Here is a 56,909-nt window from a genome sequence, read left to right as displayed (position 1 = left end):
GAGTTTCGTCAGCCCCTCCAGGGTGTCGGGCAGAGTCCCGCCGTGCTCATCGCGGAGCTGTATGCACATCTCCTTTATGGACTTCGCCTTGGTCTTGTAAAGTCCGCAGGGCTTAACTATCTCCTCGATGTCCGATATATCCGCATCGGCAAACTCCGCTATGCTGTGATACTTTGCAAACAGGTCCTTTGTCACGATGTTCACCCGCGCATCGGTACACTGCGCCGAAAGCCGCGTTGCTATCAGCAGTTCATGGGGCTGAGAATATTCCAGCGAGCACTTCGCATCGGGGTACTGCTTTTCAAGCCCCTCTATCACCTGCAATGCAAGGTCTTTTTTCTGCTTCAGATTCATAGGCTCACTCCCATATATCAGCGTGCTGAAAATTCATGGAATACAGCGCGTCCGTCAGTTCATCGGCTGATTTTCCCTCCACCAGCGGACGGTATTTGTCGCTGAGGTACCTGATGTTCTCGGTGAAGTGCTCACCCTCCACATCTTCCTCATTCTCCGCCGCCAGAAGCATCTGTATGTACACGAATTCATCAAAATCACGGCCGTAGACAGTAGGCGCTTCATAGCTGTCATGGGGGTACAGCACCACCGCAGGTTCGGGATTGCCATCGGTGTACAGCAGGCAGTACATATCCCCGCCGCCCTCATGCCCGAAAGGCACAATGCGCACGCCGCTGCGTATCCTGAGCTTCTTGTCCTCTTCCATCCATGAAGCCAGCTTTGCAAGCTCCTCAGCCGCAGACTGTACCTCTTCAAACAGGTACATCTCGCAGGCACCGTCCAGCATCAGGAACGCCTTGCTGTCGCTGATATACTCCCTGATACGGGCTTTCCGCTCCCCCTGACTAAGCTCCAGCCAGCTCATGGCACCCATGTCGTATATCCTGTGGAAAGCCTGCGGAAACCGTATTTCCTGCTGTCTTTCAAGTTCTTCAAGTGTCATACAAACGCCTCCTGTCCATTATTTTACTCTTTTACAGCCCCTCTTTTATCGCCTTTTTCAGAAGTTCCGCGTAGCCCTTTGGCTTTTTGATTTGCAGACCGCAGTGGGCATAGCCGCTTATACCGCGGTATACAGCCACAGGGTACGCCTTCACCAGACGTTTGCGGCACTTCACCGCAGGCTCTTCATTTGAATGGAAGAATATCATCTTCCGCTGTTCGCCCTCGGTAAAATGGGGCAGCTTGCAGTTGTAGCATATCTTCACCATGTTGCGGATGGTGCTGTCCGAAAAACTTCTCCGTTCAGCGGTTATAGAGCGTATCATGGGCTCAAACTCCGCCGCCTTATCCTTTGCCACGAACTTGATAATGCCGCTTTCCATCACCTTGCTGTAAGCTTCCTCATGGTCGTCAGTATCGAATATCTTCACAAGATTCCTGAATCTCACATACATGAACCGCCTGAACGCAGGCTTAAAATCGAAGAAAGGACCGCCGTCAAAAAAGCATCTGTGAACAGGTATGCCCTTTGCATTCAGCAGTTCATACAGCGCCAGCGCCACCTCCGCGCCCATTGAACTGCCCTGTATCAGCGCCAGTCTGTCTATGCCATTCTCCCTGAGATAGTCCAGTATCTTTGAAGCCTCACCCTCAGCGGAAAGCAGGTCAGTGCCGTCGTTACCGTGACCGTCCAGCGTTGGCATGATGACATAGTAATCATCAGCCAGATACTTCCCGAAGCCCCTGCAGTCCTTAGCAGTACACAGCATACCGTGTATCAGCAGTACCGCAGGATTCTCTTTGTTTCCAAGTGTTTCAAATGTCATTGTTGACCCTCCGTTTGTTTATATATTTTTCTGTCGCTGAAACTGCCCGTGACCGACACTCTCAGCATCTTAAAATCATCGGGCGACAACCCCGCCGCCCGAATCTGTTTTGCGTTTAACCTAACTTAGATAAAAACTTGTAAACAGGGATATTCAGGATCACTCCCGCAATAGCCCCAAGCGCCGCTGTTCCCACGAACAGCAGAATAAACTCCACTAAAAAGTTAGTATGGATATTTGCTATGCCCTCGCACACAGCGTACACCGCCGCGAATGAGATCACAGCGCGTATTCTGCTTTTGCTGTTTTTGAATAAGAAGCCCAGCAAAAATCCCAGCCCCGCCCCGATGATAAGAAACACCACCGTGTCCGACTCGAACAATTCTCCAAATATTGGTAAATACTTCATTTACACCAACCATACCTTTCCCGCTGATACGGCAAGCCGCCTCAGCGAATGCTCATAATGCTTATATAACATCTTCTGCCTTATCGTAAAATGCCTGTATTTGCTCATCGGAAAGCCCGGTTCCATAAAATGCATATTCGCCGACCCTTTTCAGTCCTGCTGGCACATTTATCTCTTTGAGATTTCTGCAAGTATCAAAAGCAGCTCTATCTATCTCCTCAATGCTGTCAGGTAAAGTGATTTTTTCTAGATAAATTAAAAAAGCAAATGCGTGATAATCTATTTTGGTCATTCCTTCCGGAAGTTCGAGCTCTTTTATTTTTGTATCGGAAAAAGCGTCTAGCTCTATTTCACGCAATGAACTTGGCATATTTACATTAGTAAGGTTTTCACAATCATCAAAGGCAAACGCGCCAATTTTTTCCACGGAATCAGGTATTATTACCTCACGGATATTATCGTTGAACGAGAAGCGTAAGTGAGACTTTAAGCCTGTTCTTTTGGCAGGAAAATCCACCGGCTTTTTATCGCTGAAAGCATGATACCCTATCTCCGTAACCTCAACTCCGTCAATCTTATCGGGAATATGTACATACAGATAAGGTCCAAGGTAATCAGTGATGGTTATTCCGCCGTTGTCGTTTTTCTCATATCCAAACATAAATGCGGGCATACCTATCTTCCAGAACACCGCCCCAAAAATGGCATAGACCGCGATAAGCAAAAGCAATATCGCAGCTACTATATACCTGATTTTTTTCTTGGGACGTGCCACAGCCTTTTGTCCCGCTTCATTTAGTGTCATACTGTATGATCTCCTTAAAATCATCGGGCAACAACCTACGCCCGAAAGTTTTTTGATAATTAATCTATGACCTCTTCCGCCTTATCGTAAAATGCCTGTATTTGCTCATCGGAAAGCTCGCTTTTAAGAAATGCATTTGAGCTGATTTTTTTTAGCCCGTCAGGCACATTTATTTCTTTGAGATCATTGCAATTTGCAAAAGCATAATCATATATTTCCTCAACGCTGTCAGGCAGTGTGACCTTGGAAAGCGCACTTCCATAAAATGCAAATACACCGACCTTTTTCAGTCCGTCAGGCAAATTTATTTCTTTGAGATCTTTGCAATATTCAAAAGCATATGCGTTGACTATTTTCAGCCCGTCAGGCAAATTAATTTCCTTGAGATTATTGCAATCTGCAAAAGCACCATCACCTAATTCCTCAATGCTGTCGGGCAGTGTGACCTTTTCAAGATAAGGTAAATACCCAAATGCGAGGTGCTCTATTTTGGTCATTCCTTCCGGAAGTTCAATTTCTTTTATACTTGTAAAGGTAAAAATACATTCGCCTGTTTCACGCAGTGAACTTGGTATATTTACATCAGTAAGGTTATAGCAACGATGAAAGGCGAAAGATCCTATTTTTTCCACGGTATCAGGCAATCTTACCTCACGGATATTTCGGCAAACCAAGCTCTTAAATTTAGTTTTGACGCTATGTGAATCAGAGTCGTTATCGAAAACTCTACGCCCTATCTCCGTAACATCAAGACCATCTATCTTGTCAGGGATATGTACGTGAAGATAAGTTCCGTAGTAATTAGTGATGGTTATGCCACCGTTGTCGTTTTTCTTATATCCAAACATAAATGCGGGCATACCTATCTTCCAGAACACCGCGCCCAGAATGGCATAGACCGCGATAAGCCCAAGCAATATCGCAGCCACTATATATCTTTTTTTCCTGGGACGTGCCACAGCCTTTTGTCCCGCTTCATTTAGTGTCATACTGTATGATCTCCTTAAATCTTCGTGCGGCAAGCCGCCTCAGCGAATGACCGTTATGCTTACTTGACCTCTTCTGCCTTATCGAAAAATGCCTGCTTTTGCTCATCGGAAAGCCCGCTTTTAACAAATGCATTTGATCTGATCTTTTTCAGCCCTTCAGGCACATTTATTTCTTTGAGTTTTGGGCAACTATAAAAAGCACCTTCATCTATCTCCTCAATGCTGTCAGGCAGTGTGACCTTTTCCAGTTGATATGAAAAAGCAAATGCGAAATCATCTATTTTTGTCATTCCTTCCGGAAGTTCGATCTCTTTTATACTAGTATTGGCAAAAGCGCCTGCGCTTAATTCACGCAATGAGCTTGGCATATTTACATTGGTAAGTTTATAACACCAACTAAAGGCAAACCAGTCAATTTAAACCACGGTATCAGGTAATCTGACCTCACGGATATTTTTACTTATAAATAGCTGAAAGGCAGATTTGTTTTTATCATTTGTATCGCCGATAGAACCATGCCCTATCTCCGTTACTTCAAGCCCGTCTATCTTGTCTGGTATATGTACGTGCAGATAAGTACCGTAGTAATTGGTGATGGTTATGCCGCCCTTGTCGTTTTTCTCATATCCAAACATAAATGCGGGCATACCTATCTTCCAGAACACCGCGCCCAGAATGGCATAGACCGCGATAAGCAAAAGCAATATCGCAGCCACTATAAACCCGATTTTTTTCTTTGGACGTGCCGCAGCCTTTTGTTCTTCTTCATTTAGTGTCATACTGTATTATCTCCTTAAAATCTTCGTGCGGCAAGCCGCCCGAATCCGTTATGCTTACTTGACCTCTTCTGCCTTATCGAAAAATGCCTGCTTTTGTTCAGCGGAAAGCCCGCTTCTTAAAAATGCATTTGAGTAGATCTTTTTCAGCCCTTCAGGCACATTTATTTCTTTGAGATTTTTGCAATCTGCAAAAGCTAAATAATCTATCTCTTCAACGCTGTCAGGCAGCGTGACCTTGGAAAGCGCGGTTCTATCAAATGCATATGCGCTGACTATTTTCAGCCCGTCAGGCAAATTTATTTCCTTGAGATTATTGCAATCTGCAAAAGCAGCACAATCAATTGCCTCAATGCTGTCGGGCAGTGTGACCTTTTCAAGAGAACTTGAACCTAAAAATGCGTGAAAATCTATTTTGGTCATTCCTTCCGGCAGTTCTATCTCTTTTATTTTTGTATCCATAAAAATATTACCGCCTAACTCACGCAGTGAACTTGGTATATTTACATCAGTAAGGTTATTACACCCTCCAAATGCAAGCAAGTCAATTTTTTCCACGGTATCAGGTAATCTTACCTCACGGATATTTCGGCATACCAAACTCTTAAATTTATCTTTGGCGCTATGTGGACTTAACTTGGGACCGAAAGCTTCAAACCCTATCTCCGTAACATCAAGCCCGTCTATCTTGTCGGGTATATGTACGTGCAGATAAGGTCCGTAGTAATTGGTGATGGTTATGCCGCCGTTGTCGTTTTTCTCATATCCAAACATAAATGCGGGCATACCTATCTTCCAGAACAGCGCTCCCGATACTATATAGATCACGATGATCCCAAGCAAGACCGCAGCCACTATATGCCTGATTTTCTTCTTGCGTGGCGGCGTTTCTGCTGCCACGTCAACATTTTGTATCAAACATTATCATCTCCGTAAAGCTATCGGGCGACCCACTGCCGCCCGATAATATTATGTTTTTTTCTTAGCCAGAAGCATATAAACAGGGAGATTCAGAGCTATCCCCGCCAAAGCCCCCAACGCCGCTGTTCCGATGAACAGCAGAATGATCTCCAATAAAAAGTTCGCACGCATAGGAATATCGGCTATTATCTCACAAAGGGCATATGCCGCCGCGCAGGAGATCAACGCGCGATTCCTGTGTCTGATGTCTTTAAACAGAAAGCCGAACAAAAACCCCAACCCTGCTCCGATAACGAATATTATCACCGTATCAGACTCAGTCAGCTCGCTAAGTATTGGTAAATATCTATTTATAAAATCCATAGTTTTGAACCCCAAAAGCAGTCCCTTGACACGCCGTTATTTAGCAAGGTGTTTTCTTCCCCCGCCGCAGGCGGGGGAAGAAAATACCACCAACCATCTTTTTTACGTCTGCAAAATGATTGATCTCAAACAACGTATAAGCGACTCACTTTAATTATGAATTAGTCCACGAGTACAGGATTGAAATTCTCTGTCCAAGGCAGACCCCACTTGTTCAGTGCTTCCATGAAAGGATCGGGATCGAATTCCTCAACGTTGTATACGCCGGGCTTCTTCCACTTGCCTGTCAGCACCATCATAGCGCCTATCATTGCGGGTACGCCTGTGGTGTAGGATATAGCCTGTGAGCCAACTTCCTTGTAGCACTCCTGATGGTCGCATACGTTGTATACATAGTAGGTCTTGTCCTGACCATCTTTCTTGCCCTGGAAGATACAGCCGATATTGGTCTTGCCCTTAGTTCTGGGGCCAAGGCTTGCAGGATCAGGCAGTACAGCCTTCAGGAACTGGAGAGGTACTATCTCCTTGCCCTCGTACATGATAGGCTCGATGGAAGTCATACCAACATTCTCCAGACACTTCAGGTGTGTCAGGTAGCTCTGACCGAAGGTCATGAAGAAACGTATCCTCTTGATGCCCCTGATATTCAGTGCGAGGGATTCCAGTTCTTCGTGGTGCAGCAGGTACATATCCTTTTCGCCCACCTGATCGAAGTTGTATACTCTCTTGATCTCCATAGGCTCAGTTTCTACCCACTTGCCGTCCTGAATGTAGCTGCCCTTTGCGCTTACCTCACGGATGTTGATCTCGGGGTTGAAGTTGGTAGCAAAGGGATAGCCGTGGTCGCCGCCGTTGCAGTCCAGGATATCGATATAGTTTATCTCATCGAAGTAGTGCTTCTGTGCATAAGCGCAGAATACCCCTGTAACACCGGGGTCGAAGCCCGAACCCAGCACAGCGGTGATGCCTGCTTTCTCGAATCTCTCGCGGTAAGCCCACTGCCAGCTGTATTCAAACTTAGCAGTATCCTCAGGCTCGTAGTTTGCGGTATCCAGATAGTCCACCTTGCATTCAAGGCAAGCGTCCATTATATGCAGATCCTGATAAGGGAGAGCCACGTTGATACAGATATCGGGCTTGTACTCCTTCATCAGCGCCACCAGCTCGGGAACGTTATCAGCGTTTACCTGTGCGGTAGTGATATTTGTCTTGGTCTTGCCCTGAAGCTCCTCCTTGAACTTGTCGCACTTGGACTTTGTCCTGCTGGCGATACAGATATCGGTGAACACCTCACTGTTCTGGCAGCACTTGTGTATAACAACACCTGCTACTCCTCCTGCACCTATTATCAAAGCTCTTGACATTTTAACATCTTCCTTTCGGTTTTAAATTTTTATTGGTAAAGCGGATAGATCCGCATATCTATTTAAGTATTATCAGCATCGTCCTTGCTGCCTGAATTTTTATTCAGCTCTTCCCTGACCCACATCTTCCAGCTTATCTTATCATTGATATGCACGATGATCATCACAGGTATAACGATTACCGTTACTGCTATCGTGATGATAATAATGTAAAATGACACATAATACAATGGTGAGAAATCATCGTAAATAAACTTTGCCTTCTTACCATCAGTGCTGACAGCATACCCTTCATGAATATCATAGGCGTTTGATGTTTTCTTCGTCACACCAAGCACCTCACCGTGTTCGCCTACATAAGCGATCCTGAATTTGCCGTATTTTTTATATAAGTTTTTAGCAGAACAATTCAGATAAAGACGATAACTGTCACTTCCGTCCAGATCGAAGTATTCCAGATCTGTTGAATGGATGGACAGTGACATATAACCGTCCTCGTTATACCTGGCTATTTCGCTGTTTTCATCTATTTCCATCGGAACCCTGTCAACGACCAGAGTTTGGTCGGCAAGGGGTTTATTTGGAATAAAATTGAAAACGGAATAGCTTTCATCAGTGCTGTCTATCTTACCGAGAATATCTGCGTATACTGTTCCCTCGGGCGCACCGCTGAATTCTATTTTCATGATATCTCCTTTATTAGGAGGGGTTCGAACGATATGCTTGACAATATAAACAGCACCTAATATGCTCAGTATTATCATCAGCACATATATCTTTTTTAAAACAGAAATTATTTTTTCTTTCATAGTAATTCACCACACAAAAGGCATAAGCCTGTACCTAACTTTCTTCTTGTAGTCTGAATACCCTTTGAGCCCCTGTTCAAGGACTTTTTCCTCGTTGCCTATCCTTGTTACGATTATAACGGGGTAGGCGAGAAATATCACAAAGGATATCACCGAGCCCAGCACCAGGGGTGCCGAGCAGAACATCAGAATAGTCGCAGTGTACATGGGGTGACGTATCACTCCGTAAAGCCCTGTATCGATGACTTTCTGTTCCTCCTGAACTTCCACCGTGCGTGAGAGATACTCGTTCTCGCGGAGAACCTCGGCATACATGGCATATCCTATAAGGAATATCACCGCCGCCGTAATGCTCACCCACATGGGGAGCCTCAGCCAGCCGAAGCGGAAACTCAGCCCCGCCGTGATGAAGCCGCCTAAGAACATCAGCATACTGGATATTACCACGCCTTTCTGGGTGGTCTCCTGTTCCTTGCTGTTAAGGCGTTTTCTCAGCAGTTCGGGACTTTTCAAGGCAAGCACCACACCGATGAAGAACATCGGCACGAAAAGCACTGCCATGAATATCCAGCCCTGTGCAAAAGCCATCGTCCCCGCAGGCAGGAATATCAGCAGACCCAGCATCACCAGTCCTATGAGGAATTTTGTCACTGCGCTCATCATCAGTTTTCTGTCCATAATATCACCCCGTTAGAATTATTAAGGCGATACCGCTAACTGTTTCACAGCCGTTCCCTCCCTGATAGTATTTTCAATTCACGGCGCTTTGCCGCTCACATATTATATACGTTTCAGAGGAGGATTTATATGGTGTGATCTTTCATAAACATACGCAGCAATGTATGTGCGCTTTGCACAAGGTCTGCAAGCAGATGGCTGTGCGGTGTTGCCTTTCGGTCAGTCCTTTACGGCGGAAAACACGGCACATTCGCCGTCATCGCAGTGGCATATCACCCAGCGAAACTTTGGTGATACTATGTAAGCATCTTCCAGATGGAATATCTCGGACAGAACCAAGAATATCTCCTCGGCATAGCCCTCATATACCCAGCCTTCCGAGAGTATCAGAAACAGTTTGCTGTCCCTGTCCTCTTGGGGTATAAGTTCTCGTACCTGCGAAAAATAGGCGAATTCGTCAGCCCCGCATCTCAGCGGCTCACTGTGGGCAAGTCCGACCCTGAAATTGAGCCAGCTGTACGCAAGACTGCTCACGCGCTGTTTTTTCATATCGAGGAATGTATAGCAGAATTTTGTGATGATGTCCTTCCAGCCCGATTTTGCGAACTCTCGGAACCTATCCGGGGCTATGCCCTTTTCCCTGCGGACTTTCTCTATCTCATCTCTAACAAGATAAGCAGCCGCGGGCTTTTTCTCAAATTCCATATACCCTCCAAGGCTTTCGCCGTACTGACCTTAAACCCATGATAACACAGACAGTCTCTGCTGTCAACCGCCCGCCCAAGGGATATCCTGAATTTTACTTACCCGTGGAACCTCAGAAGCATCTCGCGCATGGTCTTGCAGGCGAGGGCTGTGCTTCTTCCGCTGGGGTCGTATGCAGGTGAAAGCTCGTTCATATCAAAGCCCACGATATTCAGCTCGGAAAGCACTTCGATAGCGTCCAGCAGTTCATCGAAACGCACACCGCCAGCCTCAGGGGTGCCTGTGCCGGGGAATTCCGAGGGGTCGAGAACGTCCATATCAAGGGTGAAGTATACAGGCGCATTGCCGATATATCCAGCGACTTCGCGGAGAGTGCGGAAGTCGAAAAGGTTCAGGGAAGTGTGCTCCTGCATAACGAATTCAACTTCGCTCTTATCGGCACTGCGTATGCCGAACTGGAAGAGTCTGCCGTCGCCAAGTATCTCCTGACAGCGGCGCATCACGCAGGCATGAGAAAGCTTCACACCCAGATAATCCTCGCGGAGGTCTGCGTGGGCATCGAACTGTATAACGTGCAGGTCGGGATACTTCTCAGCGCAGGCTCTTACAGCACCAAGGGTAACAAGATGTTCGCCGCCTATCATGCATGGTATCTTGCCGTCTGCAAGTATGGTGGCAGTTCTTTCCTTGATATCGTCAAGTGCTCTTTCGGGTGAGCCGAAAGGCAGTTCAAGGTCGCCGCTGTCGAATACCTTTATATCCAGCATATCCTTCATCTGGTACACCGAGAAAGTCTCAATGCCGAAGCTCTCGCTCCTCATCGCCTGGCTTGCAAACCTCGTTCCCGGGCGGAATGAAGTGGTGCTGTCAAAAGGTGCGCCGAACATTACTATCTTTGCTTCATCGTACTCGCAGTCGCAGGCGATGAAAGTCTGTACATTTTTCTCTAACATTATTATTCTCCTTTCGGTATAGACGTGGGTGTTTAAAACTTGCTTTATAAAAGGGTTCACAAGATAGGTCAGAATTTATCTCACAACTTTTATTTTCATTTATTTAGCTGCTCATTCAGTTCCTGCTCAGTCAGCACGCCGTATTTAAGCCAAGCTTCAATGAGTTCGGGATAGGCAACTCCTTTTTTTATCCTTCTTATAGCATGCTCTTTAGTTATCTTTGCATCGTATATGTATTCTGTTAAGGGAACAAACCTGAGATTAGTCAGTTTGCTTTTTATAAGTACGTTCTTAACTTTTTCTGAAATAATAGGAATATTGTACAAACTGTCAAACGCAAACAAGTCACTGCCATCGTATGCATCAGGAGCAATAGAAACGCCAGTTGCAATAAGTCCAATACTATCCATTTTGTATTTGCATTTTTTGCAATAAGGAAAAGGTTCACCATTCATATCACATATAGGTCCACATCTGCCTGTAACCGTTAGGCTATAATACTTCTCCTTTATCGGGTCACCTACTGTTGTTACAGTGCCGTAGCGTGGAGCTGTCTCACTGACTTCATAACCTGTGAATCCATTTTCCCTAAGAATATTCAAAAATTTTTCAGATATAACGGGCATACCGATATAGGTATAATAATCATAAAGCTTTCCCATTATCTTGAATTTAAATATGCCTTTGTATCTTATGTGTATAGCACCGCAGTTATCGCAGATTTCTCTGTCATAATCGTTAGCACAATCTATCGCCTGATTTCTTGAATTATGATTATCAAATAAAAAATAATACATGGTTATTCTCCAATTAAATGATACTGTAATAATTCTAAAAAAGTGCCTGGTCTAAAACTCCCGTTGTTACGAATTCTCCAGTATCTCCAGCACATCATTGGGCAGTGCGAAACAGCCTTTGTGCAGGTCGGTGTTGTAGTAGCGGGTCTTTATGCCGAACTCTTTCCAGCGGTCGGCTTTGAGGTCGTATACGGGGTGCAGGTTCTTCGATGCAAAGCCGAAAAGCCAGTGCCCCGAGGGGTATGTGGGTATGTGCGCTTGATATACCATCGAAACAGGGAAGTTTGCGCCGATGCGCTTGTGGGTGCGGGTCACCATATCAACATAGCTGTCATAGTAGGTGCTCTCATGCTGATTTATCAGTATGCCGTCGTCCGTCAGCGCCTTGAAGCAGTTGCCGTAGAACTCCTTTGTGAAAAGACCCTCGCCGGGGCCGAATGGGTCGGTGGAATCAACTATGATAAGGTCATATTCACTGCTCTTTCGGCGGACGTATTTCAGACCGTCCTCAAAAAACAGGTGTACTCTGGGGTCATCGAACTTGCAGGCTGTCTGTGGGAGATACTCCTTGCAGACTTCCACCACCTGCTCGTCTATCTCCACCATATCGATATTTGTGATGGATTCATAGCGGGTCAGCTCGCGGATAGTTCCGCCGTCGCCCGCACCGATGACCAGTACATTCTTGATATCGGGATTCACAGCCATAGGCACGGCTGTTACCATCTCGTGATAGATATACTCGTCCTTTTCGGTCAGCATGATGAAGCCGTCAAGCACCAGCACCCGCCCGAATTCGTAGGTATCGAAGACATCTATCTCCTGATAATAGCTCTTGCCCGAGTAGAGCTGTTTCTTTACCTTTATAGTAAAATTAACATCGTCCGTATGCTTTTCAGTAAACCAAAGATCCATGGTGTTCCCTCTCTTCTATTTAACTTTTCAACTGTTAGTAATTATAATGTATAATATAATATCTTGGCATAATATCCGTCATCAGCCTTGCCAAAGCCGATGTAATAATAATACATACCCCGGATCCTGTCAGGGTAAAAACGGTCATATACCTCGGTAAATTCAATGCTGTATCCCAACTTTGAAGCTGATTCTTCCAGCTCGCTTTTAATATCACCGAAGCTTTTATTATCGGTCGGGACTTTTAGCAGTTCTCCGCTCTTTTCATTTTCGGGCGTGCTTTCATTTAGTGCGTCCAGTACGTCAGCCAGGTTCTCATCAGCAGAAAGCTCTTTTACCTCGATCTCCGGAAATGCCTTTTCGATAAATTCTTCGGGATCGCTTATACCGCCGACTATCAGCCTTGCTTGGACATCTCCTGCACCGGTAGACCAATTAAACTTTAAAGGTTCGGCACCCGACGGAATAGTCATGTCAAGGCGCTTCTCAACTTCGGCTATGCGTTTATCATTGAAAGTGTCCCAGTCTTTGTGGGTTTGTTTCATGAAATGATAGCAAGGGTATATTAAAGCCCCGAAAAATACCAGTAGCAGAAGAGCTATTCTTATCAAGTTTGTTATCAGCTGTTTTTTCTTTGGACTTTTTTCTTTTTCCATACTGTCAGCTCGTTTCTGTCCTGTTTTATGTACTCATAATCTCTTGGTGAGATGTTTCTCATTTTCTGTCTTTAATAATCATTCAGACAAGTTATCACAGCACAATAACCGCTGTCTGTTTTGCTGAAGCCTATGTAATATTTATCTATTCTTTCGTCTTTTTTGGTGGATACACGTTCGTATACATCGGAGAATTCTATACTGAGATCCAGATCTTCAGATACTTCGTACAGCGTGTTACATATTCCTGAAAACCTTTCATTATCGGGCGTGATTTCTTTTATATCTGCCCCCGAAAAAGCTTTGTCAATAAAATCATTCGGGTCGCTTATACCTTCAACTATCAGCTTGTTGAAACAAGTGCCATCCCCCGGAGCAGAATACCACTTGAATCTCACCGGAGTAACTTCGTCGGGAATGGTCATATCAAGATATTTCTCGACTTTTGCTATGCGTTCATCATCGAAACGTTTCCAGTCCTTATGGATCATGTTTCGGAAGTCTATCATAGCGTAAAGCATAAACCCGAAAAACAGCAGCACCATCACCACCACCGCGATGATACAACCCTTATTCTTTTTGGGTCTTGGCGGGATATTATCCCTGTTAACTTCCTGTGTCATATTTATACCTATCCAATCTTATGTACTTATAATCTCTTGGTGAAATGCACCTGCATCTTGTCGCCATTGTAGCCTTGCCGCTTGTAGAACTCATGTGCCCCTATTCGGGTGCTGCCCGAATTCAGTCGAACTAGCGTTATGCCACGCTCTTTAGCCCATTCTTCCGCGGCTTTTATCAGTGCCGCACCTATGCCCAACCGTCTGCATTTGCCGCTTACTGCCAGCCCCAGATAGTTCACCATCTTCTCACAGTACAAAACTTTGTACTCTTCTACATGGATATACCCCACGGCTCTGCCGTTCATCTCGGCAACGAAAACTGCTTCGCGGGAACTGTCCAGCCCCGATATATTCGCCCTGACCATCTCCGCATCACAGGGATAGCCCAGGTCTTCGCGGCTTATTTCGGCGATATCTTCGGCATCCTCGGGACGTACTTCGCGTATGAAAAAATCAGCCATAGCTTCACCCGAATATAAATCTGAGTATCACGATGACAGCCGCTATCAGCCCGATGGCGGAAGCCCCCACAAAACCCAGCACCACTCTGCCGAAGGTCTTGCCCGATATGCTTGCGTTTATCCTGAGATCGCGCTTCGGCTTCGCAGGAGTGAGCTCCTGATAGAATGCGCCGTTCCCCTGAAAGCCCTGTATATTGTTACTGCTCAGAGGTTGTTTTACCTCGTTGGGGTTTTTGAAATCTTGTTTGTTGTCCATATTATTACCCTCTTTTTCTTGTTAACGCTTGGCTGCATATAACTTTGCTTTGTAGCTGTCTTCGTCCTTGTAGAACGCTATATTATATTCGCTGTATCTATCGCAGTTGTATGCGATATATGCGCTGCCCAATCTAAGGTCATTATCATAATCGTAATCGCGACCCTCATCACCGAAACCTTTTTTCAGATCATTTACGTTCTCAACAACAGAGTACGTGCCGTCATAGCAGTTCTCCATAAACTCTTCCGGGTCATCGATATTTTTCAGCCAAAGGTAATAGGAATAATCCCCGGCGCCATGAGTTTCCTCAAATTTAACGGGAGTTGTATTTCCCTCTATCGTAATACTCATTCTTTTGTGGATCATCTCGATATCTTCATCACCGAAAAATCTGATTGTGCGGTGCGTCGCATGATCTATGATGAAATATACTAATGCGCCAAAAATAACAATTGCTGCAATGAGTTTAAGAAAGTCACGAATCAATTGTTTTATTGTTTTTTTCATAATAATTCTTTTCTCACTCGCTTACTGCGCTTATCCTTAGATACAGTTTGTTGTCCGTATTATTACCCTCTTTTTATCTATCATCTGCATAGACCTTTGCTTTGAAACTGTCTCCGTCCTTGTAGAACACTACATTATATTCGCTGTATCTATCGCAGTTGTAGATGATATATGAACTGCCTGCTGTTAAACTGCTGTTGTAATCGTATAATGAACTGATTTTTTTCTCTCCGAATTCTATCAGATTACTTTTGTTCTCAACAACAAAGTACGTGCCGTTATAGCAGTTCTCCATAAACTCTTCGGGGTCATCTATATTTTCCAGCCAAAGTTCATAATCAGGGTCTCTTCCACGGATCCACTTCAGCTTTACGGGGGTCGTACTTCCCTTGATCGTAATGCCCAGACGTTGGTTGATAATCTCCATCTCTTCGTCACCGAAAGATGTATAGGTCTTCGGAAGCGTACTTATAATTATGCTTATTATTATGAAGATGAAAAACCCCCACACGCCCAAAGAGACTATCAGACAACCGGGCTTTATTTTCGGTTTGTCTTCTTTTGATATGTATTTTATCATATTTCTTTCACTCACTCGCTTACTGCGCTTATCCTGAAATCTGATTTGTTGTCCATATTATTACCCTCTTTTTGCCTTGTTATCAATCTTCATCAACGACCTTCGCTTTGAAGCTGTCCCCGTCTTTGTAAAACGCTATTATATAATAATAGCGACTGGGTTTAGACCCATTGTTATACGCACGGGTGTACACGATATATGAATCCTCAAATAATAACCTGTCATCGTAATTGTATTCATACGGAAATCCTCCGCCGAATTCTTGCAGATCACTTTTGTCCTCAATAACAGCGTATGACCCGTCATAGCAGTTCTCCATAAATTTTTCGGGATCATCGATATCTTCAAGCCACAGCTCATAGAAACTATCCCCGCCGCCATGAGTTTCCTTTAGCTTTACGGGAGTAGAATTGCCATCGATCGTAATGCCCATATGTTTGCGAATGATCTCGATCTCTTTATCGCCAAAAGATGTATGGATCTTTGGAAGCACACTGATAGCAACCATGACAGCGAAAAAAAGCGACCAACCAATAATGGCGATCAGACAGCCATTGACTACTTTATTTTTTACTTTTTCTTTATTCATATTTATTATCCGTTGCCCACCTTAATATAATTGTTCTCCTGCCCATATTATTACCCTAGTTATTCTACCACATTAATATAATTGATCTCCAGATCTTCCGTACCTGTCAGCAGGCAGCCTTTCTCTTTGCAGTAGTTTATGTAGCTGATAATCTCTCTTGTTATGCGCTCGCCGGGGGCTAGTATTGGTATGCCGGGGGGATAGCACATCACGAATTCTCCGCATATCTGACCTTCGCTCTCGTTTATCCATACGGGGTGCTTGTCGCTGTAAAAGGCTTTCTGCGGGGACATTTCAACCTGCGGGTCGATGTACTCGTGGTCGAAAAGACCTGTGGGGTCTTTTGAATAAAGGCGCTTTATCTCGCTGAGTGAGGATATGAAGCGCTCTATCTCAAGTTCTCTGTCGCCTGCGGAAACTATGGCGAGGATATTGCCGATATCCCCGAACTCTATCTGGATATCGTAGTCATCGCGTAGTATATCGTAGACCTCAACTCCCGCAAGCCCGATATCACGGGTGTGCACGCTTAGCTTGGTGGAATCGAAGGCATAGAAATCATCGCCGTTTTCCAGCTCCTTGCCGTAGGCGTAGTAGCCGCCTATCTTGTTTATCTCCTCGCGGGCGTAGTTTGAATATGCCACAGCCTTCGCGAAAAGCTCCTTGCCGTTAAGAGCCAGGTTCTTTCTGGCGATATCAAGGCTCACCATCAGCAGATATGAGCCGCTGGTGGTCTGGGTCAGGTTGATTATCTGGCGCACATAGCCCTCTGATACTGTGTTTTTGCACAGCAGTAGCGATGACTGGGTAAGGCTTCCGCCTGTTTTGTGTATGCTGACAGCCGCCATATCAGCCCCCGCCGCCATAGCCGAGCAGGGCAGACCCTCGCCGAAATACAGGTGAGTGCCGTGGGCTTCGTCCGCAAGCACCAGCATACCGTGTTCGTGGGCGAGTTTGACTATCCCGCGGATATCGGAGCATATGCCGTAATAGGTGGGATTGTTCACCAGCACCGCCTTGGCATCGGGGTGTTCGCGGATAGCTTTTTCAACATCGCTGACGGACATACCAAGGGGTATGCCAAGACGCTTGTTGGTGCCGGGGTCAACGTAGACAGGCACAGCGCCGCATACGACAAGGGCGTTGATGGCGCTCCTGTGGACGTTTCTAGGCATGATGATCTTTTCACCCGCTTTGCAGGCGGTGAACACCATAGTCTGCACGGCTGAGGTAGTGCCTCCCACCATGAAGAATGCGTGGTCAGCCCCGAAAGCGTCTGCCGCCAGCTGTTCAGCTTCCTTTATGACAGATACAGGGTGGCAGAGGTTATCCAGATTTTTCATGGAATTGACATCGCACGCCATACACTGGTCGCCAAGAAAAGCTTTAAGTTCTTTATTCATACGTCCGCCCTTATGCCCGGGCACGTCAAGTCGGACGATACGGTTTTTCATGTGTTTTTTAAGTGCCTCGTAAAGTGGGGCACGACTCTGGTCTAAGCTCATTAAGCTCACTCCTCTTTAACGCAAAGCACTTGACTTTGCTGAAAAATGTAGTGTATCAAATGTACAAAAAACAGTACTGTAAAAATCATTTCAGGGACATATCTTCTGTTATTGTCTGAAGAGAATATGCATATCAAGCCCCTTTGACCCGTTTTTCGGGGAAGGGGCTTGTTGTTTACTTAATAAATGTTCATGCCGCTGTATATCTCTATCATTTCGCGGCGGAGACTGTCGGTGATATCGAGACGCTGTTTGGGTGTCAGCTCGTAAACGTCCTTTTTGAACAGGTAGTTCTGGAGGTCGATCTCTTTTATCAGCAGCTTGGTGTGAAAAATATTGGACTGATATACATTCACGTCAATGGCGTCATATCTGGTCAGCGTGGACTTATCGATATAATCCTGAATGGAAGTTATATCGTGGTCAATGAAGAACTTTTTGCCCAGCACATCACGGGTGAAGCCGCGAACGCGGTAGTCGATAGTGATGATATCGGAATCGAAGCTGGCTATCAGATAATTCAGCGCATTAAGCGGAGAGATAGTACCGCAGGTGGATACGTCTATATCCACGCGGAAGGTGGAGATAGAGTTATCGGGATGATACTCGGGGAAGGTGTGTACCGTCACATGGCTCTTATCAAGGTGAGCGTGTATCATCTCGGGAGTATCGGGAAGAATGCCCAGATTGCAGGAGGGGTCGATAGAATCCTTATCCAGCTCCTTTTCGGCAATAAGCACATTCACCGAAGCGCCCTGGGGCTCATAATCCTGCTTTGAGATATTAAGGACGCGGGCACCGATCATCTCGGTAACGTCACAGAGTATCTTGGTGAGACGTTCGGAGTTATACTGCTCGTCGATATACTCGATATAGTCCTTCTGTTCTTTCTGTCCCTTAGCGTAGCAAACATCGTATATATTAAAACTGAGGGTCTTGGTAAGATTATTGAAGCCGTAAAGGGTGATCTTATTATTCTCCAATCTGCCATCTATCCTTTCGGTGTATTTGACGCAAGCCCCGTAAATACGCGGTCTTGCGGTGGTTCATCATGGTGTGGTGGTTTGCTGTTTCCATCCTACAGCAAACTATAAATCATTATAACATATTTTTTTATAAATGTAAAGACACCGAGGTGTAAAAGTTTTTGATAAGGGGGTAGATTTGCGGCTGAGGAGAGAATGCCAAGGAAGAGAGCTTTGGCTCAAGCGCGGCAGCAAACTTGCGCACCAAACAAACTATGCCGCGAATCAAAGCGCGCGGTTTATGCGACTGCGTCGGCATATGCCTCGCGCTAGCAGGCTTGCGGAGAGCTCGAGAGGCAGAGCCTCTCGGTCAAGGCACCAAAGCGACGCGGCAAGAGTGCCATAAATAGCACAGCAAACTACCGACCAAAAAGGCGCGGCAATACCAGATATTACGAGCGTATGCGACCGTATGCGTTCGCTCAAACTATGTGCGGATATTATTGCCGCGCCCGAAATCAACGGCGGTAGCTCGTTGATTTCTCGACCCGTAAGGGGCGACCTATCCACCGCAGTACGTATGGATAAGAGTGCCGCACTCTGTTGGATTCAGATACAGATATTTGTCCGATAGTACTATAAGTCCAAAAATCAGGACTTTGCTTATACATTCGGACATTTGCTGTGTGCGATAGTTTGCGAGTTTTCGCCCCTCGTTCCTCGGGTCGAGTCATCGGATACGCTGTCGCTGTCCGATGACGGGCGCGGCAATATTTTTACGCGGATAGTTTGTGAGGTGGCATACGGTCGCATACGCTCGGAATATCTGGTATTGCCGCGCCTTTTTGACAGGGCGGGTAGTTTGATTTCCTCTTATGGTTTGCTAGGCATTATTGCTTTGGCGCCTTGATGCGAGGGCTCTGCCCTCGCGCTCCCGCAAGCTTTTCGCGAAAAGCTTGAGCAAAAGCTCAGTTCGCGGCATAGTTAGTCTGGTGCGAAGGTTTGCTGCCGCGAAATTGGCCCGTCCGGCCGAGGACCTTTTCGCGAAAGGCTTGAGCCAAAGCTCTATTCGCGGCTTAGGTTGTTTGGGGCGCGGGTTTTCTGCCGCGGAATTTTTTGGTCAGATAATTCATTTTTGATATCTTTACTTTTCACATATCCTGTGATATAATAAAAAAGATAATGCACATATTTCATCGGACGCTTGAAGCTTGGGATAAAGTGCAGGAAAGATCAGGGAAAATGACAGGAGAAAGTTATGCTGGTAAAGATCGAACATTTATATAAATATTTTAATGGCGAGCCGCTTTTGAAGGATATCAACCTTGTCATCGAGAACAGGGAGACCATTGGTCTTATCGGTGTGAACGGCTGCGGAAAATCCACGCTGCTGAATATTCTGACGGGGAGCATGGGTTTTGACAAGACCGATGACGGTCTGGGGTCGGTGGAGATTTCGCAGAACTGCACCATAGGTTTTCTGCGGCAGAACAGCGGTCTGGAAAGTGATTCCACCATTGATGCGGAGCTTCACAAGGCTTTTGACAAGCTTCTGGCGGCTAGGAAGAGGATGGACGAGCTGGAACAGCAGATGACGGGTCTTGTGGGGGCTGAGCTGGAGACTGTCAGCGCGGAATACGCGGAGCTTTCGGCGTATTTTGAGGCTAATGACGGTTACAGGATAGATGTTAACATCAGCCGTATACTCAACGGTATGGGCTTCGGGGATGTGCCCCGTGACAGGGTGATATCCTCACTTTCGGGTGGTGAGAAGACACGTCTGGCACTGGCGAAGCTTCTGCTGGAATGTCCCGACCTTCTGATACTTGACGAGCCTACGAACCATCTGGACTTTACCACGCTGATGTGGCTGGAAGACTACCTGAAAAGCTACAAGGGGTCGATACTTATAGTATCTCACGACAGATACTTCTTAAACAAGATATGCACCAGGATATGCGAGATAGAGCTGGGCAGGCTGACCTCTTACAAGGGCGGATATTCGGCTTATGTGGTGCAGAAGAAGCACAATGCGGAACGTCAGCTGAAAGAGTGGGAATCTCAGCAGGAGGAGATAAAGAAGCTGGAGGAGTACATCGCCAAGAACAAGGTGAGGGCTTCCACGGCGAAGATGGCGAAATCGCGGCAGCATATGCTGGACAGGATAGAGCGCATCGAGAAGCCTTTGATGTTCACAAGACCGCCCAAGATAAAGCTTGAATACGATATCGAGCCTACCAAGGACATTGTCAAGGTGATAGACTGTCCGCTGGTGGTGGGCGAGGGGGAGAGCCGCAAGACCCTTATAAACAGCCTTGATATGCACATCAGGCGGGGTGAGCACGCGGCGATAATCGGTTCAAACGGCATCGGCAAGACTTCCATACTGAAGCTGATACAGAATATCATACCCCATGAGCGGGGGAACATCGTGTGGGGCGGAAACGTGAAGATATCCTACTTTGAGCAGGAGCACAACATACTGCACATGGGCAGCACGGTCATCGATGAGATGCTTGACAGGTTCCCCTCGATGACACCTGCGGAGGCGCGAAAGGCTCTGGGTTCGGTACTTTTGACGGGGGAGGACGTATTCAAGCCTATATCGGTGCTCAGCGGCGGCGAGAGGGCTAAGCTGTGTTTCGCTATAATGGCATACACACGGGGCAATGTGCTTATCCTCGATGAGCCCACCAACCACCTTGACCTGAACACGAAAGAAGTTCTGGAAGATGTGCTTGCTGAATTCGGCGGTACTATCATACTTGTATCCCACGACAGATACCTTATCAACAAGGTGGCTGACAGGATAATCGAGGTAAAGGCGGACGAGGTGAACTGCTACGAGGGCAATTTTGACGCTTATGCGGCGGCTGTGAGTGCGGCTGACAAATCGGCGGCGGAGGCAGCTGCGGAGCAGAAGCGCATTCAGGCGGAGCAGGACAGGCGGGCGCAGAAGGAGATTAGCTACCGCAGCAAGGAGCAGCGTCAGCTGGAGGCGAAGCGCAGGGCGCGTCTGAAAGAGCTGGAAGAGCTTATCGAGCAGGCTGAGGTGGATATCTTCAGGCTGGAGAATGAGATAGCTAACCCCGATGTTGCGGCGAATTTTGAGCTTATGACGGAGAAATGCAACGCTCTGGAAGCGAAGAAGACCGAGCTTGATGAGATGATGGACGAGTGGGCCGGTCTGGAATAAATAGGATATAAATTTGGCGGAGAACTGCTGTACCTTGGTACGGCGGTCCTCCGCTTTTTGTTTTATCGGCTATCCCTTTAGCACACTGCTTCATACGCCAATATAATATATTTGAGGTATTCTTGCCCGCCGCAGGCTGGGGGAAGAATACTGTCAACTATTGATATTGCCTGTTTAAAGGTTGTATAGAATGGTGTGTCAGCGGGATAAACGTATTTTGTTTTATCGGCAGTTCGCGGGGGGCGGGCTGTCGGTTTTTGGTTTTGGGGTGTTTTTTTTTGTGGTACGGAAAGGGGCAAAAAAGGCATTTTTGATGTTTTAACATATTTATATTTGAATGCGGGTTTCTTGTGAGAAGTACACAGTTTTACGGATAGTTGTTTGGTCAAACAAATGTTTTATCATTTAACTCGGACATATTTCTGCAAGAGTTGTACAAAAACGTACAACTTTTTGGGGGTAAAAGGGTGATAGTGAAAAGGCTTTTGTATGAAGCCAAGAAAAGGAGGAACTATTATGAAAATTACACCAACAAGATTTGCGAAGATGTTTGTGAGGACGAGAAACGGTTCGGAGACGGCGGTGCGGTTGGGGTTCAGCCCTGAGGAAGCTAAGGAGCTGGAGGCGGATATGCTTTCAAAAGCTTCGGTGAAGCGGGCGATACGCAAGCTGGACAGTGATGATATTCAGAACTTATGTTATGTGAAGACGGGGCTTTCGAGGCTGGCATTCGGGAGCATAAACGATGCGGCGGCTCTGCTTTTTGCGGATGAACCTACAAGGGAAGAAGTGCTTTCTGCTGACCTTTTCAACGTATCGGAGATAAAGAAGGTCAAGGGGGGCGGTGTTGAGATGAAGTTTTTTGACAGGCAGAAGGCTCTGGAGAAGCTGGTGGAGCTTGACCCTGAACTTAAGGAAGTATCGGCGGCGCAGGAGTTTTTGAATGCGGTATACGGTGGATCACAGGATATGGACGAAACGGAGATAGAAGGGGGAGATTATGATGAGTAGGAAAATAGGTGCGGAAAGGGCTTGGAAGAAGGTTCTGGAGGAGTTGGCTGTGCTTATGCCCGAACTGAGAGAAGTGAAAACGGCGGAGGAGTTTCTGGCGGCGGTGGGGGTAAGTCCGCCCGAAATAGGGGAAACAGCCGGGAATGGGGGCGATGCTGATGAGTAGGAAGCGGTATCCTCTGGTGTTTTCGGCTAAGCAGAGGTTTCTGTTCAAGTGGTGGGCGAACTCTGCTTACAGGAAGTATGACGGGATAATCTGCGACGGTGCGGTGAGGTCGGGAAAGACAAGCTGCATGGCGCTGAGTTTTCTGGTGTGGTCCATGGGGCGGTTCAACGGGAAAAATTTCGGGTTTTGCGGGAAGACGATAATAAGTCTTAGGAGAAATCTGGTGACGGAACTGCTGAGATGGGCGGAAAAGCTGGGGTTCACGGTGGCGGAGAACGTATCGAAGAACTACATGGACGTGGATTTCGGCGGGAAAAGGAACAGGTATTATCTCTTCGGGGGAAGAGATGAGGCTTCGGCGGCGCTGATACAGGGTGTCACACTGGCGGGGATACTTATGGACGAAACGGCACTTATGCCGCGGAGCTTTGTGGAGCAGGCGGTGGCGAGGTGTTCGGTGAGGGGGTCAAAGCTGTGGTTCAACTGCAACCCTGACAATCCCTATCACTGGTTCAAGCGGGAATGGATAAACAAGGCGGCGGAGAAGAATCTGCTGTACATACATTTTGAGCTGAATGACAACCCCTCGCTGAGCGAGGAAGTGAAAAGGCGGTACGAGAGGCTTTATTCGGGTGCGTTTTACGAGAGGTTCGTTCTGGGGCGGTGGAGTGCGGCTGAGGGGCTGGTTTATCCCATGTTTGACGAGAAGAAATATGTTATCTATGAAGTGCCAAATGATTGCGAAAGGTTCGCGGTGAGCTGTGACTACGGGACAGTCAATCCGAGCAGTTTCGGGCTTTGGGGGCTGAAAGAGGACATATGGTACAGGATAGGGGAGTACTACTACGATTCGGCGAGAGAGGGCAGCAGGCGTACCGATGAGGAACACTATGAGGCTCTGGAAGAACTGGCGGGGGACAGGGAGATAGACTACGTGGTCTGTGACCCCTCGGCGGCTTCGTTTATACAGTGCATACGCAGGCACGGCAGATATCGGGTGATACAGGCGAAGAACGATGTGATATCGGGGATACGCAGGACACAGGACATGATACGTGACGGACGTTTGAGGTTCGGGGCTGAATGTAAGGACATACTCAGGGAGTTCACGCTTTACAGGTGGGAAGAAAGCTCGGGGAGAGATCAGCCCATAAAGGAGAACGATCATGCTATGGACGATATGAGGTATTTTGTGAGTTCGCTTGATGAGGGTACGGAGAGCGGATTTGCGGTGATATCGGTATGACAGAGGAAAGGAGAGGACTCGGATTGAAGATATTCGGGAGAAAGGACAGGGAAGAAAAATCCTACGAAAGGCAGTGCTTTTCGGCTGAGGCGGGGGAGAGCATATTCCGTCTGGCTGCGGACGAGGGGTGCCTTGAAGGTGGGATATACGACGGGCTGAGGGCGACTGTGCCTGTGATAGATGCCTGTTTCGGGAAGATAATACGTCTGGTGGGAGATTTCAAAGTCATGGCGAGAGATGAGAGGTTCGATGACGAACTGGAAAGCTTTTGCAGAGAGGTGACGGTGGGTATCTCGGGAAAAAGCCTGAACACCTTTGCGGATATGTATCTGGACAGTCTGCTGACCTACGGCAGGGCTGTAGGCAGGATAGTTACGGACAGGGAGACTATGACCGTCAGGGGGCTTGTGGTCGGGGACAGCAGTCTTTTCAGGGTGAAGCAGGGTAAGGGGGCGCTGGACAGGGAGTTCTGCTTTTATGGGGGCGGTGAGGTGATGAAAGTTCCCGAGCCCGAGAAACTGCTTTACACGGTGATGAATCCCAGCCCCAAACACCCTGACGGAGTATCGGTACTTCGCGGACTGCCTGCCATAAGCAGTGTGCTTATGAGGATATACCAGTGCATAGGGCAGAACTTTGACAGGGTAGGAAACGTGCGCTATGCGGTGACTTACAAGCCTGCGGAGGACGGTTCGGACAAGAGGTACGCAAGGGAGAGGGCGCAGGAGATAGCGGCGGCTTGGGCGGACGGTATGCAGAGCGCAAAGAACGGCATAGTCAAGGATTTTATCACGGTGGGCGATGTGGGTATAAAGGTCATCGGGGCGGAGAATCAGCTTATTGACACGGAAGTGCCTGTAAGGCAGTTACTGGAACAGCTGATAGCTAAGCTTTCGGTGCCGCCCTTTCTGCTGGGGCTGAACTGGTCTACCACGGAGAGGATGAGCAGTCAGCAGGCGGACATACTGACAAGCGAGCTGGAGTATTACAGGCGATTGTTAGAGCCTGTACTCAGGGACATATGCGAGGCTTTTCTGAGGACCTGCGGCACGGACTGCGGGGTGGATATCGAGTGGGGGAACATTAATCTTCAGGACGAAGAAGCGCTGGCGAGGTCGAGGCTGTACAACGCTCAGGCGAGGAAGATAGAACTTGAAAACGAAGCGGAAGAAGAGAGGAGAAGCGGGAAATGAACGGAGAGAAGATAGGTATCACGGAAGAGGTAATGGAGAAGATAAACCGTCATGCGGTGGGGGAGCTGAAAGCGGGGCAGGTGTACTGTTTCAGCGTACTGCTTTGCGATAACGACGTTGACAGGGACTATGAGAGGTTCTCTGATGAGGCGCTGGACAAGCTGGCTGAGCTGTTTGTGGGCAGGACGGGGATATTTGACCATGACCACAGCAGCAGGGGTCAGACGGCGAGGATATATGACACGGAAGTGAGGTCTTACCCTGAGAGGAAGACTATGGACGGCAGGGCTTACAGGGCGCTGATAGGCTTTGCCTACATGGTGAGGACGGAGCGGAACAAGTCGCTGATTGCTGAGATAGAGGGTGGCATAAAGAAAGAGGTATCGGTGGGATGCTCGGTGGCGAAGAAGATATGCTCGGTATGCGGGGCTGACGGTGCTAAGGGTGGCTGTTCGCATATCAAGGGCAGGAGCTACGGCGGGAAGCTTTGCTATGTGACCCTTGATGAGCCTGTGGACGCTTACGAGTGGAGCTTTGTGGCGGTGCCTGCGCAAAGGGCGGCGGGGGTCACGAAGGTGTATGGCGGCAGTGATATCGATGTGATAAGGGAGATGCAGGCGTGCTTCTGCGAGGACCTGAGAGCGGATATCATCAGGCTTGGGAGCTTTGTTAAGAGCGCGGACATCGGTGAGGTGGACGGTCTTGATGTGTTTGCTTTGTTGGAACTGAAAAAGAAGCTTTCACGTCAGCTGAGAGAGGAAGCGGCTTCGGGGAAAGCGTCAGGTGTGGCGGCTTATGAGGGCTGTGACAGCGGTGAGATGGAGGCTTTCAGGGTGTAGTGCCTTGGGGTAAAACGATAAGAGAGTAATATTTTGGACTTTGTGGCGGCGGGGTGGGGGTGAATGAGGGAGATTTCTTGGACTTTTAAGCGGTTGCTGACAGCGGGACGGATGGTCTTATGGGGTTATTTAGCGGCTGACACGCGGGGAAAGTCGGGAAATATCAAGAACCGAACGCTGTTTTATCCGCCGGGGGGCGCTCGGTGAAGTATACGGCAGGAGAATATGGAGGTAATTATGTACGACAATATCAGACAATATCAGACTTGAAAAATCACTTTACAACATCACAGGAAAGAGCTTTACTCAGGCGCTGACGGAGCTTGACCCCGATGAGGGTTACAAGGGTACGGAGCTGGGCGGTCTGGATGCTTTTGAAAGACAGCTGAAGCGCTTCGGTATCAAGGTATCGGGGGCGGACAGCGACAGGGTGGAGAAGTTCTTCGTGACGGCGCAGTCGGCGGTGCTTTTTCCCGAGTATGTGAGAAGAATGATAAAGAAGGGCTTGGAGAAAGTAAGCATAGCCGAGGTGGTATGCGGGGCGGTATCACGCACGGACGGCATGGATTTCAGGGGATTCACCATAACACGTTCGGGCAGCAGTCCTGTGGATCAGGGGGATGATCTGCCTGAGACAACGGTGGTGCTGAACAGTACGGCAAGCGAGGTAAAGAAGTTCGCGAGGATGCTGAGCAGTTCCTACGAGGCGGTGAGAAAGCAGAGGTTAGAGGCTTTCGGCATAGTGCTGAGGGACATAGGCGAATCTGTGGGCAGGGGGCTGAACAGCTGGATATGCACAGAGCTTATCACCGATGTGGAGCCTTCGACTATTGCGGGGGATGCCATAACTTATGCGGATATCGCGAAGTTCTGGAGCGATATGAGCACTCACGACATGGATGTGATGGTGTGCAGTCCTGCGGTGATGGCGCAGATACTTGCTCTGCCTGAGATGAAGTTCTGTGTGGGGGATTTTATGACAAGCGGCAGGATAAAGACGCCTTACGGTGTGACGCTGGTGAAGTGCGGAGAGATGCCTGCAAACAAGGTGCTTGGTGTTGACAGCACTGCGGCGGCGGAGCTGATACTGGGCAGTGATGTGATGGTGGACAGTGATAAGCTGATAGGCACGCAGATGAATGAGATAAGCTGTTCGCTGCTGGCGGGAGTGACTAAGGTATGCGAGGATGCTGTGGGGGTGCTGGTGACAGGACTTGTATAATTCACAATTGTTGGCAGGGCGGCGACGGAGTTGGGGAAGAATGCCAAGGAGGGGAGCTTTGGGTCAAGCCTTTCGCGAAAGGCTTGCGGGAGGCTTGACCGCGCGCTTTGTTTCCTTGGCATAACCCGCTTTGTTTTGCCGTTTATTAAACTGAAATGCCCTTTGGGGCGGAAAGGAGTATATATGCTTGATTTTGACAAGGTGCTTCTCAGCTTTTATCAGCTGAGCGGTTGCAGAATGACAAAACCGCCGAGGTCGAGAGGCTGGTGAGTGAGGCTATGAAGGCTGTGGAAGACAGTCTGGACGTTGACAGGGTATCTTGGGACGCTGTGCCTGCCTGCGAATATGCGGCGGCTTGTATGGCGGTTTATGACTATGTATGTAGAGAAGCCTGCCGTGAGCAGAACGCGGTGACTATCGCGGGAAGTGCGGATATCAACGGGGATTTCAGCCACAGGATAAGTGCTGCGGCGGAGCTTAAAAAGCAGGCTATGGCGCGTATTGAATGGCTGATGCCCGGTGGCGGGTTCATGTTTGAGACTATGTGAGGAGGAATTGAAATGATGGTTATGACAGCGGACAGTCTGGGGCTTGGGGGAATAAAGGAAGCTCTGGCAGAGGTGCTTGAAAGTGCGGGATTTTCGGCGATGGAGGAATACACGGACATTGTTCTGGGAGATGTTGAGGGCTGTACGGCGGTATGGGCGCTTGACAGTGTAAGGCTGGTGGATGCGGGAAAGCGGATAGATTCGGGGGATGCAGCGGTCAGCGGTGAGATATTATTCAGGGTGAAGCTGATGGGCAAGGCGGGGAGATTCGGTGACCATAACAGCTTTGACGACAGGTGCTTTGAAGCCTGCGCGGGAGCGGCGATGATAAGGGATTTCGGCGCGGTCACGGTGGAGCTTGGAGCATCGGGGAGAGATATGCAGAACATGAGGCTGGTAAGAGAGATGAAAGTGGTATTCGGGGTGTGCATGAAAGAGGTTTCGGAAGAGAGGGGATCGGTCTGATGGGATTTGAGATAGCGGCACCTGTGGGACATACTCTGGTACTTGGGGCGAGGACACTTTATCCCGAGGCGGTGAGCATATTCAGGAAAGACAGGCAGGTGGAATATGTGAAAGTCGGGGGCGGGATAGAGCTTCGGACTAACGGCTCGGAGGGGTTGGAGATACTGGCTATGGGGAAATTCGCGCCTGATGAGAGGGCTATGTTGCAGGGGATGATCGAGGATTTTGCTTCGGATGTCAGCACTGTGGTTGCGGACGGCAGGAGTTACGGGGCGATGATTCTCCGCGAGGGGGTGCTGACGGAGAAACGAGGGGAAGTCGGGGGGGTATACAGGCTTAGGTTCGGGGGGTATGAGATATAATAGCGAATATAAATTTGAGATGACCCACAAAAGGGAAAGGAGAGATGGAGAATGGATTGCATTTTACAGCTTGATGTGGATACGGGCAGCGGTACTGCGGTGAGGGTAAGTTCGCGGGGGTATACTTTACTGTTGGCACAGAATGAGCCTTATCCGAGGATAAACACCAATGTCACGCTGAAAAGCCTTTGTCAGGCGAACCTGACAAGCGCCTACATAAGCTACGAAGACCCTACCCCTGTGGTGGGGAACATATACATCAACGAGGGGTCGACGGTGTGGGAAGCGGCGGTGGCTTACTGCATAAAGGCGACAGGGCTGTACCCCTTTGTCAGCGGGCAGAACACGGTGAGAATGACGGCGGGCACACAGAGGGTCATTGATTATTCGGGGGTGAAGAAGCTTTCGATCACAAGTTCTCTGGACAGCAGATATCTGCTGTCGGATGTTTATATGAAGGAGTTGGGGGACACCTATCCTTATGAAGCCCATGATGCATCGGCGGCGAGGATGAATATAGTCAGGACAAGGTACTATCCGCTGGATATGCAGTGGCTTTACGACCCGCAGGTGGGGCTTCAGCACAAGCTGGACTATTCAAACAAGGGGGTCAGAAAAGTGGGCATGACCTACATGGGCTGGCTGGGTGAAGACCTGATGGGCAAGGCATCGGGAGAAAGCACGCTGACAGGGAAGAAAATAAACTATGTGAAAGTGGTCGGGGGCAGGAAAGGCATTACCACAACGGTGATGTGCTATGACGACAGGTACGGTCAGAAGGAGGTATAGTATGCTGATAGCGATAGATGACTGCGGGCGGGTAACTCTGCCGCGGGGGAATGTGCTTGGTCACAGGAATGAGAACGGTCTGAGGGTGCACAGGGTTATTCACCCGAAATTTGAGGGCGCATATTATGATATAGTGCTGGACTTCGGCGGCACACAGCGGGTGATACAGATATACGGGGGCGAGATTGCCCCCGATGGTGATCTGCTGTCGGAGGTCGGTGAGATAGATGCGCAGTTTCGGGCGCTGAAAGCTGAAAGCGGCGAGGTGCTGGTGTTCAAGTCAGATGTATTCAGGGTGAGGATACTGCCCTGAATGTTACAGTGAACGACACAGAAAGGAGAAGAATATGGCTGTTAAGGGGATAGATGTTTCAAAATGGCAGGGCGATGTGGATTTTGAAAAAGTCAGGGGGGCGGGGTATAGGTTTGTGATGATAAATGCGGGGCACGGCAGGTATATCTCGCAGAAGGACAGCTGTTTTGAGGAGAACTACCGCGGGGCAAAGGCGGCGGGTCTGGATGTGGGGGCGTATTGGTATTCCTACGCAGTGAGCGCCCGCGAAGCTGAACAGGAAGCGGAGGTATTTTTGCAGGCGGTGAAGGGGAAAAGCTTTGAGTATCCGCTTTGCTATGATATCGAGGATAAGTCACAGAGAGGGCTGTCGAATAAGGTGATAGGGGAGATGGTGGACACTTTCTGTGATAAGCTGGAAAAAGCGGGGTATTATGCGGCGGTTTACAGTTATGCGAATTTTCTGACGGAGAAAGTGCCCGTGAAGTGTCGGGAGAGGTATGATGTGTGGGTAGCGGCATATGGGGTGGATAAGCCGCCATATGATATGGCTTATGGTATGTGGCAGTATACTTCATCGGGCAGGGTGAGGGGAGTAAGCGGGGATTGTGATTGTGACAGGGCTTATAAGGATTATCCTGAGATCATGAGAGAGAAAGGGTTGAATGGGGTCAAGAGAACGAAGTAGGATAGAATGCCAAGGAAGAGAGCTTTTGGTCAAGCTTTTCGCGAAAAGCTTGCGGGAGCGCGAGGGCAGAGCCCTCGCATCAAGGCGCAAAACCAAAATGCAAAAGCAAGCAATAAGAGAACAGCGAACTATCGACCAAATAAGGCGCGGCAATAACAAAAATACGAGCGTGGACAATACAAATGTCCACGCTCTTTCTGTCTGCGTAAATTATTGCCGCGCCCGTCATCGGACAGCGAAGCGTTTCCGATGACTCGACCCGTCAGGGGCGACCTTGGCTACCGCAGTACTTCTGATAAGAACACCGCACTCTGTTGGATTCAGATATAGATACCTGTACGATAGTGCTATAAGTCCAAAAATCAGGACTTTGTTTGTGTGATCGGACATTTGCTTGTGGTTGCTAGTTTGTGAGTTTTCGCCCCTCGTTCCTCGGGTCGAGAAATCAACGAGCTATCGCCGTTGATTTCGGGCGCGGCAATAATATCCGCAGATAGAAAGAGCGTATGCATTAGTTTTGCATACGCTCGAATTTTTGTTATTGCCGCGCCTATTTAGTCGGAAGTTTGTTGTGCTATTTACTGCTTTATTGCCACGTCACTTTTGTGCCTTGACCGAGAGGCTCTGCCTCTCAAACTCCTCGCAAGCTTTTCGCGAAAAGCTTGACCAAAAGCTCAGTTCGCGGCTTAGTTCGTCTGGGTCGCAGGTTTGTTGCCGCGTTTGATTTTAGCAAAAGCTCCCCTCCTTGGCAGTTTATGAACCGCACCACATTGTGCGTACATCACAAAAAAGCCCCTATGGCAAATTAAATCAAGCAACGAACTGGCTTCGCAATTCAAGCGGAGTCAGTTTTGTTTTGAGTTGTATACGCTGATGATTGTAGAAATAGATATAATCATCAATGAGATGTCTCGCTTCGGCGAATGTCTTGATCTTAGTCCTGTAAATGCATTCTGTTTTCAAAATGGAGAAAAAGTTTTCAGCCAAAGCGTTATCATATGGATTTCCACGTCTTGACATTGACGGCGTAATGTGGTATGCTTTGGTTAGGTTAAAATACGGTTGTGAAGTGTATTGAAACCCTTGGTCACTGTGGAGCTGCAACTCCCCGGTGACCTTTTCCTTTCTCTTGGCAGCTTTAATCGTGTTCAGAACAAGGTTTATGTTCTGAACCGTCGATGTCTTGTAAGCAACTACACTTCGGTCATACAGGTCTCTGATGACCGAGAGATACAGAAATCCCTGTGCAGTCTTTATGTAGGAAATATCGGTTACCCACTTCTGATTAGGTCTGTCCGCGTGGAAATCTCTGTTGAGCAGATTATCGTATCTGTGCAGAGCCTGACTGTAATTGCAGTATTTTCTTCTCCTGACAACAGAAAGAAGGCTGTATTTATTCATAACACGCAGAATGGTCTTTGGGTTATGATGAATGCCTTTGCGTTCAAGCCATATAGCTACACGACGATAACCATATGTCTGCTTAGTTTCCTGCCGACATTCACGAATAAGTTCTGACAGCTCCAGATCCCTTGCAGGCTTGTCCATGCGTTTAACAAAGCCATAATAACCGCTTCTTGACACGCCAAGTATCCTGCACATCTCGCTTATGCTGTACTTATCCTTATGACGATAGATAACTCGGTACTTTACTTCCGGTCTCACTTCCTTTCTGTAAGCGAGAGAAAATCCCGCATAAGTTCATTCTCCATTTCAAGAGCTTTGATCTTCGCATCCTTACGAGCTATGATATATTTCAGCTCATTGACTTTATCTGTCTCGGTGTACTTATCGTTTTTTGACGGACGACCTTTCCTTCTCAAAACAATACCGGCAGCTAACTTTCTTTGCTTCTCATTATACCGGGTGATGAAATTATGTACTTGTTTTTGTGAGAAGCCAAGCCGTTCTCCAATTTGTCTTAATGTCAATCCTTGTTTCTTTAATTCAAGTATCTCTTTTTCGTACTGTTGTATGCGTCCGTAACTTCTTGTCATAACAAAACCTCCTATGGTTTCTATTATACCATAGGAGGCTCTTTTTGTCATTGTACGTTTTTACTGGTGCGGTTCATTACGCGGGTTTGCTTTTTTTAATATGCCTGATCGGCTGCTCCCGGATCTACATAGCCGGGGTCAGGTGTTACCGGATCGGTATATACCGGATCGGGTGTAACAGGATCCGTATATCCCGGATCAGGTGTTACAGGATCGGTATACCCGGGATCAACAGGGTCTGTCCATACAGGGTCGGTAACGTTCGGGTCTGTCCATTCGGACTGTGATGTTACCACGTTGCCGTATTCATCAGTAACTACGTTTGCCCAGTCGGTATACTCGGGCTGGCTGTCGGTGGTATCTGTGGTGGTCGTCCAGTATGTGGAGCCCGATGTTGTTGTTGCCATTGATGAGGAATCGTCCTTGGGTCTCTCTTCCTCGATTATCTCGCCCATCTGGATAACGCCCCAGAAGTCGTTCTGCTTTACCCATGCCCTGCCGTTGTTGATGGGTCTTGCCTGGGCAAATTCGCCTGCGCGGACTACCTGTTCGCCCGAGAAATCGTAGTAGCTGTAGTAGCCGTCCTTATAAACAGGGATATAGTCATCGCAGAAGAGGTAGGGATGCACTATGCTTGAGTCATCGGTCATCATGCCGTTATATGCATTGGGGTCGCCGTCGCATATGAAGTCGATGACAACATTGCCGTCGGCATCGAGGTAGCCCCATTTATTATCTTCGTTCCTGAAAGCCACCAGTGTAGAGCCTACGCCCTTATAGGAGGGTGCATAGCAGGCGGTATATACCATATCGGTGAGGAGCTTGCCGTTTTTGGCAAGTCCGTAGAGTGCGCCGTCGGGGACGGATACCTGGAGATTGCCGTAGTCGTCCATCTCAACATTTGCTTCGGTTACAGGCACTGACTTTTTGCCTGTATACTCGGTTACGCTCTTGCTGCCGTTCTTGCCCTCAAACACCTTCTGGGATTTGATATCAAGGTAGTAGCGGGTGGAAGTATCCTCGGTATGCTGGGGTGTGGCAGATATCTTTTTATCCTTATCTATGGTGCAGTACTCATATTCCTCATTGCGTTCGTCGATGATATTGATAAGTACTATCTCGCCGCAGCTGCATACATAGTAGTCGTCGTATGCGGGCTTGATTATATAGTTTCCTGCGTAGTCGATAAGACCGTACTTGCCGTTCTGTCTGATAACTGAGTAGTTGATATAGGCTCTGTTATCGGCGTTATCGGGGTCTATCCTGCTGGCATCGAAGGATATGATATTATCAGCCTGGATAGAGGGCTGTATCAGCCAGTTGTAAACCTGTTCGGCATCGCCTGTTTCGGTGGGGCTGTAGTTATATGAATCGGTCATATCGTCGCCATTGTTGTTTTTTGAGTTTATGCCGGGAACGGCACAGCCTGCAAATAGTACCGCAGAAACTGCCGCAGCTATGGTGCTGCGAAATATTTTATTCATTTTAATCCTCCTAACGATCTGTGCGCACTTATTTCATATATTGATATGCTGTGCGCAAGTCTGCCTTTCCTTAAATGCTGGTGATATCTGTATTTTTCTTTATGCAGATATCGCGGTAAGCGGCATAGATATCATAACACCGCAGGATATGCGGATAAGTAAAAGTTCATATGCCGTTTACTATTACAAAACACCTGATATTAAATATTTACAAAACATCTATTATTCATTATATACCATCACAGCCCTCATGTCAATATCGGGGGCGGTTGGCGAACGGTGAAATTTTCATCACAATAGACAGCATTTTTAAGTTTTTTTGCACAAAAGAAATATGGATATCCCTTTGGCACACCACTTTATGCGTCTGTAAAATAATGGATATTTATTTGAGATATATTTTTTTCGCCATCGAAGACGGTAGGAAGTATACCGAGAAATGTCCGCAAAAAGGACGCTTCCGCGAAAATGCGGAAACGTCCCGAAAAAGCTATGTATTGTATATCAGGTCATTTTTCTGCGTATCTCGCAAACTCTGCCGATGATGCGCAGATCAAGCTCAGCGGCTTCCTTGCGGGGGTCGGAGAATTCGCGGAAATAAACGCGGTCGGGTGAGCCTTCCTTTACCACGGCGTAAAGTCCCGCGGGGCCTATCTCGTCGATGCTGACAAGGAGATAATCGCCGAACATAACGAATGGACGGTTCTTATCATCGCGGCATATATAAAAACGGTAGCTGCCGTGTTCGGTATTGGCATATTCCTCGCCCCAGGGATTCTTGGGGTCATCGGCGCTGTATACCTGCACCTTATGCAGGTCGGCGGAATTATCACCGTTGGAACTTCCCGAACTTTCATAGCCAAGAAGTGCGCCTTTGGTAGTGCCAAGCGCCTGTGCCAGGGCTGAGAGCTTATCATCACGGGGTTTGAATTTACCCGAAAGATACTGGCTTATAAATGATTTTGATATTCCTGTACGCTTGCTGAGTTCTGCCTGTGTAAGGGAACGTTCTGCCATTGCGGCACGGAGATTTTCAGCAAATGAACTCATATTTCTGTACCCCCTGTCCGTATTTGTGTTCAGAAATTCTTACCAACTATATTATACCATATTTTGAGAAAAAGTCAAGAGGATTTTTGCGGTATAGGGCGGGTATTGGCGTTATGGGAGATTAATCTCTATCGACTTCGTGAGCGTCTATTTTAAAACGAGCTATTATATCATTATAGAAAGAAAAGGAGATTCTTGAACAATACTTGCTGTTTTCCGGATCAATTGCAGAATGTCCTTTATATTCATATGCCATAACACTTGCTAAACTACCATTGCTGACTTTTAAAGGTTCACCACTGTTTTCAAAAAGATCGTCCTTAGTCAAAGTAAGGGGGATATTTAAATGTACCATTCCCTCACCATAGTTAGGTCCGTATGTTATTTCATCATATGGAGAATTTACTAGAATAGCGCTACATTCATCTAAGACGTATTCTCTGGGGCACGTACCTGAAATACCGTTTATCCTACGAAACATGAGGTCTGCTCTGATCGAATCGGTGATCTTTACCTGTGCTTCAACATCATTAGCATATTGTTTGTCAAGATCAGCATCAGTGAAAAGCTCAACGCCTGCATCTAAGAGATCCTGAAGAGTGGCTTCGTCGAATCTGAAGATCTGTCCGTTGAATTCAAGTGCAAGATTATCGAAATCAACATACTTCTCGCTGAGACCCTCTGCAAGCTTGAACTCTTCTTTTTCGGGCTCGGGGGGGATCTCCTCGGTGGTGGTAGTTGCTTCGGTAGTGGTGGTTACTGTTGTTTCAACAGCGGGGGTGGTTTCTGTGGTCACTTCTTCGGTGACAGGTTCGGTGGTAACTTCCTCGGAAGCGGCAGTTGTTGTGGTGGTCTCTGCGGGCTTATCGGAAGTGGTATCGGCTTTATCGGTTTCACCGCAGGCGGTGAGAGTCAGCATGGCAGATATTACTGCGGCTGTGAGTATTTTCATCTTCATATAGAATCATTCCTTTCAGGTTTGGGCGTTATGGTATCCATGTGATCTCAAAGTTGGTGAATTCGTTTTTGCTGTTGAAACCGAATACATATCCGCTATCGTGGTTGAGGGTCTTCTCGGATACGACAGCATAATGATATCCATGATCTTCATAGGTAGGTTCGCCGCTGTTAGCCACCAGTGCATCGTAGGTGAGTGTGCGGTCAAAAGCGAACTCCAGATTTTTTGCGATACCGCTGCCTGATGCGGGCTTTATCGAGTCATCTACACGGACATCTATATTAGCAAGAACGCAGTCTCTTACTTTTCTTGGGGATTCGTCGGGGTTAACAAAGTACAGTTCAACCTGAGTACCAAAATCAGCCAGATAATATTCAAGGCAGTTGTATGGGAACTGTCCTTTGAACGTATGGCTGTATTCTTTATCGAAGTTCATTTCGGATTTTGAAGAACCGCTGACTTTCTTGGGTTCTGCGCCTGCATCGAGAAGATCCTGCAAGGTGGATACACCGACGGTAAAGAGTGTGCCGTTGTACTTGAAGCTTCTGTTATCGAGGTCGGCGTAAGTGGTGCTGAGTTCGGTGGGAACAGCGGGGGCGAGTTCGGTGGTCACTTCCTCGATGGTGTCGGTTATTTTCTCGGTGGCTTCAGTGATAACTTCCGCATCGGCTTCGGTGGTAACTTCCTCGGAAGCGGCAGTTGTTGTGGTATCTGCCTTACTTTCGGAAGTTGTCTTTGTGTCAGCATCACCGCAGGCGGTGAGGGTCAGCATGGCAGATATTACTGCGGCTGTGAGTATCTTTTTTTTCATTATAATATCAGTCCTTTTACAGTGTTTTGTGTCGGCGCAGGGCGTGACACATCAGTTTGAATAATATCACAAATTTTGGATAAAGTCAATTATATATATCAAGTATCATGGTATTACATAGTTTCTGGCAAAGATGCTATTTTATATTGTTTAATATGTTTATCAGTTATTGTGATGTTTATCTTTTGTTGCTGTGTTCACATGACGCGTGGTGAGTCCGTTTAATAAAATGATAACCGAGTTTTGGAATAGGAAATGGCTGATATTGCGAAATAGATATGATTTCCAGTAATAATTTTTACGAAGCGGTGGTATTGTATATAAAGTTAGATTAATATTGAGTATCAATTGTACATTTTACAGAAATATTAATAAACTATTGAAAAATATGAACTGATGGTGTATAATATACTAAAGAGACCATCGGAAGGAGGTGTTATCAATGACGGAAAAGGACAGGGCGGAGCTTGTAAAATGCGGTATAGACTATGCGGACGGACTGGAAAAATTCATGGACGAGGAGCTGCTGTATTGCGGTCTGCTGGTGAATTTTCTGACAGAGAACACCTTTGAAGAGGCTAAGCGGTGCATGGACAGCGGCGACGATGAGGGCGTTATGCGGGCAGTGCATTCGATGAAATCGGTAACGGGAACGCTTTCGATGTACGAGCTGTATACCTTGTGCTATGATACAGTTGACGCTCTGCGCGGCGGCGACAGGGAATCTGCGCTGGATAGTTTTGGCAGGGCATATGAAGTTTATAAGCGGACGGTGGAGTGCATCAAGCGAGTGATAGTTGACGGCGGACTGGAGTATGAGAAAATTCAGGATGATGTGAGTTGATGCAGATTTGTGTGGAATGCCAAGGAGGGGAGCTTTTGGTCAAGCTTTTCGCGAAAAGCTTTCGGAGAGCTCGAGAGGCAGAGCCTCTCGGTCAAGGCGCAAAATCGACGTGGCAAGAGTGCAATAAATAGCACAGCGAACTTCCCGACCAAATAGGCGCGGCAATAATAAAATTTCAGAGCGTGGACAATACAAACGTCCACGCTCTTTCTATATGCGTGAATATATTGCCGCGCCCGTCATCGGACAGCGACAGCGTTTCCGATGACTCGATCCGTCAGGGGCGACCTTGGCTACCGCAGTACGTAGGATAACCGAACCGCACTCTGTTGGATTCAGATATAGATATCAGTCCGATAATGCTATCAGTCCAAAAATCAGGACTTTATTTGTATAGTCGGACATTTGCTTGTGGTAAATAGTTTGCGATTTTTCGCCCCTCGTTCCTTGGGGCGAGAAATCAACGAGCTATCGCCGTTGATTTCGGGCGCGGCAATATATTTACGGACATAGTTTGAGCGTATGCATTAGTTTTGCATACGCTCGAATTTTTTTTATTGCCACGCCTTTTTTGGTCGGTAGTTCGCTGTGCTATTTAAAGTACTATTGTCACGTCACTTTTGTGCCTTGACCGAGAGGCTCTGCCTCTCGAGCTCTCCGCAAGCCTTTCGCGAAAGGCTTGACCAAATGTCCAATCCATTTGCAATTAAATCGGCTTTTCTCTCTTCGATCGTGCGAATATGTCCAACCATCTCACTTTTGCACTTGCTGACAAATGTCTTGAAACTGTCAGCAATAAAAATATCTGCAATATTTTTATCATGATATCTAAAATATACGGCACCATAATCATCGCCATTAATACGAATCAAGAAATAATCACCGAAGACATTTGCCCCAATTGGTATCAAACCGCTCTTAGTATAATTTATTATATCACTGCTTGAAAAGACACTAAGAATATTATAGTTTTGATAAGCCTCAGCATAACCAAAAAGTGCGCGCAAATCAGATGAAGCTCTATTTATACTGACTTTTGTCTTTGGAGTATATCCGCCATTATATTTTAGGAGAAATTCTCTATATGTATCAGGAAAAGAAACAGTATATTCTGCTTCAAATTTGCTAATGGACGATTCAACATCAGAAACATTAAATTTACTAATTAACATACAGATCCTCCTTATTCATAAAAGTAAACACCGCCGTAGTGACTGAACTCACTATGGATTGCCTGATCAACGAGCTGGATTATTCCATTTTCTATACTGTGATGAACAACATATCCAGCTGATACTTCGTCATATCCCATTATCTTCAAGTACACTAACACTGCTGCATAATCATCTTCTCAATTAGTAAATTCTCCAATATCAATTGATGCGATTGAACTATCTGGATGTAAGTAGGCACTGAAATCAACAGTTTTTAGCCCTGAAACGATACGTTAAATCTTTAATGTTTTTTGTGCTTCATTTTAACCATCCTGAATAAACAATCATGCCGAAATTGCATGGCGAATCACTTATAATTATAACGCGTGAAAGTTAGTATATCATGTTCAATATAGAATGTCAATAAATTAATATACGCCTTTATTAGTGACAACAGCCTTGACTCCATATTTATCATTAAAATATTTTTCAACTAACGGATCAACCTGATCTTCAAGCTTTTCAAGCGCACCCTGAGATAATTGCACCTGTCCATCATTGTTGTTCTTAAAAAGCGAACAGCCCGATAAACTTAAAATCCCAATAAAATCAGCCGCCATCATTACGATGGCGGCTTAAATTATTGTTTTTTAGTGATCATAATGCTCTGCACCTTTAAGATACACCAGGCAAGTTAGGCGGTAAGATAAATAGTAGAATGCAAGCGCAGCTAAAAACATCACCGTTAGCGTTATGTTTTTAGCAGCTATCAAACTCTGACCGAGATCAAACAATTTACCCATACTATCTGAATACATAATAAGGTAAAACGTAAGGAAAAAAGCATCTATTGACATGATTATGCATTTTATGACACTTCCGATTTTTCTGCCGAAGAAATAATAAAACGGAATATCTATCGCACGAAGGAATATCTGCACAAAGCACAGGGGAAGTGCAATGCCTATGAACTTGCTTACATAAGTTTGTTCCGCATCATAGAGAAGAGCACAGTAGCCTATATCTGCGATCTTCAGTGATATAAAAAACAGCGTGATCATACCATATATCATTATATATTTATTACGCAGAAAACCTCTGTAACCATCAGCCGTGGATGATACCCAGTAGCTCCACAGCTTTCTGTCATCACCGTTAAGTACCATCATCTGCAGTGAACCCGCCGCAAGAAATCCTATAATAAGTCCTATGATGCACACCATGGCCGAACTTTCACCTTGCAGCAGCAGCACCATGGCAAACGGTGCAATAGCGCAGAGTATAATAGAAAGGATGAACCGATGGTTCTGTTTCCATTCCTTATAAACAAGACCTTTCATTACGGCTCTCTCCTTTCATGCATACGCCACAATGTCAGGAAATACAATCCAAGGGAGATCACAAAGGATGATACAGCAACGGCAGTTACCTTTCCCGAACCAACATATGATGCAAATATGTAATATGAACTGCCGTATAAAGGATGATCAGGCGGTACGGGTGAATACATACGTATGTTGCCTATCAATTTGCATAGTTTGATTATTATAATTACACCGCATACTATAGCAGAAAGACCCATTATCTCCAGCTGTGATCTGTTTTTAGAGAACATGACGACAAAGCAGTATACCGTATCGATTATAACAAATATCGTGGCAAAAAACAGGAATATATTCATCACATAACTCATCAGATGCAGACCTGTATGATCATCGGAAAAGTCCGCATATACCATTATGATCGTGCCATATATCAATATGTAGATCAGCTTTATCAAAAGATCTGCAACTGCCTGCTGTAGAGGAGTTGGCGGCAGCACCCGGATATACTGGTTCCAGCCTGTATTGGCATCCATTCTGTAAACGCCGTTATTTGCACCTGCGATCATACCGCAAAGCATCGCCAACATAAAAGAAAAAACACAGAACATCATCACGTTATCTTTAATTTTAGACGGGTCATCAGAAAAAACCAAAGACATTAATGAAAAGAAAGCATCCAGTAATAGTATCAAAAATATAAATAATCTATTTCTGACCCGTTTCATCCTGAAGCTTCTGAATATCAATGAACGGTACATTCTCATATCAACCACTCCTTATCATAACGGTGAACATAGAACAGCATTATATCATCGATGCTTGCAGAGTCGATCACGCAGTCAGAACACTCTCTGAGAGCCTTTTCCTTGTTATTCACCATGATCTCTGCACCAAAGTTATTCATACGTATGCTGACGATATCATCAGGGTCGATCTTTGTCATTCTATCAAAGCCGCACTTGATGATACCGTGGCGCTCGATGATATCGTCTTTGTATCCGGTAAGAAGTATCCTGCCTTTATTGATGAATGTGACCATATCCGCTATCTTTTCAAGATCTGAGGTGATATGCGATGACATGAGTATAGAACGCTCACCGTCCTGAAGATACTCCATAAATATGTGAAGAATCTCATCACGCACAACAGGGTCAAGACCTGCTGTCGCCTCGTCCATTATGAGCAGCTCAGCATTATGGGACAGCGCACAGGCTATCTGGAGTTTCATTTTCATGCCCTTTGAAAACTTACCTATCTTCTTATCGTAAGGCAATTCAAAACGATTGATGTAATTACAATAAACAATATTGTTCCATTCCGGATACATTCCTTCAAATATCTTTGCTATATCCTTCGCTGTGAACATATCGTGAAAAGGCAGATCGTCAAAAACTACAGCTATACGCTTTTTTATCTCTGCTTCGTCCTGCACATGGTCAAGTCCCAGCAGACGTATCTCTCCGCTGTCGATCTTGGTGATATTCAGCATACTGCGTATTGTGGTGGTCTTGCCCGCACCATTTTGTCCTATAAATCCCATTATACAGCCTTTAGGGACATCAAAGCTGATATTATCCAGACCGAAGTCCTTATAATTCTTGCTCACACCATGTACTTCTATGGCGTTTTCATACTCATTCATTTTATTCTCCTCCATTTACCAGGTCAAGAAGCTCATGAAGCTCCTCCATCGTGATACCTACCTTGCGTGCTGTATCACTTGCCTCCATAAGCAGAGACTCCACACGTTTGATCTGCTCCTCACGATATATCTCCATATTCTGAGCCTTAACAAAAGAACCCCTGCCCGTATATGACTCGATAAAGCCATCTCGTTCAAGCTCTTCGTAGGCTCGTTTTGTTGTCATGAAGCTGATACGAAGTTCAGTAGCGAGGAGACGCATTGATGGCAGCGCTTCACCCTCACCGATCTTTCCTTCAAGTATCAGCGTCTTTATCTGGTTCGCTATCTGCAAATAGATAGGTTCACCCGATGAGTTACTGATGTTGATATTCATAATTTACTCGTGCACTCCTTGTGGTCATATCACTTTGATCTACATTCCGGACTGTAACATCAAAGTCTAAATTGTATAACTACTATGTATACAATTATATCGATTACGTTACACTTTGTCAAGAGGCATTTGTAAAGATTTTAAAAATAAGATATTTGTTTTTTGTAAAGAACACATCGTTGAATACGGTTATAAATAACTTTTGTTGATACAAAGCGGTAATTAAAGATTTGATTTTCAGCAACTGTTCGTCCAGGTTTGAATCAGCGAAAATAACGCTTAATCTAGGAAGCCTCCGGAGTGCTTTTCTTTCACTAGAGGAATTTGTAAGAGAATCCAAGAAAATGCTATGTAGTCCCGATCATTTTGAATTCAAAAATGACTACTTCATGTTCAATGATAAGTACGCATTATCTTTACTGGTTTTGCTGAGTTTGAACGAGAAATGATATTACAAAGCTACTCGTTCTTGTGAACATTTTGACGTTGAAATGATATATTATGGTTATACGCCTCCTTTCGGTTTGGATCAATCTCGATATATACATACGTTCGGTTACGTAACAGCTTATAGCACGAATATTCTGATTTATCAATAGCTTATCGAAAATTTGTTTTTTTATTGCATAAAGAAAAGAGCCCACATAGAGGCTCTTTTCAAAATCATTTTAGTATATTAATGAATCAATCAGCTGTAAGTATCACATTATGCATTATCAAGCACAATCACACGTTTTCCGACTTTTTTCAAGTCCTCGTCATGAGTTACCATGATGACTGTTTTGCCTTTTTCATTAAGCTTTTTCAGTATATCGATGACAGTGTTCGCATTATCCTTGTCCAGAGATCCCGTAGGTTCATCGGCAAGGATTATATCGCACTTCTTTATCATAAGTCTTGCCAGTGCGACACGCTGCTGCTCACCGCCCGAAAGCGTAAACACTTTTTCGTTCTTTTTAGAGAGTAAACCGACTTCTCTGAGTGCTTCATCGATTGAAACTTCTGTCCTGTTTTTCTTTGCGACCATTTCAAGATTTTTTAGCACTGTTTTGTTCTCACTGAGGGCAAAATTCTGAAACAGGAAGCCCACCTTTTCACTGAAATACTTTACTCTGTTGTAATTCTTGGTTATATCCATTCCGTCAACGATTATACTGCCGTTTGTGACTTTTTCAATACCGCCGATCATATTCAGCATCGTGCTTTTTCCGCAGCCGCTCTTGCCAGAAAAAACTACAAACTCACCGTCTTTTATATCAAACGTCAGACCACTGAAAAGGATATTCGTACCAAATGCTTTTGTGACATCTTTCAGTTCTATCATAGTGCGCCTCCTTTTAATTCTTTAAGTGTGTTGCGTTTTTCGTCAAGCTTTGAAGAAATGATCAATGCTGACATTTCCAATGTGAATAGTATCGGCACCGATATCATCAATGATCTTTGTGAAGCAAGACCGACCTTGGCTATCACCATATATACTATCAATGCTGAAACTGAAAGTGTCCCTACAAAAGCCAGCATCAGACCAAGATACCGTGATACCATGCCTTTGCCCAGTATTTTCGATACAGCACGATCTCTTTTGTGAACGTTTATATCTACGGTAAGTGTACTTATAACGATAGCAAGATAATACACAAACGCTGAAACATTCATTAGTATGAAAAGTATTATAATGGATGAGTCTTTTCTGACATGATCTCTTACAACCGAACTGCATGGTACAGACTCTGTCATCAGCGATACTATCATGCTGCTTTTGCGTACTGATTCAGCTGCTTTTCTGTCAGCCGCCACAAAAAAGCTTTGTCTGCCAAAATAATCAAAATTAGCGGAGTGAGCTGCATACACTATTACAGGAGAATCAGTCACATTAAGGATCAGATTTGAACCAAGACGTTCTTTTACTAAAAGGTCTGTACCCATAAACATGGCCTTATCATAGTTTTTCCATGTTACATCAAAAGTGTATTCCGAACTTTTATTGTCAAGCCATTCATCCACTATACTACGCTGAGTATTGGAGTAATTGCTTGGCAAATAGATTGTCACACCCTCGTGTTCAGGAACTATCCCCGTTTGTTTTTCAATATACTCTCCCATCATATCTGATGCCAGAAGCACATTATAGCTGTATCCGTTATTAGGTGCTTTTTTGGAATATGACATTATGTCACCCATAAAGAATACACCATACTTCTTATCCATACAGCTGATAAGTTTTTTCTGGTCTGCTTTCCTTTTGTCATTAAGCTGTCCAAGTCGGTCATCTTCAGGATCAAAAGAGCTTTGTTCATATAACTCTTGTTCCATTGAAGTCCACAAAGGACTGCCATACATTGTCACATACGATATATTTCTTGACATCTCGCCAAAATCTTCTGCACATTTTTGTTCTTCTAACTGCTGAGAGAAAATGTCTGTCAAGCTAAGCATAAATATCAGTACTGCACATGATGCAACTTTCAAAATATAATTGATATATATATAACCGGCTGCACCGTTCTCGCTTTTCAGGGTCGAACATACATCAGTAAGGTAGAGGCTGAAAAAGATCAGCCCATTCATAAGACATATACTCAGAACAAATATGACATACGTATTTATTATCATTGTTACTGCCGTAATATTATACAACAATAACCCTGTCAGCAGAGCCGTTATTGTAAAGACGATCGAATCTTTCAGAACGATAACTGCGATCTGTCTGATAAGACTGTTGCCAAGTGTCAGTTTGATGCAGACCTCTTTCTTGGATTCAAAAACATCGTATATCGACATCAACAATACCAGCGATGTACATATTATCCATATTACAGTTGTGTGATCTTCTGCTTTTTGAGGAAGACTTAAAGAAAATTTGTATTTTTCCGAAAGCTCATCGCATAACTTATACGCTGTATTTTCGTCTGAATAAAAGTATATATCATATAACGAATAATCTCTTGATACAATATTTTTAGCTTCGCTCTTATCTGTTATTATCAAAGAATGTCTGCCGCTTATTATTGTATTATAAGTACAGTCATGTAAACCAAGATATTTTTTTATCTCATCTTCACTCGAATTTACACAGACCCAGATATCATTATCAGTATCTGCTTCTTCATTTATAATATAAAATGCACGGACATCATACTTTTTAAATGTCTCTGCAATATCATTTTCTATCTGTTCAGTATCATAGCAATAATCAAGTGAAATACAGTTCATTTTTTCACTGACATTATCATATAAGTAATAATATGCAGGCTCAGCACAGAATATGATGAATATCACAGCCATCATAACGAAAACTGTATATTTAATTATTTTAATCAAGTATTATGACCTCCCATACAAGTCAGACGATACCATCAAGTATTACATATCTCATCTCATCATACAGTTCTTTGATATCTGGCTGAAGCTCATCAAGGATCTCGCGATCCTTTGCTGTAAGCGGGAAGTCGTCATCTTGTATATAATGTCCGTTCTCGTCTATATCGAAGAATAAAGCGTCAATGGTATAGCCATCACTTTTCCTTGAATAATTAGATGTAACATGATATCCCCAATTACCGTCTTCATCAACCTTGACATAAAAATCAAAAGCATATATGTAGTCATTTGAGGAAACTGTCCAGCAGGCATTCTTGTTAACTACACAGTTTGACATAAGACATATTTGAAAATTAAATTTGTCTTTTGTTGGTTTGTAAACTAAAAAGTCGATAGAGTCACCTTTGTATTCATATTTGAGATGTGCTTCAACCCCAACATCGCCCTGTTCATAATCTTCTATATTATTTTTTTCTATAAAAGGATAATAATACCTATCCATATAAGCCAGCCACTTTTGGTGTCTGTGATATTTATATATCGCAAAAACTATTCCCAAAATGATTATCACCGAAAATACGATGACAAGTTTCTTCTTTTTATAACGTGTTTTTTTTATGTTTACAGCTGTACTGCTGTATTTAGATATATGTTCTTCCATCCATTTATCCTTTTCCAAAAATATATTTCGGATACCGCATTATTAAGCGGTATCCGAATCATATTGTTTCTATTTATGCTTTTTTGTATTCATAATAACCGTAAACTTTGATGGTTTTACCCTTCATAGTTTTAGGTCCAACCTGACAAGGATCCCAATACAGATCATCCACAGGTTTATCATCACCATGGTATGTTTTACTGTTTATCCACATCGAAACAGTACAGGTATCCATTTTATATCGAGGGGAATAACCATAACTTTTTTCAACAGGTTTGTTTTCAGCTGTTACTCTATCTTCAAATAAAAATGAAGTTGTAAAAGCATAGAGATCTCCACAATGAACAGATGTATTATTCACAGATTTATTGACAGAACAAACACAATACTTTCCAGGGTCAGATATTTTTTACGCTTATAGAACCCCAGCCGGATAACGATTTTGCATTTACAGGCATTGCAGTGATCATAGATACTGATACAGCTGTAGCACATATAGCTGCACCTATTTTTTTCATTTTAACTTTTAAACTCTAAATTTAATTTATTTTCCTTTGCAAAAGAATGATTTGTTAACTAAAATAGTATATCACCAATCACATATAATGTCAATAGTACATATACAAATATCAAAATAATAGTGCAGTATACATATAAGAATAGATTAATTAGCTTGATAAGCATGAAATTATCTTACTTTTTTCTTAACAATGTTTTAGTGAGTAATTATTAATGTGATTAGGGTGATGATAACAGAAAACATTAAAGCCATCGAATGTCAATTGAAATGCAGTTCGATGGCTTTAATACTATTATTATGACCCGCTGTATCGTCTGTATCAGTTGTTTTGGTATGGATAGATTACTTCTTTTGCGCTAGTCAGATAAAGCTCAGTTCGCGTTATAGTTAGTCTGATGCGCAGGTTTGTTGCCGCGTTTGATTTTAGCAAAAGCTCCCTATTGGTGGTTTTCCGCCGGTTTATTGTTTCAGATATTTTTCTTATAAATAACGTTCAGACCTTTCAAAAGCAGGTCTTCATCAAGGATGATATCCCTGCGACAGAGAGGTACTACTGTGCCCGCGAGCCCGCCTGTGGCTATTACCGTGCATTTCTGTCCCAGCTCTTCTTCGATGCGCTCTACCATGCCGTCGATAGCGCCTGCATTGGAGTACATAAGACCGCTTTTAAGGCAGTCAACGGTATTGGTGCCTATTACGTGCTTTGGCTTTTCAAATGCGAATTTCGGCAGCTGTGCCGTGCGGGAAATGAGGGCTTCGGACGAAACTGCCATGCCTGTTACTATCATTCCGCCGAGGTACCGCTTATTTTCGTCGATGACGGAAAGGGTGGTAGCTGTGCCCATATCTATTATTATCATGGGGGCGGGGTACTCGTTGATACCTGCAACGGCATCGACAACAAGGTCGCTGCCCAGCTGGGCGGGGTTATCTATCACGATGGAGAGCCCTGTTTTCAGCCCGGGACCTATCACCATTGGTTTAACGCCTATGAGCTTGCGTACAGCCGCGGAGAAAGTCGCGGTGATGGTGGGAACGACGGAAGATATTATGGCGCCGTCTATCTTATCGGGGTGGATATCGTGCATCTCCATGGCGGTCTTGATATTTGCGGCATATTCAAGGTCGGTGGCGAGCTGATTGGTGTATATCCTCTCGCAGAAAAGTATTTTGTCGTCCTCGATACAGCCGAGAACTATATTTGTATTGCCTACGTCTATTGCTAAAAGCATTGGTATGCCTCCTTGTTTATCAATGGCTATCCCTTTAGCACATCACTTCATACGCCGGTACAATAATAAATATTATTTGCGCTGATAAGTCAACTATAGTTTATAATGGTGTGGCAGCGGGATAACCGATACGGTGTTTGTGCCTTAAACATTTTAGCACAAATACGCTGATAAGTCAACAGAAAAAAGGACGGCTGAATGCCGTCCTTTGATATATCAGTGTGCTGATGCTTTTTTCTTGGGTGCGCTGATAAATCCTGCTTTTGAAAGTGCAAGCGCAACGGCTGAAGTAATAACTGTGCAGGATATCCACTCGATAGCCACATTCAGTGTAACAACAGCTATTATGAACAGCACAAGGTTCTGATGACCCTCCATGCCCTTTACGGTCTCAGAATCGCCAAACATCATCAGCAGTGTGCTCATGAAGAATATGGTGTTCAGAAATGCAACGCTGAAACCTGTGATGCCGCCGGATATGGGCGCGGGTACCTTTATGGTCTTCAGAACTTGGGCAATAGTACCTGCGAGAAGTCCTACAAGAATTCTGGGGACTACACAGAGTATCACAGTTCTGACAGCGCTTATACTAACGAGTGGTGCCAAAAACGCACCAGGGGTTGTAAAAGCAGCGATAGCACTGGTTATGCCGAAAGAAAGTCCTGCAAGTGCACCGCCCTTGGGTCCCAGTGCGAAAGCTGCAATGCTTACGGGGATAGTGACGAGTGCAATTTTAAGAGTAGCTGTTTGGATATAGCCTAAGGGGCTAAGACCCATAATGAATATGATAGCGGTCATGACACCCATGAGTACCAGATTATTAGTCTTGTTTGTTCTTTTCATATTTTATTCCTCCTTGTTAATATCCCGCTATGAGGGGCGGGTACATTACAAACGGGTGAAGGCTCTTCCTTTCACCGATGATATTATAGCACATATCTCCCGAAAAAGCTATATATTTTCGTATATTAATATTTACGAATTTTGATGACGCGGCGGTTACAGGGTTGTGCATAATGTCAGCGCTGAGAGTGCGCTGAATAGGGGTTTCGGAGAGTTTGCGACAGAGCGGGGGCGGAGAGATATCTGAAAAATAATCGGCGGGGATACTTGCAAACATCTGCGGGATATGGTATGATACAAGGGTAGGACAGTGGCTTAAAAACGGCAAGGCAAAAGCTTACGTCCGGCGTGGGGAGCGGACGGTGACTGCATTGAATGTTACAAGGTGATTATTTATGTCTTTAGAAAAATATGTTGAGATCAAAATTAGTAAAGCAAACGATCTGATAGAATACTTGACTAATGATCTATATTGTTCATCAAACAATTCTATATCTCATCGAGTTGATAAAAGAATAGGTGATATTTACACATTCGCCAACGATAAGATAATCGCAACTATGAGTTTTATGGAAAAGATCGATGTTGAAATGCTAAAAGATGATTATGATGTTGACGTTAATTTTTCAATTTCATTTGAAAGCTGCGCAGATATTAATTCAAACGAAAGTATTCTTTACTTTATTGAAAAAATAATAAATGATTTTGAATCCGACCTGGTCTATATGCCAAATTTTGAAAAGGCGATAATAATTAAGCGTCACGGCATAATCAAGTTAGATGATGCATTTGATCATTACTGCGGTATAGGAATGAAAAATGAGTTTCAGAAACGTTTGGGATCACCCTATATAAATTTGTAAGATTATAGCAAAGTTGAGAAGCACCACAGCAAAGCAAGAAGCCCACAGCCGACACAGTCGCTGTTAGCGCCCCTTGACCGTAGTGAGTGAGCGAGGAACGAGCGAACGAACGCAGGTCAAGTGTCCAACGGACGCGAAGGTCTTGCTGCGCAGAGTGGTATGGGGGACTCCGTCCCCCATTTAGATAGGAGGTTAAAAATGGCTAATCCGATATTGCCTTTATGGGAGTACATACCTGACGGTGAACCGAGGGTCTTCGGGGATAGGGTATATCTTTACGGGTCGCATGACAGGGTATCTTGTGATAAGTTTTGTGATTACAAGCTGAAAGTGTGGTCAGCATCGATAGATGATCTTAATAACTGGGTGTGTCACGGTGACAGCTTCAGGACTAAGGATGGCGGGGAACGTCCCGCGGATACGGACTGGACGAGGAACGAGTGCTATGCGCCCGATGTTATCGAAAAGGACGGAAAGTACTATCTGTATTCGTATATCGTGGGTTCTAAGGGGGCTGTGGGTGTATCCGACAAGCCCGAGGGTCCTTTTAAGGCGCTGGGACAGTATATATACGGTGAAGATGTTGAAGTCGGGGACGACGGTATCTTCAACGATGCGGGCGTGCTGGTGGACGATGACGGTCGGGTGTATGTGTACTATGGTTTCGAGGGTTCACACATGAACGAACTCGACACTGCGGATATGAGGACGGTCATCAAAGGAAGCCATATGCACCCTGTTATGCCCGATACGATGGATATTCCAGAGGAGAGGAGATTTTACGAGGCTAGTTCCCCCAGAAAGATAAACGGCAGATACTATCTGATATATTCGCCGAGAAAGGGAAGCAGACTGGCTTACGCCATGAGCGATTCGCCCAGAGGACCTTTTGAGTACAAGGGGTACATCATCGACAACGGCGTTGACTACCCTGCGGGGAACAATCACGGGTCGGTGGCTTGCATAAACGGTCAGTGGTATGTGTTCTACCACAGGATGACCAACAATACCATAATGTCCCGCCGCGCCTGCGTTGAGCGTATCGAGATACTTGAAGACGGCACTATCCCGCCTGTTGAGATGACTTCCCTGGGATTTGAGAAGTCCCTTGACCCTTATAAAGTAACGCCTGCGGAGATAGCCTGCGTGCTGAAAGGCGGATGCTTCATCACGGAGAAGGATATCTTCACGAGAGTGATAACGAACATCACCGAGGGCAGTGTGTTCGGGTACAAGTACTTTGATTTCGGCGAGGATTTCACAGGGGACAGCATGACTCTTGCAATGAAAGTGCGTGGCATGGGTGTGAACTGTCGGGTGAAAGTACTGCTTAATGCCGAGGACGGCGAGGAGATAGGCGAGCTGGCTATCGGTACGGCGGACGGCGTTTACAGGTGCAAGGTGAAGAATATCACAGGCAGACACGCGGTGTTCTTCAAGGCATATCACGGTATCGAGGGCTGGATGAAGCCTGCATTTGACAGCAGATACCTGTTTGAGGCGGAGAGTTTTTGTGTTTTGAAGTAGGGGGTATCGACGAATAGAAGCGCGGCAGAAAACTTGCGACCCAACCAAACTATGCCGCGTTTGATTTTAGCAAAAGCTCTATTCCTTGGCATTCTCAGCGCAGAAAAGCATTATATACTATCAGTGCGTTCACTATGCCCATGATGATGCCTGCGGCTACTTGTGCGCGGGTATGACCTACGAATTCTTTTAGCTTTACTTCGGGGAGTTCCTGGGAGGTGAGAAGTTTCAGGGTCTTCTGCATCTCGTTGAGTATGGTGGACTGTTTGCCCGTTTCCAGGCGGACACCGCTGGCATCGTGGCAGACCACCACTGCGACTATTCCTGCAATGGCAAATTCCACGGAATCAAGCCCTTTGACAAGACCTATGGTGGCGGCGAGAGATGTCACGGTGGCGGAGTGGCCGCTGGGCATACCGCCGTCGCCGAAAAGTCGGGTGATATCAAGTTTTTTATTGACTATGGCGTGTATTATGGTTTTCAGCACCTGTGCTTCAGCCCATGAAGCCAGGGCGGTCAGTACGAAGACATTTGAAAACAGGTCGGTAAGGTATTTCATGTTCATCAGTCCTTAGGTTAAAATCTTTATATAGTATAGCATATTTTGCAGAGGAAGTAAAGGCAGAATAGTATTCACTAAATGAAAAATCGGATAATTAATGGTGAATAATTAGGATTTGGGTCCGGGGGCGTATATTTTGTTTTTGAGAGCATATTATTCTATAAAGACAAAACGGGAGGGACTGACATGGAACGGATGAAGATGAAGAAGATAGCTGTTTGCTGCGGGGCTTTTGCGGTGCTTTGCGGGTCGATATGGGCGGGGGACGTTGTCAGCGGCAGGGCTATGGACAGGGTAACTAAGGTTTCTGCGGCTGAGGGAATTGTGCGGCCTCAGGTGGTGCTGGATGCGGGTCACGGCGGTGCGGACGGCGGCTGTGTTTCGGTGAACGGCGTTGCTGAAAAGGGGCTGAATCTGGATATTGCCCTTACTGAGCGGGATATGCTGGAAGTGCTGGGATTTGAGGTCACGATGACGAGAGAGGACGACCGCTCGGTTTACGATGAGGGGATAGAGGGGCTGGGAAAGCAGAAGCGATCGGACATGAAGAACAGGCTGGCGGTGTTTGACAAGTGCGGCGGGGTGGCTGTTTCGATACATCAGAATCAGTTCACGGACAGCAGATACAGCGGTGCGCAGGTGTTCTATTCACGGAGAAACGGCAGGGGAGAACGTCTTGCGGGGGCGGTGCAGAGGCAGTTTGTTGCGCTTTTACAGCCCGACAACGACAGGGAGACAAAGGCTGTGGACGATGAGCTTTATCTGCTGGACAGGACGGAAACCCCTGCGGTAATGGTAGAGTGCGGATTCCTTTCAAATCCTGAGGAGGCGGCTAAGCTGGAGGATGCGGGATATCGGCGGCAGGTGGCTTTTGCAATAATGTCGGGGATAATGAGTTATCGCGGGAGTGAAGTTGGTGAGAACGGGGAAGTTGGCGGATAGGCTTGTGGGCGTATTTTTGGACTGTAAGTTGCTCGGGCTCTTCCGGAATGAGTAGGATTTGGTTTATGAAAATTTACTGAGTAAATAATCGGACAAATTATAGTATAGGATAAAGATGGGGTATCGTCTGCGGGAAACTTTTGGTTCGGGCGCGGGCGGTATTTTTTCTATATTTATTGGGGAAAAATGTCGTTTTGTGTTGACTTTCGACGGGGGATATGGTATAATATTTTTATATAAATGGCAGAGGATATCTCTGTCGGGACGAACGGCTCGGTGTCGTTTTTAGCTGTTCGTTTTTTGGAATTGAATGCAGACAGGCGCAGTACTGCGCTTTTATAAGGTAGGGTAGGTATGGAATTAAAAAGAAAGATAGGGGCGCTGTCTGCTTTGGTGTGCGCGGGGGCTATGCTGCTTTCGGGATGCGGCGCGGACGTCAGCGCTTCGGATATAACTCAGAGTGACGATAAGGAGTTATCCACGGAGGAGACCGCGGAGCAGACTGCGGAGGAGGACAGTGCGTCGGTGATATCGACGGCTGACTCTGAGAAAGCTGAGACGGATACGGAAGGCAGTGAAGTCACCGAATCGAAGAAGGAAGAACCTCAGCCGCCGAGAGAGTCAGAGGAATGCACTGTGGGCGGCGGTTACTGGTTCACGGTGAGCGATTTTGACAAGGTATACTCAAACAAGGAGCTGGAAAAGTGCTTTGACAGGCTGCAGGAGATTTGCAGCGAGGCGAATTTCCATATGGCGTTCTCTTTCAAGAATATGGATACAGGGGCGTATGTCGGGTACAGGCAGTACGATCAGTTTATGACCTGCAGCTGTGTAAAGGCGCCTTTTGTGAAATCTCTGCTGGCAAAGGGAATCGACCTGAAAGAGAAGATCCCGCTGACCACTAAGTGGGAGGGCGATTACGAAGGTATCGTGAATGAGGAGTACGGCAAGGAATTCACGGCGAAAAAGCTTATCGAGTACACAATTCTGGACAGCGACAACACGGCTTATCAGCTTTTATGCCTGAGATACGGCGCGGGAGATTTCAATAACAATCAGTATGCCATAGGCTCGAACTATACTCTGGGCTACAATGCGGAGTGGATATTCACCTACTGCAGCAGCGACGATATGATGAAGGATTATGAGGACATCTACCGTTTTGCGAAGAAGAACAAGGACGGCAAATGGCTCATAAAACTGCTTAGCAAGGCACATCTGAACATACAGATAGGCGCGGCGCTGGGTGACAAGTACAAGGTGGCGCAGAAGTACGGTTCGGATTATCAGGAAGAAGCTTTCAACGACTGCGCCATAGTTTATGCGGATTCGCCTTTTGTGCTATGCATAATGACGGAGCAGTATCCCGAGACGGAGGAGAGCTGCAAGGTCTTCAAGGATCTGGCGCTGGTATTTGACGATATCAATTCGCTGATAGCGAAATAGTCCGTAAATTGCGGATAGAACGAAAATAAAGCCCGATGATCTTCGGGCGGGGGAGCGCATCGGGGTGACGGTGTCACTTATGATGTGGTGATATTTTCACCAAACGGTGGAATGGAGGTTTTTTATGAGCGATTACAAGGTATATTCGGTACACATGGGCAAGGCAAAGTGCGCTGTTGATCTGGGTGACGGTTCGGAAAGAGGCGAGTATGTAGATCAGGATTACATTCTCCACAAGCTGGGCAGACCCCACAGGAGCATAAGCCTGATGTACTGCTATTATCCTCTGGATAAGGAGTTCCCGGGCAGGATATCGGAAGTTATGAAAGATGCTGATGTTAAGTTCCAGTGGGATTATCCATATGATGATTACTTCACCTACAAGGGCGGACTTGAGGGCAACAGAGATGACGAGCCTTTCACCTGTATGAGGGATATAAGACGGCACGGACAGGACGTTACACTTACTCTGACTGCCGATCCTAATATCTCGGACGAGCAGATACGTGCTATTGCGGAAGACCTGAGGACTTTCGGCAGAGTATTCCTGAGAGTCAACCACGAGAACACGGGCAACTGGTTCAGCTTCAACAAAAGGGCGACCTATCAGGAGGTTGCGGATTTTTACTGCAAGTTTGTGAAGATAGTTCACGAGACAGCGCCCAATGTTCAGATGGTGCTTTGCACAGGCGGTATCGAAGACCCTAAGTCTGATAAGATAGTTATGGAAAAGGAGTTTGCCCAGTCCGTAAAGGATACGGATATCTGGTCGGTGGACAAGTACATGGCACTGCACTGGGGCTGGCCTTTTGATGTGGCGCTGAGAGATCAGGAAAGAAAACAGTACAAGCGCGACAAAGTCGAGATGACCTACAATATGACAAAGAGAAGCTATGAGCGATTCAAGGTGATAAACGGCGGTGTCAGCAAGCCCATGGTAATGAGCGAGTTCAACGCGGACGGCGATGTTACGGGTGCTTACGATCAGGCTGTGATGGTAAAGGGCTTCTGCGATATGCTTAAAGAAGACCCTGAGCTGTGGTTCAGCGGATTTACTTTCTATCAGTTCCGCGACAGGGGAAGACTTGGTCTTGAGATAGAAGACCCCAACAATCAGAATGTGGGCATCGAACAGCCTGTAATGAAGACTTACAGGGAGCTTATCCACGATGATTTCTTTAGTCCCGAGATGAAGCGCGGCGGGGAAGTCAGCTTTCCTGCAAAGCTGAGATGGGGAAATTCCGAGGATGCTGAGGGTCTGGAGATACCGATACATTTTTATGGCGACCCACATTTCTGCGAGCTGACCTTTGAGGACGAGAGCAATCTGATGATCGAGATAAACGGCAAGTGGTTCTACAAGTCGCCGAAAGCAAAGGTCATCGACCTGATGAGCGCGTTCTATGAGAACAGACTTGAGGGTGATGCGGACCTGACGCTGAGGATATTTGCACCTCCCGCAAGCGGCGAGAATGATCTGAGTGCTGAGGACGGTATGTTCAACAGCTACCAGACCATTGAGAAACTGCCTAAGATAAGGATAGAATATGAGCCGGTGGTGCTCTGATAGGTGATTTTTAATTTTATTATATGAGCGCAGTATTTATCGTACTGCGCTTTTTTGTGCCGGGTCGGGGCTGTGTGTTGATTTATTAACAGTTTTTTGGTATAATAGTCAGGGTAAGATTTTAAGAGAGAAAGTCGGGAAAATTTATGAAAAAGAAGCCGGTTATAATTGCTGTTTGCGTTTTAATTGTTGTATTGGTGAGGCTGTTTACGCCTTATCTGGGAAGACCGTTTTTGATATATTGTCATGGTGGTCAGAATGGGGATGAGGATTTTTATCTATCGAGCAAAGTTAATAAGGTAGTGATCTATTCATCTGATGATCCATGTATAAAATTTTTACGATATTGTACTGCACTTGAAAAACTAGAAGTTTCCGGTATAATTTCAACGATCGATATCAATGATATTGCGAATCCAAATATAAAAGAACTGTATATTTCCGGATATGGTGTTAACTGGTCAGGTTTGAACAAATGTACAGATTTGAAAGAATTGCTCCTTTCCGTTTGCGATTTTAAATCTACCGAAGATATATCCGAATTAAAAAATTTAGAATCATTGAGTATCTTTAGACCTAAAACAGAAGTGTCTTTAGACAAATTGAACGAACTGAAAAACATATCTTATCTTGAGATCAATTGTACGAATGATATTGATTGTGAAGATTTTTCGCAGCTGGAAAAACTGGATAAATTGATACTTGCCAGCGAAGGAAAAATAACGGGGCTAGATAAAATTGATAGTGTAAAGATTTTGTCATTGACAATGCATCAAAGCGATCAGAATATCTCCCGTGACATTAACTGTGAAGATTTTGCGCAGATAGAAAATCTGGAAGCGCTGTCTCTGGAAACTGACGGAAAAATAATCGGACTTGATGGCAGTAGCTTTGATACCCTTAAACGTCTTAGGGTCTCGGAAAATCAGCTTTCCGATGAGGTCAAGGAAAATCTTAAAGAAAATGGTGTTTATATAGAATACCTAGAGTAAGCTGAGATATCATAAAAGAAATAACTCCCTCACCTCATAGTGAACCGAACCACTTTGTGCGTACAGCACAAAAAAGCCCCTATGGATAATTAAATCAAGCAACGAACTGGCTTCGCAATTCAAGCGGAGTCAGTTTTGTTTTGAGTTGAATACGCTGGTGATTGTAAAAGTAGATGTAATCATCAATGAGCTGCCGTGCTTCATCAAATGTCTTTATCTTCGTCCTGTAAATGCATTCGGTTTTGAGTATAGAAAAGAAATTTTCTGCTAAAGCATTGTCATATGGGTTCCCACGTCTTGACATTGACGGCGTAATGTGGTATCTTTTAGTTAGGTTAAAATACGGTTGTGAAGTGTATTGA

Annotated in this window: 67 protein-coding genes (1 of these 67 running past the window's edge); 20 read left to right on the top strand and 47 right to left on the bottom strand. The window is 45.7% G+C overall.

Annotated features, from left to right (window positions below; genetic code table 11):
• From nth to speD, 26 genes are all read right to left on the bottom strand, one after another.
• Positions 1-354, bottom strand: partial view of an endonuclease III gene (gene nth, locus BM265_RS03455; RefSeq protein ID WP_074960070.1) — the 5' portion only. 285 nt of this gene lie to the left of the window's left edge; only the first 354 of its 639 coding nucleotides appear in the window; it begins with the start codon at positions 352-354; the stop codon falls past the left edge of the window.
• Positions 355-358: 4 nt separating this feature from the next.
• Positions 359-958 carry an SMI1/KNR4 family protein gene (locus tag BM265_RS03450; protein WP_074960069.1) on the bottom strand — a complete coding sequence of 200 codons (600 nt, stop codon included), beginning with the start codon at positions 956-958 and terminating at the stop codon, positions 359-361.
• A 31-nt stretch (positions 959-989) separates the two neighbouring features.
• Positions 990-1,784 carry an alpha/beta fold hydrolase gene (locus BM265_RS03445; RefSeq protein WP_074960068.1) on the bottom strand — a complete coding sequence of 265 codons (795 nt, stop codon included), beginning with the start codon at positions 1,782-1,784 and terminating at the stop codon, positions 990-992.
• A gap of 115 nt (positions 1,785-1,899) precedes the next feature.
• Positions 1,900-2,166, bottom strand: coding sequence for a hypothetical protein (locus BM265_RS03440; RefSeq protein ID WP_207646947.1), 267 nt, complete (start codon positions 2,164-2,166; stop codon positions 1,900-1,902).
• Positions 2,167-2,254: 88 nt separating this feature from the next.
• Positions 2,255-2,998: a leucine-rich repeat domain-containing protein gene (locus BM265_RS03435; protein WP_074960066.1), complete on the bottom strand. Its 744-nt coding sequence runs from the start codon at positions 2,996-2,998 to the stop codon at positions 2,255-2,257.
• Between the two features lie 59 nt (positions 2,999-3,057).
• Complete coding sequence (locus BM265_RS03430; protein ID WP_074960065.1) at positions 3,058-3,987, bottom strand: leucine-rich repeat domain-containing protein; 930 nt, start codon at positions 3,985-3,987, stop codon at positions 3,058-3,060.
• A 59-nt stretch (positions 3,988-4,046) separates the two neighbouring features.
• Positions 4,047-4,403: a leucine-rich repeat domain-containing protein gene (locus BM265_RS03425; RefSeq protein WP_278287600.1), complete on the bottom strand. Its 357-nt coding sequence runs from the start codon at positions 4,401-4,403 to the stop codon at positions 4,047-4,049.
• Positions 4,404-4,766 (bottom strand): hypothetical protein, encoded by a 363-nt coding sequence (locus tag BM265_RS03420; RefSeq protein WP_074960063.1) that lies wholly within the window; start codon positions 4,764-4,766, stop codon positions 4,404-4,406.
• A gap of 54 nt (positions 4,767-4,820) precedes the next feature.
• Positions 4,821-5,681 carry a leucine-rich repeat domain-containing protein gene (locus tag BM265_RS03415; RefSeq protein ID WP_074960062.1) on the bottom strand — a complete coding sequence of 287 codons (861 nt, stop codon included), beginning with the start codon at positions 5,679-5,681 and terminating at the stop codon, positions 4,821-4,823.
• A gap of 51 nt (positions 5,682-5,732) precedes the next feature.
• Positions 5,733-6,047 (bottom strand): hypothetical protein, encoded by a 315-nt coding sequence (locus BM265_RS03410; protein ID WP_074960061.1) that lies wholly within the window; start codon positions 6,045-6,047, stop codon positions 5,733-5,735.
• 161 nt (positions 6,048-6,208) lie between these two features.
• Positions 6,209-7,411, bottom strand: coding sequence for a saccharopine dehydrogenase family protein (locus BM265_RS03405; protein WP_074960060.1), 1,203 nt, complete (start codon positions 7,409-7,411; stop codon positions 6,209-6,211).
• A gap of 62 nt (positions 7,412-7,473) precedes the next feature.
• Entirely contained in the window at positions 7,474-8,097 is a 624-nt protein-coding gene (locus BM265_RS03400) for a hypothetical protein (RefSeq protein WP_143098664.1), read from the bottom strand.
• Between the two features lie 129 nt (positions 8,098-8,226).
• On the bottom strand, positions 8,227-8,898 hold the full coding sequence (locus tag BM265_RS03395; protein ID WP_074960058.1) for a methyltransferase family protein: 672 nt from the start codon (positions 8,896-8,898) through the stop codon (positions 8,227-8,229).
• Between the two features lie 219 nt (positions 8,899-9,117).
• On the bottom strand, positions 9,118-9,603 hold the full coding sequence (locus BM265_RS03390) for a DUF6756 family protein (protein ID WP_074960057.1): 486 nt from the start codon (positions 9,601-9,603) through the stop codon (positions 9,118-9,120).
• Between the two features lie 98 nt (positions 9,604-9,701).
• On the bottom strand, positions 9,702-10,556 hold the full coding sequence (speB, locus tag BM265_RS03385; RefSeq protein ID WP_074960056.1) for an agmatinase: 855 nt from the start codon (positions 10,554-10,556) through the stop codon (positions 9,702-9,704).
• Positions 10,557-10,651: 95 nt separating this feature from the next.
• The gene (locus BM265_RS03380; RefSeq protein WP_074960055.1) at positions 10,652-11,353 is read right to left on the bottom strand and encodes an Imm43 family immunity protein; all 702 of its coding nucleotides are present in this window, start codon (positions 11,351-11,353) and stop codon (positions 10,652-10,654) included.
• Positions 11,354-11,419: 66 nt separating this feature from the next.
• Positions 11,420-12,268, bottom strand: coding sequence for a polyamine aminopropyltransferase (gene speE, locus BM265_RS03375; protein WP_074960054.1), 849 nt, complete (start codon positions 12,266-12,268; stop codon positions 11,420-11,422).
• A gap of 41 nt (positions 12,269-12,309) precedes the next feature.
• Positions 12,310-12,924, bottom strand: a complete 615-nt coding sequence (locus BM265_RS03370) for a hypothetical protein (RefSeq protein ID WP_074960053.1) — start codon at positions 12,922-12,924, stop codon at positions 12,310-12,312.
• Positions 12,925-12,995: 71 nt separating this feature from the next.
• A complete protein-coding gene (locus BM265_RS03365; RefSeq protein ID WP_074960052.1) occupies positions 12,996-13,547 on the bottom strand; it encodes a hypothetical protein in 552 nt (183 codons plus the stop codon).
• Positions 13,548-13,573: 26 nt separating this feature from the next.
• Complete coding sequence (locus BM265_RS03360; RefSeq protein ID WP_074960051.1) at positions 13,574-14,008, bottom strand: GNAT family N-acetyltransferase; 435 nt, start codon at positions 14,006-14,008, stop codon at positions 13,574-13,576.
• 4 nt (positions 14,009-14,012) lie between these two features.
• On the bottom strand, positions 14,013-14,264 hold the full coding sequence (locus BM265_RS03355) for a hypothetical protein (protein WP_074960050.1): 252 nt from the start codon (positions 14,262-14,264) through the stop codon (positions 14,013-14,015).
• 21 nt (positions 14,265-14,285) lie between these two features.
• Complete coding sequence (locus BM265_RS03350; protein ID WP_074960049.1) at positions 14,286-14,774, bottom strand: hypothetical protein; 489 nt, start codon at positions 14,772-14,774, stop codon at positions 14,286-14,288.
• 73 nt (positions 14,775-14,847) lie between these two features.
• A complete protein-coding gene (locus tag BM265_RS03345) occupies positions 14,848-15,369 on the bottom strand; it encodes a hypothetical protein (RefSeq protein WP_207646946.1) in 522 nt (173 codons plus the stop codon).
• A 67-nt stretch (positions 15,370-15,436) separates the two neighbouring features.
• A complete protein-coding gene (locus BM265_RS03340; RefSeq protein WP_074960047.1) occupies positions 15,437-15,943 on the bottom strand; it encodes a hypothetical protein in 507 nt (168 codons plus the stop codon).
• Positions 15,944-16,002: 59 nt separating this feature from the next.
• Complete coding sequence (locus BM265_RS03335; protein WP_074960046.1) at positions 16,003-17,448, bottom strand: aminotransferase class I/II-fold pyridoxal phosphate-dependent enzyme; 1,446 nt, start codon at positions 17,446-17,448, stop codon at positions 16,003-16,005.
• A gap of 179 nt (positions 17,449-17,627) precedes the next feature.
• Complete coding sequence (speD, locus tag BM265_RS03330) at positions 17,628-18,431, bottom strand: adenosylmethionine decarboxylase (RefSeq protein WP_074836011.1); 804 nt, start codon at positions 18,429-18,431, stop codon at positions 17,628-17,630.
• A gap of 1,240 nt (positions 18,432-19,671) precedes the next feature.
• On the opposite strand from speD, the gene abc-f reads away from it, so the two are divergent.
• From abc-f to BM265_RS03270, 13 genes are all read left to right on the top strand, one after another.
• Positions 19,672-21,609 (top strand): ribosomal protection-like ABC-F family protein, encoded by a 1,938-nt coding sequence (gene abc-f, locus BM265_RS03325; protein ID WP_074960045.1) that lies wholly within the window; start codon positions 19,672-19,674, stop codon positions 21,607-21,609.
• A gap of 516 nt (positions 21,610-22,125) precedes the next feature.
• A complete protein-coding gene (locus BM265_RS03320) occupies positions 22,126-22,620 on the top strand; it encodes a terminase small subunit (RefSeq protein ID WP_074960044.1) in 495 nt (164 codons plus the stop codon).
• The gene (locus BM265_RS19935; RefSeq protein ID WP_177219530.1) at positions 22,613-22,786 is read left to right on the top strand and encodes a hypothetical protein; all 174 of its coding nucleotides are present in this window, start codon (positions 22,613-22,615) and stop codon (positions 22,784-22,786) included. Before BM265_RS03320 ends, BM265_RS19935 begins: the two co-directional genes overlap by 8 nt.
• Positions 22,779-24,032, top strand: coding sequence for a PBSX family phage terminase large subunit (locus BM265_RS03315; protein ID WP_074960043.1), 1,254 nt, complete (start codon positions 22,779-22,781; stop codon positions 24,030-24,032). Before BM265_RS19935 ends, BM265_RS03315 begins: the two co-directional genes overlap by 8 nt.
• Positions 24,029-25,225, top strand: a complete 1,197-nt coding sequence (locus tag BM265_RS03310) for a phage portal protein (RefSeq protein WP_242940761.1) — start codon at positions 24,029-24,031, stop codon at positions 25,223-25,225. Before BM265_RS03315 ends, BM265_RS03310 begins: the two co-directional genes overlap by 4 nt.
• Entirely contained in the window at positions 25,222-26,064 is an 843-nt protein-coding gene (locus BM265_RS03305) for a hypothetical protein (protein WP_074960042.1), read from the top strand. Before BM265_RS03310 ends, BM265_RS03305 begins: the two co-directional genes overlap by 4 nt.
• Before the next feature lie 430 nt (positions 26,065-26,494).
• The gene (locus BM265_RS03300; RefSeq protein ID WP_242940760.1) at positions 26,495-27,286 is read left to right on the top strand and encodes a phage major capsid protein; all 792 of its coding nucleotides are present in this window, start codon (positions 26,495-26,497) and stop codon (positions 27,284-27,286) included.
• Between the two features lie 266 nt (positions 27,287-27,552).
• Positions 27,553-27,834 carry a hypothetical protein gene (locus BM265_RS03295; protein WP_242940759.1) on the top strand — a complete coding sequence of 94 codons (282 nt, stop codon included), beginning with the start codon at positions 27,553-27,555 and terminating at the stop codon, positions 27,832-27,834.
• A gap of 12 nt (positions 27,835-27,846) precedes the next feature.
• Complete coding sequence (locus BM265_RS03290) at positions 27,847-28,299, top strand: hypothetical protein (protein WP_074960040.1); 453 nt, start codon at positions 27,847-27,849, stop codon at positions 28,297-28,299.
• Positions 28,299-28,661, top strand: a complete 363-nt coding sequence (locus BM265_RS03285) for a hypothetical protein (RefSeq protein WP_074960039.1) — start codon at positions 28,299-28,301, stop codon at positions 28,659-28,661. Before BM265_RS03290 ends, BM265_RS03285 begins: the two co-directional genes overlap by 1 nt.
• A 51-nt stretch (positions 28,662-28,712) precedes the next feature.
• Entirely contained in the window at positions 28,713-29,450 is a 738-nt protein-coding gene (locus BM265_RS03280; RefSeq protein WP_242940758.1) for a hypothetical protein, read from the top strand.
• Position 29,451: 1 nt separating this feature from the next.
• Positions 29,452-29,763: a hypothetical protein gene (locus BM265_RS03275; protein ID WP_074960038.1), complete on the top strand. Its 312-nt coding sequence runs from the start codon at positions 29,452-29,454 to the stop codon at positions 29,761-29,763.
• Between the two features lie 34 nt (positions 29,764-29,797).
• Entirely contained in the window at positions 29,798-30,430 is a 633-nt protein-coding gene (locus BM265_RS03270; RefSeq protein WP_074960037.1) for a glycoside hydrolase family 25 protein, read from the top strand.
• Positions 30,431-31,240: 810 nt separating this feature from the next.
• Here BM265_RS03270 and BM265_RS03265 read toward each other — a convergent pair.
• From BM265_RS03265 to BM265_RS03240, 6 genes are all read right to left on the bottom strand, one after another.
• Positions 31,241-32,095, bottom strand: a complete 855-nt coding sequence (locus BM265_RS03265; RefSeq protein ID WP_143098662.1) for an IS3 family transposase — start codon at positions 32,093-32,095, stop codon at positions 31,241-31,243.
• On the bottom strand, positions 32,092-32,427 hold the full coding sequence (locus BM265_RS03260; RefSeq protein ID WP_043538296.1) for a helix-turn-helix domain-containing protein: 336 nt from the start codon (positions 32,425-32,427) through the stop codon (positions 32,092-32,094). Before BM265_RS03260 ends, BM265_RS03265 begins: the two co-directional genes overlap by 4 nt.
• Positions 32,428-32,522: 95 nt before the next feature.
• Positions 32,523-33,911, bottom strand: a complete 1,389-nt coding sequence (locus tag BM265_RS03255; RefSeq protein WP_074960035.1) for a WG repeat-containing protein — start codon at positions 33,909-33,911, stop codon at positions 32,523-32,525.
• A gap of 504 nt (positions 33,912-34,415) precedes the next feature.
• Positions 34,416-34,961: a helix-turn-helix domain-containing protein gene (locus BM265_RS03250; protein WP_074960034.1), complete on the bottom strand. Its 546-nt coding sequence runs from the start codon at positions 34,959-34,961 to the stop codon at positions 34,416-34,418.
• A gap of 121 nt (positions 34,962-35,082) precedes the next feature.
• A complete protein-coding gene (locus tag BM265_RS03245) occupies positions 35,083-35,919 on the bottom strand; it encodes a hypothetical protein (RefSeq protein WP_074960033.1) in 837 nt (278 codons plus the stop codon).
• Positions 35,920-35,947: 28 nt separating this feature from the next.
• Complete coding sequence (locus BM265_RS03240; RefSeq protein WP_074960032.1) at positions 35,948-36,730, bottom strand: hypothetical protein; 783 nt, start codon at positions 36,728-36,730, stop codon at positions 35,948-35,950.
• A gap of 442 nt (positions 36,731-37,172) precedes the next feature.
• Between BM265_RS03240 and BM265_RS03235 the strand changes: the two genes are divergently transcribed.
• Entirely contained in the window at positions 37,173-37,574 is a 402-nt protein-coding gene (locus tag BM265_RS03235; RefSeq protein WP_074960031.1) for an Hpt domain-containing protein, read from the top strand.
• Positions 37,575-38,188: 614 nt separating this feature from the next.
• Here the strand turns inward: BM265_RS03235 and BM265_RS03230 are convergent.
• The 13 genes from BM265_RS03230 to BM265_RS03175 form a co-directional block, all read right to left on the bottom strand.
• Positions 38,189-38,746, bottom strand: a complete 558-nt coding sequence (locus tag BM265_RS03230) for an SMI1/KNR4 family protein (protein WP_074960030.1) — start codon at positions 38,744-38,746, stop codon at positions 38,189-38,191.
• Positions 38,747-38,757: 11 nt separating this feature from the next.
• Positions 38,758-38,886 carry an HNH endonuclease gene (locus BM265_RS21050; RefSeq protein WP_074960248.1) on the bottom strand — a complete coding sequence of 43 codons (129 nt, stop codon included), beginning with the start codon at positions 38,884-38,886 and terminating at the stop codon, positions 38,758-38,760.
• A gap of 270 nt (positions 38,887-39,156) precedes the next feature.
• A complete protein-coding gene (locus tag BM265_RS03220; protein ID WP_207646945.1) occupies positions 39,157-39,348 on the bottom strand; it encodes a hypothetical protein in 192 nt (63 codons plus the stop codon).
• Between the two features lie 30 nt (positions 39,349-39,378).
• Positions 39,379-40,068 (bottom strand): hypothetical protein, encoded by a 690-nt coding sequence (locus BM265_RS03215; RefSeq protein ID WP_074960029.1) that lies wholly within the window; start codon positions 40,066-40,068, stop codon positions 39,379-39,381.
• The gene (locus BM265_RS03210) at positions 40,068-40,640 is read right to left on the bottom strand and encodes a hypothetical protein (protein WP_143098660.1); all 573 of its coding nucleotides are present in this window, start codon (positions 40,638-40,640) and stop codon (positions 40,068-40,070) included. Before BM265_RS03210 ends, BM265_RS03215 begins: the two co-directional genes overlap by 1 nt.
• Before the next feature lie 173 nt (positions 40,641-40,813).
• The gene (locus BM265_RS03205) at positions 40,814-41,695 is read right to left on the bottom strand and encodes an ABC transporter ATP-binding protein (protein ID WP_074960027.1); all 882 of its coding nucleotides are present in this window, start codon (positions 41,693-41,695) and stop codon (positions 40,814-40,816) included.
• Position 41,696: 1 nt separating this feature from the next.
• Complete coding sequence (locus tag BM265_RS03200) at positions 41,697-42,071, bottom strand: GntR family transcriptional regulator (RefSeq protein WP_074960026.1); 375 nt, start codon at positions 42,069-42,071, stop codon at positions 41,697-41,699.
• 706 nt (positions 42,072-42,777) lie between these two features.
• Positions 42,778-43,395 (bottom strand): ABC transporter ATP-binding protein, encoded by a 618-nt coding sequence (locus BM265_RS03195; RefSeq protein ID WP_074960025.1) that lies wholly within the window; start codon positions 43,393-43,395, stop codon positions 42,778-42,780.
• Positions 43,392-45,392: a hypothetical protein gene (locus BM265_RS03190; protein WP_074960024.1), complete on the bottom strand. Its 2,001-nt coding sequence runs from the start codon at positions 45,390-45,392 to the stop codon at positions 43,392-43,394. Before BM265_RS03190 ends, BM265_RS03195 begins: the two co-directional genes overlap by 4 nt.
• A 22-nt stretch (positions 45,393-45,414) precedes the next feature.
• Positions 45,415-46,071 carry a hypothetical protein gene (locus BM265_RS03185; protein WP_143098659.1) on the bottom strand — a complete coding sequence of 219 codons (657 nt, stop codon included), beginning with the start codon at positions 46,069-46,071 and terminating at the stop codon, positions 45,415-45,417.
• A 55-nt stretch (positions 46,072-46,126) separates the two neighbouring features.
• Positions 46,127-46,414, bottom strand: a complete 288-nt coding sequence (locus tag BM265_RS19660; protein ID WP_143098658.1) for a hypothetical protein — start codon at positions 46,412-46,414, stop codon at positions 46,127-46,129.
• Positions 46,415-47,040: 626 nt separating this feature from the next.
• Positions 47,041-47,805: a type III pantothenate kinase gene (locus tag BM265_RS03180; RefSeq protein ID WP_074960022.1), complete on the bottom strand. Its 765-nt coding sequence runs from the start codon at positions 47,803-47,805 to the stop codon at positions 47,041-47,043.
• Positions 47,806-48,021: 216 nt separating this feature from the next.
• The gene (locus BM265_RS03175) at positions 48,022-48,648 is read right to left on the bottom strand and encodes an ECF transporter S component (RefSeq protein ID WP_074960021.1); all 627 of its coding nucleotides are present in this window, start codon (positions 48,646-48,648) and stop codon (positions 48,022-48,024) included.
• 569 nt (positions 48,649-49,217) lie between these two features.
• Between BM265_RS03175 and BM265_RS20340 the strand changes: the two genes are divergently transcribed.
• On the top strand, positions 49,218-49,511 hold the full coding sequence (locus BM265_RS20340; protein ID WP_207646944.1) for a hypothetical protein: 294 nt from the start codon (positions 49,218-49,220) through the stop codon (positions 49,509-49,511).
• A gap of 198 nt (positions 49,512-49,709) precedes the next feature.
• Positions 49,710-51,038, top strand: coding sequence for a family 43 glycosylhydrolase (locus BM265_RS03165; RefSeq protein WP_074960019.1), 1,329 nt, complete (start codon positions 49,710-49,712; stop codon positions 51,036-51,038).
• A gap of 94 nt (positions 51,039-51,132) precedes the next feature.
• Here BM265_RS03165 and BM265_RS03160 read toward each other — a convergent pair whose 3' ends face one another.
• Positions 51,133-51,603 (bottom strand): divergent PAP2 family protein, encoded by a 471-nt coding sequence (locus BM265_RS03160; RefSeq protein WP_242940757.1) that lies wholly within the window; start codon positions 51,601-51,603, stop codon positions 51,133-51,135.
• Positions 51,604-51,786: 183 nt separating this feature from the next.
• Here BM265_RS03160 and BM265_RS03155 point away from each other — a divergent pair, with 183 nt between their 5' ends.
• The 4 genes from BM265_RS03155 (at position 51,787) to BM265_RS03140 (ending at position 56,547) form a co-directional block, all read left to right on the top strand.
• Positions 51,787-52,542, top strand: a complete 756-nt coding sequence (locus tag BM265_RS03155; RefSeq protein ID WP_074960017.1) for an N-acetylmuramoyl-L-alanine amidase — start codon at positions 51,787-51,789, stop codon at positions 52,540-52,542.
• A 354-nt stretch (positions 52,543-52,896) separates the two neighbouring features.
• On the top strand, positions 52,897-53,988 hold the full coding sequence (locus BM265_RS03150) for a serine hydrolase (protein ID WP_074960016.1): 1,092 nt from the start codon (positions 52,897-52,899) through the stop codon (positions 53,986-53,988).
• Between the two features lie 124 nt (positions 53,989-54,112).
• Positions 54,113-55,555 (top strand): hypothetical protein, encoded by a 1,443-nt coding sequence (locus BM265_RS03145; RefSeq protein WP_074960015.1) that lies wholly within the window; start codon positions 54,113-54,115, stop codon positions 55,553-55,555.
• 146 nt (positions 55,556-55,701) lie between these two features.
• The gene (locus BM265_RS03140) at positions 55,702-56,547 is read left to right on the top strand and encodes a leucine-rich repeat domain-containing protein (RefSeq protein WP_074960014.1); all 846 of its coding nucleotides are present in this window, start codon (positions 55,702-55,704) and stop codon (positions 56,545-56,547) included.
• Between the two features lie 94 nt (positions 56,548-56,641).
• Here the strand turns inward: BM265_RS03140 and BM265_RS03135 are convergent, their stop codons facing one another.
• The gene (locus tag BM265_RS03135) at positions 56,642-56,863 is read right to left on the bottom strand and encodes a transposase (protein WP_431767983.1); all 222 of its coding nucleotides are present in this window, start codon (positions 56,861-56,863) and stop codon (positions 56,642-56,644) included.
• Between the last annotated feature and the right edge of the window lie 46 nt (positions 56,864-56,909).

It is taken from the genome of Hominimerdicola alba, from assembly GCF_900112155.1.
Taxonomy (GTDB): Bacteria; Bacillota; Clostridia; order Oscillospirales; family Ruminococcaceae; genus Hominimerdicola; species Hominimerdicola alba_D.
Note: the sequence above shows the minus strand (reverse complement) of the source record. Positions and strands in the feature narration are given on the sequence as shown.

Excerpts from the sequence above, each read along its gene's own strand:
- BM265_RS03450 (WP_074960069.1), bottom strand. The coding sequence starts at position 958 with ATGACACTTGAAGAACTTGAAAGACAGCAGGAAATACGGTTTCCGCAG.
- BM265_RS03445 (WP_074960068.1), bottom strand. The coding sequence starts at position 1,784 with ATGACATTTGAAACACTTGGAAACAAAGAGAATCCTGCGGTACTGCTG.
- BM265_RS03435 (WP_074960066.1), bottom strand. The coding sequence starts at position 2,998 with ATGACACTAAATGAAGCGGGACAAAAGGCTGTGGCACGTCCCAAGAAA.
- BM265_RS03430 (WP_074960065.1), bottom strand. The coding sequence starts at position 3,987 with ATGACACTAAATGAAGCGGGACAAAAGGCTGTGGCACGTCCCAGGAAA.
- BM265_RS03420 (WP_074960063.1), bottom strand. The coding sequence starts at position 4,766 with ATGACACTAAATGAAGAAGAACAAAAGGCTGCGGCACGTCCAAAGAAA.
- BM265_RS03410 (WP_074960061.1), bottom strand. The coding sequence starts at position 6,047 with ATGGATTTTATAAATAGATATTTACCAATACTTAGCGAGCTGACTGAG.
- BM265_RS03405 (WP_074960060.1), bottom strand. The coding sequence starts at position 7,411 with ATGTCAAGAGCTTTGATAATAGGTGCAGGAGGAGTAGCAGGTGTTGTT.
- BM265_RS03400 (WP_143098664.1), bottom strand. The coding sequence starts at position 8,097 with ATGAAAATAGAATTCAGCGGTGCGCCCGAGGGAACAGTATACGCAGAT.
- BM265_RS03395 (WP_074960058.1), bottom strand. The coding sequence starts at position 8,898 with ATGGACAGAAAACTGATGATGAGCGCAGTGACAAAATTCCTCATAGGA.
- BM265_RS03390 (WP_074960057.1), bottom strand. The coding sequence starts at position 9,603 with ATGGAATTTGAGAAAAAGCCCGCGGCTGCTTATCTTGTTAGAGATGAG.
- speB (WP_074960056.1), bottom strand. The coding sequence starts at position 10,556 with ATGTTAGAGAAAAATGTACAGACTTTCATCGCCTGCGACTGCGAGTAC.
- BM265_RS03380 (WP_074960055.1), bottom strand. The coding sequence starts at position 11,353 with ATGTATTATTTTTTATTTGATAATCATAATTCAAGAAATCAGGCGATA.
- speE (WP_074960054.1), bottom strand. The coding sequence starts at position 12,268 with ATGGATCTTTGGTTTACTGAAAAGCATACGGACGATGTTAATTTTACT.
- BM265_RS03370 (WP_074960053.1), bottom strand. The coding sequence starts at position 12,924 with ATGGAAAAAGAAAAAAGTCCAAAGAAAAAACAGCTGATAACAAACTTG.
- BM265_RS03365 (WP_074960052.1), bottom strand. The coding sequence starts at position 13,547 with ATGACACAGGAAGTTAACAGGGATAATATCCCGCCAAGACCCAAAAAG.
- BM265_RS03360 (WP_074960051.1), bottom strand. The coding sequence starts at position 14,008 with ATGGCTGATTTTTTCATACGCGAAGTACGTCCCGAGGATGCCGAAGAT.
- BM265_RS03355 (WP_074960050.1), bottom strand. The coding sequence starts at position 14,264 with ATGGACAACAAACAAGATTTCAAAAACCCCAACGAGGTAAAACAACCT.
- BM265_RS03350 (WP_074960049.1), bottom strand. The coding sequence starts at position 14,774 with ATGAAAAAAACAATAAAACAATTGATTCGTGACTTTCTTAAACTCATT.
- BM265_RS03340 (WP_074960047.1), bottom strand. The coding sequence starts at position 15,943 with ATGAATAAAGAAAAAGTAAAAAATAAAGTAGTCAATGGCTGTCTGATC.
- BM265_RS03335 (WP_074960046.1), bottom strand. The coding sequence starts at position 17,448 with ATGAGCTTAGACCAGAGTCGTGCCCCACTTTACGAGGCACTTAAAAAA.
- abc-f (WP_074960045.1), top strand. The coding sequence starts at position 19,672 with ATGCTGGTAAAGATCGAACATTTATATAAATATTTTAATGGCGAGCCG.
- BM265_RS03320 (WP_074960044.1), top strand. The coding sequence starts at position 22,126 with ATGAAAATTACACCAACAAGATTTGCGAAGATGTTTGTGAGGACGAGA.
- BM265_RS19935 (WP_177219530.1), top strand. The coding sequence starts at position 22,613 with ATGAGTAGGAAAATAGGTGCGGAAAGGGCTTGGAAGAAGGTTCTGGAG.
- BM265_RS03315 (WP_074960043.1), top strand. The coding sequence starts at position 22,779 with ATGAGTAGGAAGCGGTATCCTCTGGTGTTTTCGGCTAAGCAGAGGTTT.
- BM265_RS03310 (WP_242940761.1), top strand. The coding sequence starts at position 24,029 with ATGACAGAGGAAAGGAGAGGACTCGGATTGAAGATATTCGGGAGAAAG.
- BM265_RS03305 (WP_074960042.1), top strand. The coding sequence starts at position 25,222 with ATGAACGGAGAGAAGATAGGTATCACGGAAGAGGTAATGGAGAAGATA.
- BM265_RS03290 (WP_074960040.1), top strand. The coding sequence starts at position 27,847 with ATGATGGTTATGACAGCGGACAGTCTGGGGCTTGGGGGAATAAAGGAA.
- BM265_RS03285 (WP_074960039.1), top strand. The coding sequence starts at position 28,299 with ATGGGATTTGAGATAGCGGCACCTGTGGGACATACTCTGGTACTTGGG.
- BM265_RS03280 (WP_242940758.1), top strand. The coding sequence starts at position 28,713 with ATGGATTGCATTTTACAGCTTGATGTGGATACGGGCAGCGGTACTGCG.
- BM265_RS03275 (WP_074960038.1), top strand. The coding sequence starts at position 29,452 with ATGCTGATAGCGATAGATGACTGCGGGCGGGTAACTCTGCCGCGGGGG.
- BM265_RS03270 (WP_074960037.1), top strand. The coding sequence starts at position 29,798 with ATGGCTGTTAAGGGGATAGATGTTTCAAAATGGCAGGGCGATGTGGAT.
- BM265_RS03260 (WP_043538296.1), bottom strand. The coding sequence starts at position 32,427 with ATGACAAGAAGTTACGGACGCATACAACAGTACGAAAAAGAGATACTT.
- BM265_RS03255 (WP_074960035.1), bottom strand. The coding sequence starts at position 33,911 with ATGAATAAAATATTTCGCAGCACCATAGCTGCGGCAGTTTCTGCGGTA.
- BM265_RS03250 (WP_074960034.1), bottom strand. The coding sequence starts at position 34,961 with ATGAGTTCATTTGCTGAAAATCTCCGTGCCGCAATGGCAGAACGTTCC.
- BM265_RS03245 (WP_074960033.1), bottom strand. The coding sequence starts at position 35,919 with ATGAAGATGAAAATACTCACAGCCGCAGTAATATCTGCCATGCTGACT.
- BM265_RS03240 (WP_074960032.1), bottom strand. The coding sequence starts at position 36,730 with ATGAAAAAAAAGATACTCACAGCCGCAGTAATATCTGCCATGCTGACC.
- BM265_RS03235 (WP_074960031.1), top strand. The coding sequence starts at position 37,173 with ATGACGGAAAAGGACAGGGCGGAGCTTGTAAAATGCGGTATAGACTAT.
- BM265_RS03230 (WP_074960030.1), bottom strand. The coding sequence starts at position 38,746 with ATGTTAATTAGTAAATTTAATGTTTCTGATGTTGAATCGTCCATTAGC.
- BM265_RS21050 (WP_074960248.1), bottom strand. The coding sequence starts at position 38,886 with ATGGGATATGACGAAGTATCAGCTGGATATGTTGTTCATCACAGTATA.
- BM265_RS03220 (WP_207646945.1), bottom strand. The coding sequence starts at position 39,348 with ATGGCGGCTGATTTTATTGGGATTTTAAGTTTATCGGGCTGTTCGCTT.
- BM265_RS03215 (WP_074960029.1), bottom strand. The coding sequence starts at position 40,068 with ATGAAAGGTCTTGTTTATAAGGAATGGAAACAGAACCATCGGTTCATC.
- BM265_RS03210 (WP_143098660.1), bottom strand. The coding sequence starts at position 40,640 with ATGTTGGCGATGCTTTGCGGTATGATCGCAGGTGCAAATAACGGCGTT.
- BM265_RS03205 (WP_074960027.1), bottom strand. The coding sequence starts at position 41,695 with ATGAATGAGTATGAAAACGCCATAGAAGTACATGGTGTGAGCAAGAAT.
- BM265_RS03200 (WP_074960026.1), bottom strand. The coding sequence starts at position 42,071 with ATGAATATCAACATCAGTAACTCATCGGGTGAACCTATCTATTTGCAG.
- BM265_RS03195 (WP_074960025.1), bottom strand. The coding sequence starts at position 43,395 with ATGATAGAACTGAAAGATGTCACAAAAGCATTTGGTACGAATATCCTT.
- BM265_RS03180 (WP_074960022.1), bottom strand. The coding sequence starts at position 47,805 with ATGCTTTTAGCAATAGACGTAGGCAATACAAATATAGTTCTCGGCTGT.
- BM265_RS03175 (WP_074960021.1), bottom strand. The coding sequence starts at position 48,648 with ATGAAAAGAACAAACAAGACTAATAATCTGGTACTCATGGGTGTCATG.
- BM265_RS20340 (WP_207646944.1), top strand. The coding sequence starts at position 49,218 with ATGGAAAAGATCGATGTTGAAATGCTAAAAGATGATTATGATGTTGAC.
- BM265_RS03165 (WP_074960019.1), top strand. The coding sequence starts at position 49,710 with ATGGCTAATCCGATATTGCCTTTATGGGAGTACATACCTGACGGTGAA.
- BM265_RS03160 (WP_242940757.1), bottom strand. The coding sequence starts at position 51,603 with ATGAACATGAAATACCTTACCGACCTGTTTTCAAATGTCTTCGTACTG.
- BM265_RS03155 (WP_074960017.1), top strand. The coding sequence starts at position 51,787 with ATGGAACGGATGAAGATGAAGAAGATAGCTGTTTGCTGCGGGGCTTTT.
- BM265_RS03150 (WP_074960016.1), top strand. The coding sequence starts at position 52,897 with ATGGAATTAAAAAGAAAGATAGGGGCGCTGTCTGCTTTGGTGTGCGCG.
- BM265_RS03145 (WP_074960015.1), top strand. The coding sequence starts at position 54,113 with ATGAGCGATTACAAGGTATATTCGGTACACATGGGCAAGGCAAAGTGC.
- BM265_RS03140 (WP_074960014.1), top strand. The coding sequence starts at position 55,702 with ATGAAAAAGAAGCCGGTTATAATTGCTGTTTGCGTTTTAATTGTTGTA.